The sequence below is a fragment of the Erythrobacter sp. F6033 genome (genome assembly GCF_023016005.1).
Taxonomy (GTDB): domain Bacteria; phylum Pseudomonadota; class Alphaproteobacteria; order Sphingomonadales; family Sphingomonadaceae; genus Erythrobacter.
In genome coordinates, this window is sequence record NZ_JALKAZ010000001.1 from 2055923 (window position 1) to 2113065 (window position 57143).

Below are 57143 nucleotides of genomic sequence, written 5' to 3' on the forward strand. Positions count from 1 at the left end.
TCGCCCCGTATTGCACCGATCCGGCACTGCGCATGTCCCACGGCGCGGCTGGAGAAGAGCGCAGCCGAGAGTTTAGCTGGGAAGCTATCAATCAGGTTGTGGCGGACACCTATATTCGCCTTGTGGAAGACCGCCGCGCGCTGCAGGCAAAAGAGGCGGTCGAAACCGCCTCCTCATAGCGGACTATTTGAGCACGCCCGAGCGAGCCATACGCGACGCGTAGAAAAACAACGCGATGGTGATCACCCAAATTGCAACAGCGAACCAAAGCTGACCATGGGTTTGCATCGATTCCGGGATGTCGGCAGCGGCGCGTTCGTAATATGTCGTGCCGAGCAATCCGATGATCGAGATACCAAACAACCAAACCGCGAACTTTCGGCGCAGCAGCAAGGCGATTGAGCCCAAAAAGCATCCCCAAACACCGAGCGCCCAAAAGGCAACGGCCCATGCCGGGAAACTGGAAAAGTAAGCGATCTGCTCAGGGGTCATCCCCATCGCATCGAGATTGCCAGTTTCGGTGGCGAGGTAGCTTGCAACTCCGCCAGCGTTCCAGATTGTTGCGATGATTCCCACCACCCACAAATGCCAAGGCGTTTTCGCCTGTCCAAGCTCGTTCATTCTATCCCTCCCAAGACGGTGCGACCCGATCCATACGAGTGAAGATAGTGAAACGATAAAGGCGCGGCAAACCCGTTAAGGATTGCCGCGCCTTCAGCATCAGTGTGTTGTTTGGCTACATGCGCTCAATGCGCTTGGCGACCTCGTCGATAATGTCGACAATTTCATCAATGGCCGCTTTGTCGAGCTTGCCGTTGCTTGCGCGGTTTTTCAGCACATTGGCGAGGTTGCCCATCGCACGGAAGAGGTCGGGGGATTTCTCTTTCACACGTTCGGCGCGGTCGCCGTGCTCGGAAATGCGGCCCATCAGCTGATCGACCTCGTCGCTGCGCTCTTCCAACTCAGCAACACCGGTTTTGGTCGCCTTGAACGGTTTCTTGCTACTGACGTCCTCATCCTTGCCTTTGCCCTTGGGCTTGGCCTGTTTGATCTGGCCCTCTTCTTCAAGCATTTGCAGCGTCGGATAAACGGCACCCGGGCTTGGCGCATAAGCGCCACCTGTCATGTCTTCGATGGCCCGGATCAGTTCATAGCCATGGCGCGGTTCTTCATTGATCAGCGCAAGCAATGCGAGGCGCAATTCACCGGACCCGAACATGCGGCCACGGCGCTTGCTGCGGCGCGGGCCGTCTTGCCAATTGCGACCCCGGCTCTGGCGGCGTTCACCGCTGTCCCAATCGCTTGCGGCAGATGCCGCCATCATCGCAATCATCGGGCCGAGATTGTTCCAGCCGCCTTTTCCATATTTCTGCCAGGTCATTATCTATTGCTCCAGATACGTTTTGATAGGTTGAAGATATATCTTAGAGCTGTCGTTACAAGAGGTGCATGGCTTTTTCCGACGAGCGTCCTATTTCGGACGATGAATGGCTGACTTGTTTGGAAATGACCCCGCACCTGCGCAGCGCGATGAACCGCGTGAAGATGCGCCGCTGGCTGATCGCCTGCGTCCGCGCGCGCTTTCTGAAATCATCGGGCAGGATCATCTGACCGGCCCGGAAGGCGCGATTGGCCGAATGGTTGCAGCGGGCAAACTGTCGAGCATAATCCTTTGGGGACCGCCGGGCACTGGTAAAACCAGCATCGCCCGATTGCTAGCCGATGAAGTCGGTATGCGCTTCACCTCGATCAGCGCGGTGTTCTCCGGCGTGGCCGATCTGAAGAAAGCTTTTGCCGAAGCGGAAAAGATGGCGGGAGCGGGCCAACGCACGCTTTTATTCGTAGACGAAATCCACCGATTCAACCGCGCGCAGCAAGACGGGTTTCTGCCATTTGTTGAGCGCGGCACCGTCACATTGATCGGCGCGACAACCGAAAATCCCAGCTTTGCTTTGAACGCCGCTCTGCTTAGCCGCGCGCAAGTCCTAATTCTGGAGCGCCTCGATCATGCCGCGCTCGAAGCTTTGCTTGCACGCGCCGAACAATTGGAAGGCCCCCTTCCCTTAGCCAACGATGCAAGAGCCGCTTTGATCGCCAGCGCGGATGGCGATGGCCGGTTCCTGCTGGGTCAGGCAGAAACGCTGTACAACGCGGCCATCCCGGAACCGCTTGATCCCGCCGCGCTCGGCGCTTTTCTTCAACGGCGGGTCGCTGTCTATGACAAGGATCGCGACGGACATTACAATCTGATCAGCGCGCTGCATAAATCGCTGCGAGGCTCCGATCCGCAGGCGGCGCTTTACTACATGGCGCGGATGCTGACGGCAGGCGAAGAGCCTCTTTATGTCCTGCGCCGCTTGGTCCGCTTTGCCAGCGAGGATATCGGTCTCGCCGACCCGAACGCCCTCACCCAATGCCTAGCGGCAAAACAAGCTTACGAATTTCTTGGCAGCCCCGAAGGCGAAGTCGCGATTGTTCAGGCGTGCCTCTATCTTGCGACCGCTCCCAAATCGAACGCCGCTTACAATGCGCAAAAGGCTTCTTTCCGCGCGGCCAGGGAAACCGGTAGCCTGATGCCGCCCGCCAATATCCTCAACGCGCCGACCAAGCTTATGAAAGACATTGGATACGGCGAAGGGTATTCATACGACCACAATTCCGAAGACGGCTTTTCAGGCGACAATTACTGGCCAGATGGCATGGAGCCTCAGGAATACTATACGCCTGTAGAACGCGGTTTTGAGCGTAAGGTGAAGGAGAGAATGGAATGGTGGGCGAAAAAACGCGCCGAATTGCAGGGGTGATGATCGCAGCCGCCGTTGCAAGCCTTGCCTCGGTGGCTCCCCTAGGTGCGCAAGAGGTGCCGCAAACGCGCCCAGACGCAAGCACAGAATGTCCCGATAGACCCATCCTGGACGATGCACAGCCTGACCGCGAGACCGCGCTTATTTTGCCTGATGAATGGGCAGAATTTGCCGATATGTCGATGTACTGGCTGGCCGTAAAAACCCAGCTCAACGCAGTTCATTGCGTCGAAACCGCATGGGCACTTCATACGGACAAATTTGAGAGATTGAACGAACGCTTCTTAGGGTACGAATGGCACGGATACGAGGCCGGCGGCTATATGCTGATCGATACAGCGGGCACCGGTAGTAGCACCGATACCGGGGCCAAGCCGGTGTTCTCGCCATTGGGAGGATACTTTGCCGCAGTGCAATTCTCGGATGCGGGATGGGGCGGATTGGAAGGCTTCGCAGTCTGGCGCACCTACGCTGGCGGCATGACGCCCATACATGTCGATACCAACCTGCCAACAATGGCTGATTGGCGCATCGACAAGTGGGAGAATGACGGCTGCTTGCATCTCTCCGGCATTCCTTATGATCGGATTGAGGATTGGAGAAATTTGGCGCAGTACCAGCGCGACCGATACGTATCGCGCGCTCGCGATGGCTGGAAAATCCGTGCTGGTAAGGATTGCTCTCCATCGTGATGCGCGATTGGGATCACTTTGTCGCCATCGATTGGTCCGGTGCCAAGGGCGAACGGCACAAAGGCATCGCGATTGCCATTGCCGATGTCAAAGGCGGTCCGCCAGTACTGGTCGATCCGCCGACACGCGGTTTTTCCCGCCCCGAAGTGATGGAAATCCTGCGGAGTGATCTACCCGCCAACTCTCTGGTCGGCATAGACTTGGGGATCAGCCTGCCGTTCAATGATGCAGGGGCCTTCTTCCCCGGCTGGGATAGAAGCCCCAAGAGTGCGAAACGGCTCTGGGCGATGATAGACGCGATTTGCGACAATGATCCGCATTTGGGCGCGAATAGCTTTGTCACCCATCCCGACGCCTCGCGATATTTCCGGCATGGGAAAGACCATCTGGGTGACCGATTCCTGCTGCATGGTGCGGTCACACGAGAAGGTCGTTTTCGCGAAGCAGAGACCGCGCAGCGGGCGCAAAAATGCCGCCCCGTAAGCAATTTCAACCTCGTCGGCGCTGCGCAAGTCGGCAAGAGCTCGCTGACCGGGATGAGAATGCTGCATCAGTTGCGCGGTCAATTGCCAGTATGGCCGATGGACCCGATCCCCGACAAACGAATCACCAAAGGCGGATCGATGCTCGTGGAAATTTACACCGGACTCGCTTCCAAAGAGACCGCAGCGTTGGGCGCACGAACCAAATTGCTAACTTACGCAGACCTCAACGCGGCATTGTCAGCGCTGGATTGTCCCGCAATCGACCGAACCGGAGAAATCGACGATCACTCCTCGGACGCATTGCTAACGGCAGCATGGCTGCGGAAAGTCGCACCAGAAAAGCGCAGATGGGAACCCAAGTGCCTAACAGCCGAAATCGCTTACACTGAAGGCTGGACCTTCGGCGCGCTCTAAGACAACCTGCTCACCATGAGCGATTTTTCTATCAGTTTTGGCTTTGAAGGCTCGGGTTCACCGACGCACCAACCCGCATCCTCCACAGAGCCGCAAATCGAATTTCTGTGTGATCCGGCGCTGGCGGGGACAATTCCACAGCCGGAACGCGCGATACGCTTTGCCCCGGACTGGTTTCGCAAGTTAAAGCCCGAAATGGACATGCTGGATGCGGAGGGTTTGCCCGGTCTCACCGCGAAGGCATGCCTGCCTATGACCGATGCGTTCTCGCTCGGCTTCGTCATTCCGCTGCCTTACGATGTTCAATTGCGCGTGCCCGATGATGAAATGAATATCGCGATGGGCTGGAGCGATCATTGTGCGTTTGCTCCGCTTGAAACGCACATGCCGCAACAATTGGGCGCGCCCGAGCCGCCATTTTCGCAAGTCATGCCTCTGAAATTCGTCAATCCGTGGCGGATCAAAGTTCCGGATGGCTATTCTCTGTTGTTTCAGCCGCTTGCCAATCGGCCGGAGCTGCCATTTTACTGCTTTTCCGGACTCGTAGATTGCGACCGTTTCGACACGACGATCAATTTCCCGTTTATTTGGACAGGTGGACCGGGTGATTTCAGACTGTCGGCTGGATCTCCGATGGTTCAAGTTATCCCGATCAAACGCGGCACCTTGATCAAAGGCCACACCGCGCGGGGTTCAACCGAAGATGAACTTGCCGAGCAACAATCGGCCAGCACACGCAAACACACCGAGGAATCGACCTACCGAAAAGACTGGCGGGTCAAGAAATAGCTACCGATAAAGGTTCGAGGTATCGCGCCGGTCTTTCCGATATCCAGTCGTGCGCAAATCTTCGAGCATCGCCTCGCGTTTGCGATCAGCCTGTGTCTGGACTTTGGGGGCTGCAGGCACAGGGGCTTCGGGTGAGCCATGTGATAACATGTTGATGGTCTTCATGTTTTCATCACGGATCAGGCCAGGAATCAACACCAGATCGGCAAGCAACCATGGGATAAGAACCAGCCACCCGATCACCGAAAGCGCCAATACCAGCTGCGCAATACCTGTCTTGGTTGAACCAGCGTAAAACCGGTGAACTCCGAAAAAGCCAAGGAAGAACCAAAGCAGATAGGCAATGCCCACCGACTTACGGTTTGCTTCAAACACCATTTGTTTATGCGCGCTGTCGTTCATAATTCGTCCCTGTAACGCTTCTGTTCTTGGGCGGATGATGATCTGGGCGCAAGCTTCAATTGCCGATCATCGACGAAACGCCAAACCTTGTCGGCACACGCATTGCGCCAGACTGATAATTGCCTCTTGAGGGGATCGAAGCTTTCGACTAGAGGACGGCTCCGCTTCGAAAGAGGCGATCAGAAATGGGCCGGCTTAGCTCAGTTGGTAGAGCAGTTGATTTGTAATCATCAGGCCACGCGTTCGAATCGTGTAGCCGGCACCATTTCTATTTTCCCACTCCATAGTTGCTCCCGCCACTAGCTGGTTTGTCTAATCTTCTGCCATACGCTAGTTAAGTTGCAAATGACGACTTAACTGGAGCGCGAGATGGGCACCGAACTGAATACCCCGCTGACACTTCCGTGCGGGGCCGTAATGCCCAATCGTATCGCCAAGGGCGCGATGACAGAGGGGTTGGCCACACCTGACGGTCGCCCAACTCCCGAACTTGAGCGGCTTTACGGCATTTGGGCCGATGGCGGCGCGGGTATGTTGCTGACCGGCAATATCATCATCGACAAGGATCACCTCGAGCGGCCGGGAAATGTCGTGATCGACCGCGAGCCACACGCCGACATGGCCGAGCGGCTTGCGAGTTGGGCCAAAGCAGGCACGCGCGCCGGCAACCATTTGTGGGCGCAGATCAGCCATGGCGGGCGACAAACGCAGAAGCTGGTGAACCCGAATCCCAAATCATCATCCGATGTGGCTTTGGCTTTGCCTGGCGGGCAGTTTGGGAAGCCCACACCGCTTACGAAAGAAGAAATTGCCGATCTGGTGAACCGCTGGGCAATCGCAGCGAAGGCTTGCAAAGACGCGGGATTTACCGGCGTGCAAGTCCACGGTGCACATGGCTATCTGATCTCACAATTCCTCAGCCCGCGAGTTAACCTTCGAACCGATGAATATGGCGGAAGTCTGGAAAATCGTGCGCGTTTCCTGCTTGAGGCCGTTTCCGCAGTTCGCATTGCTGTCGGAGCAGATTTCCCGATCTCTGTTAAATTGAACAGCGCCGACTTCCAGAAGGGTGGTTTCGCGTTTGAAGACAGCATAGCTGTGGTGAAATGGCTTGAGGCCGCCTCTGTCGACCTGATCGAAATTTCAGGCGGCACCTATGAACAACCCAAATTGATGGGCGTTGAGGGAATGGAGGAAGAAGAGGTTCAGAATGTCGCCCCTTCGACTGCCGCTCGCGAGGCCTACTTTGTTGACTTTGCCAAGGCTATGCAGGCCGAAGTGAACGTCCCGCTGATGGTGACCGGCGGTTTCCGCAGCCGCGCAGCGATGGAGCAAGCGTTGGACATGGGGGCCGCCGATGTGATCGGATTGGGCCGCCCGATGTGCCTGAAAACGGATGCTCCACAACAGTTGATGGACGGGCTAGACGCCCTTCCGCGCTATGAGGACAATCTTGATTTGATCCCAAGCTGGCTTGGCTTTCTGAAACGCCTGCAAATGATGAAGGCGCTCAACGGCTTTGCGGGCATTTACTGGTTTTACGAACAGCTTTGGATGCTTGGCCATGAAGGGCGCGTGGATGAAAGCTATCCAGTGTTCAAAGCCTTCCGCGCTGTCGAAGCCCGCAACAAAGCGATTATGAAAGCGCGTCGCTAGCCCTGACTAACCACGCCCGCGATAGCTGGCTACGCCTTGATCAGGCACCCAAAGATCGGCGGGCGGAGCGCCTGTTTGCCAGAACACGTCAATCGGAATGCCGCCACGCGGATACCAATATCCGCCGATGCGAAGCCAGTGCGGCTTCATTTCCTCAGCGAGCCTCTGACCAATCCCAACCGTCACGTCTTCATGGAAACCATTGTGATTGCGGAAGCTGCCAAGAAACAGCTTGAGGCTTTTCGACTCAACTATCGTCTCGTTCGGTGCGTAGTCGATGACCAGATGCGCAAAATCGGGCTGGTCGGTGACCGGACAAAGCGAGGTAAATTCGGGCGCCGAAAAGCGGACCAGATACATTGATCCTTTGCGCGGATTGGGCACGTAATCGAGTTGCGCCTCTTCCGGTGATCGGGGAAGCGGCGTGTCTTTGCCGAGAAATGCTGGCTTGGGGTCGTTTTCGGGTGTGCTTTCCATGCCGCGCTGTTGCCGCGAAAGTGCAGGATACGCAAGCGGGGAACTGGACTGTCGCGCAGCAATATCTATGTCGGGCTCCGGCCAGACCCCGTAGGCCGACCGTTAATGTAGCCGATTGTACAAGACCCGCACCATGCGCGCTCCGACACGTTCACCTTTGTTTTCCAGAGCACCACTTTTGTGGTCAGCTGCGCTAGCCCTTGCTACGTCAACGGCATTGGCGACGACGCTTTCCGCTCAGGAAAGCCCACCCGAGTTCTCTCTGCCCGATCCCACTCCGACGGCGACGCCAACGGGAGCGCCGCAGGGTCCAGTGGATGTGCGCAGCGGTGTGCCAATTGGGCCCCGGCGTATCCAGCCGCCAGTGGCAACTCCTACGGAGGCAGCACCCCCGACTCCTTCGCCGACCGAAACAGCTCCATCGCCGGACGCAGCAACATCAACTCCAGAAGTTGCAACAGAGAATACAGCTCCGGCCGAGCGGACCGCATCTGATCCTACTATCCGAACGCAGGCTCAAACACGAACGCCGCCGACGGTGGTGAGTTCGCCTTCCCCCCAAATACAAACCGATCAAACCGCCAGCCCAGACCCTGCCGAAGACGCGCAGCCAGGCTTCGATGACAATAGCCTTTCTCCAAGTGAGCGGATTGATCCCGCTGGTCCGGCTGCTGCTGCCGCGAGCAGCACAAATCAGAGCACAATCGGTACAGGCGGCTGGTTCGGGTCGCCGCAAATGTTTGGCGCGCTAGCGGCTCTTATAGCGCTCTTGGGAGGGATCGGCTGGTGGTTCTGGCCCCGTAACCGTGGTGATGTCGGCTCTCCAGAATTGCTCGCAGCGCCTAAACTTGCCGCTTACGTCCGCAAACCAAGTGCCCCGATCGAGCCAGCTCCGACGCCTACGGCACCGATACCACCTGCTGCTGGAATAGCGCCGAAAATGGCGCTTGAGCTGAACATCGCGAGTGCTTCACGCAGTATGATGATGTTCACAGTCGAATACCGGCTCAATATCGCAAACCGCGCTGATCAGGCGCTGCGCGATCTATCAATCAGTGCGCGTTTGGTATGCGCGAAACGCTCGGCGAGCATGCCCGCCTCCATTGACGACAAACCCGCGCAGGAAATCGAACGCATCGGCCCCAACCAAAGTCGCACGGTAAGCGGCACATTGCAGATGCCGCTGAGTGAGATCAGCCCGTTACGGCAAGGCGCAAAGCCATTGTTCATCCCGCTGATCGAAATGAGCGTAAAAGCAGCTGACCAAGACACCAAGGCTCACAAATTTGTGCTCGGCCTACCAAGTGCGGCCAGTTCAACGCGTCTTCATCCCATCCCGCTCGATACGCCTCCGGGCGGAGTGCGGGGTTTGCGCGCAAACGAGATCAAGGACGCGGCTGTAAAACAGACCGCCTAAGCGAAACCTCCCTTGGCGCGGAGTTCAGGCCGCGCTACTCCGCTTGGCATGAGCGAACACATCAACAGCCTCGTCTCGACCGAATGGCTCGCCGCAAACCTCGACGCACCTGATCTGATTATCCTTGATGCGTCGCGGCATCTGCCCGCAGCCAACCGCGATCCGATTGCAGAATTTGAAGCCGACCATATCCCCGGCTCCCGATTTCTTGATCTCGCCAATCTGACAGACACCGCTTCACCCGTCCCACAGGCGCTGCCAAATGCCGCTCAATTGGCTCAGCAGCTCGCGCGCCTTGGCGTGCAAATGGACCACAGGATTGTCCTCTACGATGACAGTGCGGTCAAAACTGCGGCACGCGCATGGTTCATGTTGATCGCCCATGGGATCGAAAACGTGGCGATACTTGATGGAGGCCTAGCGAAATGGCGCGGCGAAGGGCGTGCTTTAGAAACCGGTCAAGCAGAGTTTGCAGCCGCTGCTGTCGGTACGCTCGCAGAAGCCCAGGGTCTCCGCTTCAAAGCGGACATTTTGGCCAATCTTGAAAGCAAGGAAGAACAGGTTCTTGATGCACGCGCCGCAGACCGTGTGTTTGGCAATGGTATTGATCCCGTTCATGGCGGCGAAAATGGGCGCATACCCGGCTCATGCAATCTGCCCTTCGGCCAAGCCTTCAATGGAGACGGAACCTACAAATCAGCTGATGATCTTCGCACGGCATTTGAGGGGGCAGGCATCGATCTATCAAAGCCAATCGTTACATCGTGCGGAAGCGGAGTGACGGCGAGCGTTCTCCTCTTCGCACTGCACCTCATCGGTAAATACGACATAGCCTTGTACGATGGCAGCTGGGCCGAATGGTCAGCCGATCCGGCAACACCGAAACAACAGGGTCCGCAATGAGCGGTAAGGACCCGAAAGATATGCGCCCTGCAACGCGCGTCACCAATGCCGGGAGACGCGAGGAATGGACCGGGCCTGTGGTCAACACACCCGTCTGGCGGGCCTCAACCCATCTCTATAAGAAAGAATCCGACCGAAAAGCGGCAAACAAAACCAATGCCGACGGCGGGTTCTTTTATGGCCGCCGGGGCGCGCCGACGCAGTGGTCTCTCGCCGAGGCTCTGACGCAGATTGAGCCCGGCGCACACGGCACAGTGCTCTATCCAAGCGGGGTTGCGGCAATTGCTGGCTCCCTGCTCGCGGTTCTGAAACCGGGTGACCGCTTATTGATGAGCGACAACGCCTATGATCCCTCACGAAGTATGGCGACCGGGTTGCTGAAACGCCTTGGCATTGCTCACACCTTCTTCGATCCGCTTGACCTCGATACCTATCGACACTTGTTCGATGAGCCGGTTAAAGCCGTGTGGCTGGAAAGCCCCGGTAGTCTGACCATGGAAGTCAGCGACGTGCCTGCTCTGGCCGCGATTGCACGAGAAAACGGCGCGGTCAGTTTGATCGATAATACGTGGGCAAGTTCGCTCGGTTTCGCCGCGCTGGATCATGGCTGCGATATCGCGATGATGAGCCTTTCCAAACATGTGGGCGGGCATTCGGACTTGATGATGGGCAGTGTCAGCGCCGGAGAGCGGTGGTATCGCGCCTTGCGCCGCACGTCCCAGGAACTCGGTCAGGTCGTTTCGCCCGATGATGCGGCGCTTGCCGCGCGCGGGCTCCGCACGATGGCAATCCGGCTCGAAAAATCGACCACCAGCGCCATCCGCGTCGCCGAATGGCTCTGCGATCAGCCGCAAGTAGCGCAGGTGATGTGCCCGATGCTGACGAACGATCCAGGGAATCCACTATGGAAGCGCGACTTTACTGGCGGTTGCGGCCTCTTCAGCTTTGTTCTGGCTTCAAGCGATCCTGACGCTAGCGGGAAACTGGCCGATGCGCTGGAGCTGTTCGGTATTGGATACAGCTGGGGTGGGTTTGAAAGCCTCGCACTTCCGATTTTTCCGCTTGATCACCGCGCCGCCATGGCGTCACCGACAAAGCCCGCGAGCGATACTGGCGTTAAACCTGCCATTCGCCTATCCATCGGCCTCGAAGACACAGATGACCTGATTGCCGACCTCGCACAGGCGCTTGAAAAATTGGATGATTGATGACCGCTTCTGCCTCGTTGCCCGCTGATGTGACCGAGACGACCGACCCTTCTGCCGAAGGCGAAACTGGCGCGGAGGGAACTCCTGCGGAGGAAACAGCGGCAACGCCCGAACCGGAGCCGACACCGGAAGAGCCGGTCGAGGCAATCGAGGCCTCCCAGAACATCGTAGAAGGTGTAGGCGAGAAGAGCGAAACGGCAGGCGCTGTGCTGCAGTCGTTTCAGGATTTTGCTTTCGAAATTGGCAATATGCGGATTTCGCTGCTCGATGTGCTGCTCGTTATCGGGGTTATCCTGTTCGTTATCACCCTCGCCTGGGTGGCGACGCGCCTCAGCCGCGGCTTGATCAGGAAAATTACGCGGTTTGACAGCACGCAGAAACTGCTCGCTGAAAAGCTGAGCACGGTTGCGATCTGGGCGCTCGCGTTCCTGATCGGGATCGACATGCTCGGTATCGATCTGACCGCGCTGGCCTTTTTCGGCGGTGCGTTTGGTCTGGCCATTGGTTTTGGTTTGCAGAAAACCTTCGGCAACCTGATTTCAGGCATCCTGCTGTTGCTCGACAAGTCGATCAAGCCAGGCGATGTTATCTCTGTAACCGATCAGGCGGGTAACGAAGCGATCGGGCAAATCCGTAAGATCGGCATCCGCGCCATTTCCGTTATTACTCGCGATCAGACCGAGCATTTGATCCCGAACGAAAATCTGATGATCAATCAGGTGGTCAACTGGTCCTATTCCTCGCGTGATGTCCGGGTAAAAACCCCAGTCGGTGTGTCTTATGGCAGTGACCTCCATCTTGTCACGAAGCTGCTTTATCAAGCCGTAGACGACACGCCGCGCGTTCTTGAGCGGCCAAAGCCCCGCGTAAATCTTATGGGCTTTGGGGATTCGTCCGTCGATTTCGATTTGCGTTTCTGGATACAGGACCCCGAGGAAGGCCTCGCGAATATCCGCTCCGACGTATATATGCGGATTTGGGAGCTGTTTAAGGAAAACAATATCGAAATCCCGTTCCCGCAGCGCGATTTGAACCTTCGCTCAAGCGATCAGATCGATCGTTTGATTGAAGCCATGTCCGCTCAAACCAGCGCGAAGAAATAGACCGCAAAAGCTTTCCTTAGCACGCGCAAACCCATTCTCACTGGCGAATGGGCGATGGGTCGATCATCTCGGCCCCATGGAAAACACCGGAACAATATTTCTCGTTGGCGCAGGGCCGGGTGATCCCGACCTTTTGACGCTACGAGCCGCTCGATTGATCGAGCAAGCCGAGACGATCGTCCATGATGGTCTCGTCAGCCGCGAGATACTCGCGATGGCTCGCCCAACCGCTCGCCTAATCTCTGTCGCAAAGCAGCGCTCGAAGCACACGCTGCCACAGGAAGAGATTAACGCCCTGTTGGTTCGAGAAGCTCTCGCCGGACGCGATGTTGTGCGCCTCAAGGGCGGCGACCCGCTGATCTTCGGTCGCGGCGGTGAAGAGGCAGAAGATGCCAAAGCCGCCGGTGTTAACGTGGAGATTGTGCCAGGCATTTCCGCAGCCAACGGCGCGGCAGCGGCGACCCAGATTGCTCTCACCCATCGCGACGCTTCCAGCATCGTCAGCTTTGTCGCGGGCCAATGCAAAGGTCTCTCGGATCAGAACTGGTCTGGCCTCGCCGGTGCTGGCCGGACGCTGGTGATCTATATGGGCGTCAAAACCGCACCGCAGATTGCCGAGAAGCTGATGGCAGACGGCCTTGCGCCGGACATGCCACTAGCCGTGATCGAAAACGCTGCGCGTAGCGATATGCGGGTGGTTCGCGGGATGCTGGCCGGTCTGCCCGATCTCGTCACAAACGAAAAAATCAAAAGCCCCGCTCTGATCGTGATCGGTGAAGTCACCGCTCGCGACAATGTTGCGCTTACTCAAACAGCTTTGGAGGCAGCCCGGTGAAAATCCTGACTGGAAACGATCTTAAATCCGGCGCCGTCATCTGGTGGGATGGCGAAAACTGGTCAATCTATGTCGATTGCGCTGCCGATGTCGGTGAGCAGGGACAAGAGATCCTCGCGCGTGAAGAAGCTCTTCGCCGCGTCAACGTGCCCTACATCATCGAAGCGGAACGCACCGAAGCCGGCGTGCGCCCTGCCCATATCAAAGACCGTGTGCGCGCGGTTGGCCCCACCGTTCGGCCTGATCTCACGCTCAACCCCCAAAACCCCGAAGCTCTCGACTGGGTAATCTGACATGTACAAATATGACAATTACGATCAGCAAATGGTCGATGCCCGCGTTGAAGAATTCCGCGATCAGGCACGTCGTCGCCTCGAAGGCAAACTGACCGAAGACCAGTTTAAGCCGCTGCGGTTGATGAATGGCCTGTACCTGCAACTCCACGCATACATGCTGCGCGTCGCCATTCCCTATGGCACGCTGAACAGCGAGCAGATGACGGCGCTCGCCAATATCGCGGACAAATATGATCGCGGCTATGGCCACTTCACCACGCGTCAGAACCTGCAATATAACTGGATCAAACTGGAGGATGCGGCGGACATCCTCGCCGATCTGGCCAAAGTCGAAATGCACGCGATCCAGACCAGCGGAAACTGCATTCGCAACATTTCGTCCGATCACTTTGCTGGCGCATCACATGACGAGCTTGTCGATCCGCGCCCTTACGCAGAGCTGATGCGGCAATGGTCGAGCTTCCATCCGGAATTCACTTATCTGCCGCGCAAGTTCAAAATCTGCGTGATTGCATCGGAAAAAGACCGTGCTGCGATGCGCCTGCACGATATCGGCATCCAAATTGTCGAGAAAGACGGCGAAGTGGGCGCACGCTTCTTTGTCGGTGGCGGTATGGGTCGCACCCCGATGATTGCCCCGATGATCCGCGACTTTGTGCCGCTGGATCAACTGATCACCTATGCCGAGGCGTGCCTGCGCGTATACAACCGCTACGGACGGCGCGATAACAAGTACAAGGCGCGCATCAAGATCCTAGTCCATGAGCTAGGCAAGGACGAATATACGCGTCAGGTCGAGGAAGAATTCGCGCACATGCTTGAACAGGGCGTTGAGCCTCCGCGCGAGGAACTCGAGCGTATCAAGCCGTTCTTTGCCGATCCCGCCTTTGAGGATGGTCCCAAAACAGTGGATCGCTCTGATCCCGATTTTGCTTTGTGGGTGGATCGCAACACGCACCGACACAAACACGACAGCTATGCCAGTGCAGTTATATCGCTCAAACCTGTTGCAGGCATTCCCGGAGATGCAACCGGCGATCAGATGCGCGTGATGGCGAAGCTGGCCAAGCAGTACAGTTTTGACGAGCTGCGCATCATGCACACGCAAAACGTCGTCCTGCCGCATGTGAAGATCGCCGATCTTCATGCGCTTTGGACGCAGCTCGACGCAGCTGATCTTGGCGCTCCGAATATGGACACGATCGAAGACATGATCGCGTGCCCCGGCCTCGATTACTGCGCGCTGGCCAATGCCCGCTCTATTCCTCTTGCGCAGCGCATTTCGGAAAAATTCGATGCGTCTGGCAAGACCGAGAAATTGGGCGAATTGAAGCTCAAAATCTCGGGCTGCATTAACGCCTGCGGACACCACCATGCCGGTCATATCGGCATCTTGGGCGTCGATAAGAAGGGCAAGGAAAACTACCAGCTTTCCCTTGGCGGAAGCGAGGCGGAGGATGTTTCACTCGCGAAGATCACTGGCCCCGGCTTTGACGAAGACGGCGTGATCGAAGCGGTTGAGAAAGTGACCGATGTCTATCTCGATCAGCGCGAGGGAGAGGAACGGTTCCTGGACACCTACCGACGCATCGGAATGGCCCCGTTCAAGGAGGCGCTTTATGACTGATCGTGACGATCTTGGGACATCCCCAGACGAAGTGCAGTTCCGTTTCCGCGATGATGAGGTCGCCGATCACGGCACTGTCACGGTCGATGCCTGCTGCGACCAGACCAACGCAACTGCTGTGCGTATTGAACCAGGCGACGATGCGCGTGCGCTCTTGCCGTTTCTTGATAGGCTTGCGCTCGTCGAAGTGAACTTCCCTAGCTTTGCTGACGGGCGAGGCTATTCCTCTGCGCGCATCCTGCGCGAGGCCGGATATACAGGCGAGTTGCGCGCGGTCGGAGATGTGTTGATCGATCAACTCAGCCATATGCGCCGCTGCGGCTTTGATGCTTTTGCACCCGATACACCGCTGGATGAAGACGATGCGCAGCGTGCCTTCGCAACGTGGGATAATGTGTACCAGACCACGATCGATGGCCGCAAAACCATTCAGGAATTGCGTCATGAATGAAGTCCGCAAAATTGACCGCATCGATACTGCCCCGCGTTTTACAGAGCACGATGCCGTGCGGCTCAACCGGATGTTTCGCGGCTCCTCGACACAGGAAATGCTCGATGCCGTGATCAAAAGCAGCCTTGCCGGCGATGTGACGACCGTATCCAGCTTTGGCGCGGAAAGTGTCGTCCTGCTCCATCTGATCGCGCAGGTCGATCCATCGGTACCCGTCCTGTTCCTCGACACCGGAAAGCACTTTGCTGCCACGATCAAATACCGCGATGAAGTGGTGGAGCGGCTTGGCCTGACCAATCTCGTGGTGCTGACACCGGACGAGGCCAACCTTTCGGCCAAAGACGAGACCGGTTTGCGCTGGTCCTATGATCCGGATGGCTGCTGCGAAATCAGAAAGGTCATTCCGCTCGCAAGGGCACTCGCCGATTACGATGCGAGCTTTACGGGCCGCAAGGCGTTCCAATCTTCGACACGCGCAAATTTGCCGCGTTTCGAAGTGGACACTTCAGACGCGCAGGGCAGGCTCAAGATCAATCCGCTGATCGATTGGACTGCGGAAGACATTAACGCCTATTTGGAAGAGCACGATCTACCGCGTCACCCGCTTGTGGCCGAAGGTTTCCCGTCGATTGGATGCGAGCCATGCACACACAAGGTGGCAGATGGCGACGACCCACGCTCGGGCCGCTGGAAAGGCTGGGACAAGGTCGAATGCGGCATCCACCAGCCGGGCGAGGAACCGTTCCTTTGATCCGTTAGAGCTGAGTTCAGATCGCTCATGGTTTAGCTACTCCCCATGTTGATCTCACTGATGCTCGCCGCTGCTCAGCCTGCTTTACCTGAACCAACGGATGTGCCTTCGGACGCGCCCGATTGCTCTTACGATCTCGACGCAATGCTCAAGCTTGATCGAAATGACTTCGATCAAAAAATGAACAGCGGTTGGCGGAGAATCGGCGAATCTGGAGGCTGCGAGGCCGCTGCCGCCGAGCTTATCCGGGAATGGCGCCATGCAAAGCGCGACCATGCCTCCATCCTGTATTGGCATGAGGGACAGATGCGCGCCTCGGCTGGCCAAACCGATGAGGCCATCGCGTTGTTTAAATTGACCTATAAAGCCGCGGAAGATGATGCTGATTTCGGCTGGAACCACTACGTCGCTGGCACAATTGCCTTTCTGCAGAGAGATCGTGAGCGCCTCGACAATGCGATCAAGAACCTGAAATTGGTCCCAAAGCCCGAGAGTGCCAGCTTCAAAAAACCGGATGGATCAATCGTGCAGATGAGATGGCCACCGAACCTGAATGTACTCGAAGGCTTCGCAAAGTGTTGGGAAGAGTCATACGAAAACGTTTATGGTAACCGAGACTGTTCTACCTCGCCTAGTCTAGAAAACTAAAGCCAGCCTTCTTCTTTATACCAGTCAGCGGTCATCTTGAGCCCATCGGCTCCCGACCATACCGCTTGCCACACTGATAGCGGCGGCGCTTTCTTCATGTCGCACACCCAATCGGGGTGCAGCATATAGCCAACCCGGTCTGGCGTCAGCTTTGCCTTTGATCCGCGTAGCAACCCGTCAGCTTTCGCTGCAAACCGCATGACCGCTGGCGGCAAGGGCAGAGCTTTTGCGTGGTCATTGCCCATCGCCTCACCAATCATTTTGGCGAGCTCAGAATGCTCATAGCCAAAGCCATTGTCATCCCATGGCTCATAGGTCTGGCCCTTTGTGATCGGGTTTGCGGGAACAAGCGCGATGAGCAACCGCGCAAGATCCTCTACATGGATAATCGATGTACGCCCCTTCGCTGGAACCGGAACGATCCCGTACTTTGCAGTTCGGAACAGCTCGAACATATCGACATCGCGCGGGCCATAAACGGCAGGTGGCCGCACTATGGTCCAATCGAGACCGCTCGCCTTCACCAGCTCTTCAGCACGCGCTTTTGACCCGCCATAGGCAGACAGGTTTGGTTCGCGCGCAGACAGTGACGACACGAAAACAAAACGATTTACACCGGCCGCTTTCGCAGCTGCGATCATATTTGCCGTACCGGTAACATTGGCCGCTTCAAACCGGTCTGGATTGGGCGTGTTGGTGAGACCCGCAATGTGAACCACCGCGTCTGACCCGCCGACTAGTTCAGTCAAAGCGGCTGTGTCATCCAACGTACCGCGCACCCACTCAACGCGGCTCTGCGCCGGTTGCACACGCCTTGTCAGCGCACGGACAGAATACGCGCGGTGCAGCGCCACTTCGAGAGTTGCACTGCCGACGAAGCCGGTCGCTCCGGTGATTGCAATTGTGCTCATGCCTATCCGCTTACCATATGATCACGATGGACGACTGCAGCGCGCGGAGCATACCCCAGCTTCGCCTCTTGGTCGTCCTGTTTAAGGCCAATAATCGCGCGGCATTCATCGGAACTGTACTCGACCAGCCCTTGCCCCAATCGCTGCCCCTTCGGGCCATGCAGACTGACCAATGCGCCGCGCTGAAACTCTCCTTCGATCTCGATCAGACCTGCAGCAAGCAAGCTCGCACCGCCTTCGAGAGCCTCGACGCAGCCAGCATCTACTGTCAGCACACCTTCGGGTGCCAACCGGCCGCCAAGCCAGCTCTTGCGCGCACTATCCGCGCGAACAGGTATAAATACCGTCCCAAGCCCGTTTTTCATGGAACTTGCAATCGGGTGACTATCCGTACCGTTGATTATCGCGAGCGTTATTCCGGCTCGCTCAGCAATCCGTGCAGCTTGAAGTTTGGCGCGCATACCGCCCGAGCCCAAACCAGAGGACGATCCGGCTCCGGCCATGGCGATAACTTCAGGAGTTACGCCTTCGACGCGCTCAATCAGCTTTGCGCGGTCTTCTTCAGGAGGGCGGTCATACAGGCCGTCAACATCAGACAGCAGCATCACTGCATCAGCACCAGCAGCCTGCGCCACCCGCGCTGCCAAACGATCATTGTCGCCAAAACGGATTTCTTCGGTCGCAACGCTGTCATTCTCGTTGACCACGGGCACAGCGCCCGCTTCAAGCAAGCGTTCTAAGGTAGCGGCTGCGTTGAGATAGCGGCGGCGGTCTTCCAGATCGTCCAATGTCACAAGCATTTGCGCCGCAGTCAGGTCATGCTTGCCCAGCGCACCTGCCCAGAGCTGCGCCAAGGCAACTTGCCCGACGGAAGCTGCCGCCTGTGCATCTGCAAGGCTGGCTCTGCCGCCCTTCGGCAAGTCAAGACGCGCGGCACCAAGTGCGATCGCGCCCGAGCTTACGATGATGATTTCGGCTCCGTTTGCGCGCAGTGCCACAATATCTTGAACAAGAGCATCGAGCCACTCGCTGGCAGGCTCGCCCGATCGCACCAAAAGCGCGCTGCCGATCTTGATGACAATCCTGCGCGCCGTAGCGAGGTCTGAAATCGTGCCTATCGCCATAGAGTTAGATCGGGGACCATTCCCCGCCCGCCTCGTCTTCATCCTCGACTTCGACGGTGTTCGTCTCTGTCGATGTTCGGTCGGGGAGGTACCCGAGAACCGCATCCATCAGTTCGGAGATTCCCTCACCAGTAGCGCCTGAAATCGAGAAAACCTTGTCCGCGCCAGCGTCCATCAGCTCTTTGGCAAAGGCATCGCCGAGTTCAGCATCAGCGAGATCAAGCTTGTTCAGCGCAATCAATTGCGGCTTGTCTTCCAACCCAGAACCGTAAGCGGCCAGTTCGTCCTGAACGATCTTCATCGCTTCAGCGGGATCATCCCCTGCAATATCGACGAGGTGAATGAGCACACGGCAGCGCTCGATATGACCGAGGAACCGGTCACCAATCCCTGCACCATCCGCAGCGCCTTCGATCAGACCGGGAATATCAGCGAGCACAAATTCGCGCCCCTTATGCGAGACGACACCTAGTTTCGGGACCAGTGTCGTAAAGGCATAATGACCGACCTTCGCCTGAGCATTTGAAACGGCATTGATGAACGTCGATTTACCCGCATTGGGCAGGCCAAGCAGGCCCACATCGGCCAGCAATTTCAAGCGTAGCCAAACCCACATCTCCTCACTCGGAGTGCCCGGCTGATGCTGACGCGGGGCGCGATTGGTTGAGCTTTTGTAAGACGCATTGCCGCGCCCGCCCATGCCGCCTTCAAGGAAAACGATGCGCTGACCGATCTCAGTAAAGTCGGCGAGAACCTCTTCTTTGTCTTCGGAGAGAACCTGAGTGCCCACCGGGACCTTGATCACCAGATCAGGCGCAGCCGCACCAGTGCGATCCTTGCCCTGCCCGTGATTGCCGCGCTTGGCTTTGAAATGCTGTGCGTAGCGAAAGTCGATCAGCGTGTTCAGGCCCTGAACCGCCTCGAACACGATATCGCCGCCTTTGCCGCCATTGCCGCCGTCAGGACCGCCATATTCGACATACTTCTCGCGCCGGAAACTGACCGCTCCTGGCCCTCCGGCACCGGATTTGAGATAGATTTTGGCTTGATCGAGGAAATGCATGGGACGCACCTATGCATTTCCTCGATGAATTGCGAGAAGATTAGAACTTAGCGCGGATTCCGACGGTCGCTGTGCGGCCCGGCGAGACGAAGCTGAACACTTGCTCATATGTCTGATCAAGCAGATTTTCGACCCGTCCGAACAGGCTCACACCCTCGGTGAGGCGTACTTCGCCAGAGAAATTGACGAGCGTAAAATCTTCCAGTGTTTCGCGAACAGGGATGAAGCTTGGGTCGGTGAAAGCAAGATCTTCGGTCTCGGCATTGTGGCGTATAACCAGCGTGGCTGAAGCTCCGTCGTCCGGAGCGGTCCAATTGAGCGATGCACTTGCGATGTGATCAGGGCGACGGACTTCTTCAATTCCGTCTTCCTTTGCATCGAGGTAGCTATAGGCCGCATCGAACGAGAACCCATTGCCGAGCTCTGCCCTCGCGGACACTTCAACGCCGCGGCGAATGCTGTCCGTCTGCCGATTGGCAGGCGTGGCGATGAAAGTGGGCGCTGGAAAGGTCGTGAAAATCTCATTTTCGAGAGTGCTGTCAAAATAGGTTAGCGAAACGCTCGCCTTCCCGTCTGCAAAGCTCTGGTCGATGCCCACTTCCCAGCCGGTCGATTTTTCAGGCTGTAGATCCTCGTTGCCGATAAATTGCCCGTCGAAGAATCCAAACAGCTCGAAAAACCCGGGATTCTTGATGCCTGATCCTGCGCTGGTCCGCACGCGGGTAGTGTCCGTGATGTTGTAGCCAGCTCCGATGCGGAAAGTGGTTTCGTCCGCAAAACGATCATTGATATCGTGACGAACCGCCGCTGAGAAATCGACGTCTCTGCCGGCGAATCGGTATTCGCCGACCAAACCAACATTCTCGATTTCGCGCCGCCCAGCAAACGCCGTTCCGAAGGGGTCATTGTTGCGGAACTGTTCCCGCTCCCAGTCGGTCGCGAGTGTGATGAAATGATTTTGGTTTCCGGCACCGAACTGGGCCGCGCTGACATAGGATGCCTTCAGGCGATCTCCTTCGCTTCCGCCGCTTCGGCCAAAAGCTCCAAACGTGTCGCGATTGATATCGGCGAGTTGCGCCGAAATGTCATGCGTCCATGCTTCGTCAAAAGTCGTAAGGTTCAGCCCGGCAAGCGCATAGATCGCTTCGTTCTCAAACCGCGTCTCTGGTGTGTCGATAATGAGGCCGAAAGTCGGGCTGGTCGTGTCAAAATCCGAATTGTTGAAGTCGCCGTCGGTTCGGATAAACCGTGCCGCCACACGGGCTTCCAGTGCGCCTGCAAGGCGTACCGATCCTTTGCCTGATACAGTGTAGCTGTCGCGGCCAAGATTGCGCGTACCGCCGCGAGCGTTTGGCTCACCATCTGTGCTAACAACAGTCGCATTGATCGCAAGGTCAGCGTCATAATTGCCGATCCCAAACTGTGCTGAACCGTTGATCGTATTGTTAGTACCGGCTTCAATGCGCACACCAAAGCCATTCACTTGCGCGCCGCGTGCGCTTTCATAAGCGACGATGCCACCGATAGCGTCCGCGCCATAAAGCGCAGACTGCGGGCCGCGCAGCACCTCCACTTTGCTGCCGATTTCGGTCTGCAATGTGCCAATGTCGAACTCACCGGCAAAGGGATCGGAAACCTCGATCCCGTCCACCAGCACGAGCACATGGTTCGCCTCCGAACCGCGGAGCCGGATCTGGGTCTGGCCTGCGACGCTGCTGACCGCGACGCCCGGTACATCGCGCAGCACATCGGCAATATCGCGCGTTTGCCTATTGGCAATGTCCTCGCGCTCAATGATCGTGGCTGAACCGGTGTAGTCTTCTATGTAGCCTGGGCTGTCATCCCGATTTGCACTGACTAGAATGCCTTCGATCCGAATGTTCGTTTGCAACGTGATACTTCGATCATCTTCGGCTTCGTCGTAATCAGCCCGAACGTCTTGTGCCAAAGCGGGCGTAGCCAAACACAGCGCTGCAACCGCAGCACCGCACAAATATTTCGTATTCATTCTCGGATTCCTTCCGAATGAGCAACACAAATGACCGCACGAAAATGCCCGCACGGCCAGCTATTCGTCGCTCGAAACGAAAGTCTTTTTCGCGCCTCTCCAATCCCTGAGAGGGGCAACAAGCGACACGCTCCGGTCGGTCTCCTGGCTCACGGATCAGCGCGCTTGTTTCTCACCTTCCCAAGGTTTCCCTCAGTGGCTGCGTCTCTTGCGAGATCACGCGAAACAATCGCTCACCGCTTACAGTTGCAGGGACAGCTGCGGAATCTAACCGCATTCCCGTTACCGAAGTGATTGCGCGGCGTTACCCGCGAAGGCGCTTTATCGCAAGCCGCGCGGTGCAGGCGCCGGGGTCTGATCCTCGGTGCTGTCACCCTCCGTCTGGATAGGTTCAACAACGGGCTGAGAAACGAAGCCGTCCTGAACAGGCACGACCGGCACTTCTGCACCCGTTTGGCTGTCGACCACAGTCCCTCCCACAGCGGTAGGAGATGCCAGAGTGGTTACGGGATCCGCCCCGGCAGTCGGGACAACAACCCCGTTGGCACGAGCATTTTGGACGGCCACCCAACCAGGCTGCGAGGGGCCATATTTTGCACCATATTTGGCATCCCAGCTCGCCGACAGATTCTGATATTCAGCATACTGGTCGAAGAACGTCAGGAATGGTTGCTGGAGTAGAGGGAAGTTCTCCATCGCAAAGGCAATCGGATCGGTCGGCGGCGTCGTCAGTGCCCTATTTGAGATATCGAGCGCAGACGCACAAAAACCGCGACGTGCCGGCGGCAAAGCAAAGTAATTGTAGACGCTGGTCATCTTGCCTTCGCGGGCAATGATTCCTGCCCGGCGTGCCCCCATTTCGCTGCGATACTTGCGATCGATACGATCATTGACCCGTTTGAGGGCGCGCGCATGGTCTTTGATGTAAACACTGTAAGCATCGAGGATCGGTTGGAACCGTGCAGCGGTGCAATTGAGAGCAGCAACGTTCCATGCCGAACGGAAGTGCCACACTTTTTCATCATCGCTGATCCCCGAATTGACCGTCATTCGGCCACCGAGCGAACTCTTGGCTGGAATCTTCATCACATAGGACGCGCCGCCTGGCGGCAATGGTCGAAGCGGAATGATCTCAGCTGCTGGCGGCGGCGGCGGCGGAGGCGGTGGAGGCGGCGGTGGAGGCGGCGGAGTTGTACACGCGGCAAGCATGCCGATGGCAACCGCTACGCTGGTAATTTTCAGTCCGGCGGGCTTTCGATTGCCTGCATCCGCTTTTTTCATATTCGCTCTCTCTCAGTGACCAGCTGGCATCATGCCTGAAACCGCCTTGCTCGCAAATGAAGTGCAAAGCGATAGTCACCTGAGATAGCAAAGCAAATGCCCGAAACCTAATGAAAGGCTCCGGGCATCGCAGATTTCACCAGTTTGATCCGAATTCAATCATCCGGACCGTATCGGAAGCGCGATTATTCGCGGCTGCCGAGGAACTGAAGCAGGAACATGAACATGTTCACAAAGTCGAGATACAGGCTGGTTGCGCCCATAATCACGGCTTTGCCCGCAAAGTCAGTGCCGCGCACATACTGATACTCGTTCTTCAGACGCTGCGTATCGTAAGCAGTGAGGCCCGCAAAGATCAGCACGCCGATACCGCTAATGACGAAAGCCATGGTTTCGGAACCGAGGAAAATATTGATGACCATGGCGATGATCAGACCGATCACGCCCATGATCAGGAAGCTGCCCCAGCCCGAAATGTCCTTCTTCGTAGTGTAGCCCCACAGCGAGAGACCGGCGAAGGCGCCAGCCGTTGCAAAGAACGTAACGGCGATTGATTCAGCCGTGTAGACGAGGAAAATCGTCGAGAGCGATAGACCCATGACAGTCGCAAACGCCCAGAATACGATTTGGAGTGTCGCTTGGCTCATCTTGTGAAGGCCGAAGCTCATGGCTAGAATGAACGCTAGCGGAGCGAGCTTTACTGCCCAGAAAAGCAGGCCGCCATTGATGGCGAGCGAGTACGCAGGTGATTCAGCACCGCCCCATGAGAACATAAGTGCTACGATACCGGTCCATAGAACGCCGGAGGCCATGTAATTATAGATCGAGAGCATGTGCTTGCGCAGGCCCTGATCATAGGCAACGCCAGCAACATCGCCGCCAGCGCGCGGCACCGAGCCAAAGCCGGTGCGCTGTGTGTCATTCCAATCAGACATAATGGATCCCTTGTCTCCAAATGCGGCGCGACAATACGCGCCTGTCCCAATCAATATCGGTGTTTTATCGCCCAATTTCAAGCAAAACCGATCCTGAGATGTTGACGGGTGTTAACCGTTTCCAGCGGACAATTCCGCGCCGCGCTCTGCAGTTGCTTTCAGGGTTCTTACCAGCAGTTTGTGCAGAGCCTGATCGGCATCGAGTACATTCATACCTTCGCGTGTCATTCCGCCCGGGCTGGCGACGCGATCTGCCAGGTCGCCGGGAGAAAGCGCTTCGCCCGCAGCCAGCGATGATGCACCATCGACCATGGCTACCGCCAATGCCTCTGCTTGAGCCGCTTCGATTCCGAGCTCGATCGCCGCGCTCGCAAGCGCGTCAATAAATCGATAAACAAATCCCGGTCCTGACCCGGCAAGCGCTGTGACAAGGTCAAACTTATCCTCGTCATCCAGCCAAACGGCTGTCCCGAGCGCATCAAACAGCCCGAACGTGCTGTCACGTCTTTCGGAAACAAGGCCACTTTCAAGAAGAATGATCGGTGATTTATTGATGCGTGAGGCCAAGTTCGGCATCACACGAATATGCGCTTCAGCGTGCGGAAATGCGCTCTTTAACTGCGCAAGTGTAAGCCCGGCGAGCAACGAATATACCTCAACGCCACCACCAGTGAGAGCCTGCAATTCCGGCGCCACATCACCCAGTTGCTGGGGCTTAAACCCGAGCATGACAGCATCGTGGCCTCCGGCGGCAACCGCGTCTGCAATATCTCGATAAACCTTCACGCCATCAGGAGCGGATTTCGGACTCCGATTGAGAATTGCGAATCGCTCAGGTGCCTCGCCAGCAGCTAGCCAACCGGCAAGCATCGCGCCGCTCATATTGCCATAACCGATGATGAGGAGCTGCTTGATACCGGACATTGCGAACGACCCTTGTTTGAAGCGTTGAAGACCTCTTAGTGGCTATGCCTCGCCCGCTGCGTCAACCATTGCCGCTTCCAACGCTGCTTTCGGGGCCTTGTCGCCCCATAAAACGAACTGGAAAGCGGGATAAAACCGGTCGCATTCGTCAATCGCATTTTCGACGAGCGATTGCGCCTGGGTCAAGCTCAACATACCGTCATCGCCCAGCAACACGCCATGACGATAGAGCAGTACGTCGCCGTTCGACCAAATATCAAAATGGCCCAGCCACATTTGCTCATTGATCAGGCTGAGCAGCTCGTATGCGCATTCTTTCTTATCATCCTGAACGCGGATCTCTGGCAGGCAAAGGAATTGCAGTACACTGTCTTGAGCCCGCCAAATGGCTTTGAGTTTGTACTTCGCCCAACTGCCTTGAACTTCGCCCGCCATTTCATCGTCCGAGACTATCTCGAACGACCATCCGCGCGCTTCGAATAGAGCGGCGAGCATTTCGACAGGAGCCGCGTCATCTTGCGCAACGAAATCGTGTTCGCTCGTTCTCATTGGTTGGGTGCCATTTGTAACATCGGCTTGTGGAATGCCTGTCCAGCGCACTGCTTGGCAATGCGCGCATCAATAGCGGCTGGGGAGAACCGATTTCGCTTGTTTAAAGCTTGTGCACAGAAAGGCGGGGATGGTTCAAAAGAACTACTTTAACTCTTTAATTTCAGTACCTTCTGGGCTTGTAAAGCGGAAAGTGTCGACACCCTTCTGCTTTAGCGCACTGATCAGTTCATTTGCCGCTTTGCGAGATGAAACCGGCCCTGCAAGCAACCGATTGGCTTGCCCCCAAGGGGTCACATGCGGCTCAAAACCATCGAGCAAGTCAGGGGCCTTACGGCTAAACCGGCGCCAATCGAATTTCAGCGCAGAGACATCCCGCCCTGTTGCAAGCTGCACCCAGATGCGGCTTGGATGGGCGGGTTTGGCTGGTTCTTCCGCCTTCGGTTCTGGCTTGGTTTCGCGCGGAATCTCAATCGCAGCGAGATCAACGGCCTCACCGCCAGCCTTTGTCGCGGGCAACGCCGCATCACCAAGATCGGCGAAAGCATCGGCGACGCTCGCAGGTTGCGGGGTCGGAATCGCAACCTGTGTTGTTGCAGGACTTGGCGATTCTGCTGGAGCTTGCGCAACATCAGCTAGGTCAAACCCGGGCTCGGGTGCCGGGGCTGCTGCGGCGACCTGAGCTACGGCTTCGGTTCGCTCACCCAAAGGTGCGCCCGATGGCTCTAGCTTGCTATCCGCAGTCCTTGCTATCGCAGAATCGCTGCTCGTTACACCGCTAGTATAGGCGGCAATGCGCGGGTCTTCGCGGCCTATGTCGGCGACCTGCGGAAAGATGCCCAGATTGGCTGCAGCGGCTTGCTGGGCCTTGGTCAGGCGCGGCATGAATTCAAGATATGGGTTGATCCTGCTTGCAAGATCCCGCGGCATCACCGCGTCAACAATCGCCGCAGCGCGTTCCTGCTCCCCCATGATTGCGAGCCCGAATGCACGGGTGCGAAATGACGCGAAATCCCGGCGGTCGAGCATCGGACGCAAAACGTCTTCAAAGCCCGCCTTATTGCCGGAAATAGCATAGCTGATAGCGAGGCGGCGCTTTGCCTCAGTGTCATCGGGCCTGAGCGAAATTGCGCGCTGATGGGCCGGTTGCGCGCTTACCGTATCGCCGACCATATCGAACGCAAGCGCGCGGTCGCTTAACAAATCGCCCGCATCCGCTCCCGCACTTTGCGCAGCCGCATAAAGCGGTAGCGCATCGACCGGTCTACCGGATTTGAGAAACACGCCTGCCATGCCAAGTTTTACCCGGGCATCGTTCGGCGCGATACCGTTGGCTTTGGCATAAAAACCCATTGCCGCGTCCAAATCACCGACCTTTGTGGAAGCTTCGCCAGCCTCCAAAAGCGCGGCTACATTTTCGGGTCGTTTGGCGAGACGCAACAGAGCACGATTAAGCAATTGCGCGTCTTTGGACGGCAGGGCCTGAACCACCTCGCGTGATGTCGAATCCTGCGCATTCGTCGGCAATGCAATGCACACCGAAAGAGATGCGACAGCTAACGATAAGGCACGCGGAGTAATCATCGGAACGCTCGTCATTTCAATGTCAGCTAATCAATTCTGAGAATGCGAATAGCCCCATGGGTCTGAACGCAGGGCGAATAGCCTTGCGTTCACGCCGAGCCGAGAACTTCAAATGCTAAGGCGAACCGAAGAGCAGCCGTCAGCTTCTCTCATTACTGATTGTTTTGCCGACCAAGAAAACGCGGGATGCTGAGCGCTGGTGCATCATCACCATCGCTATCATCATCTTCGCCGTCCTCATTCTCGTCCGAACCAGTCCGCGAAAGGTTCGCCATACGCTCGAACAGCGTGCTTCCACCAGCAGCTCCGCCGCCACCAGCCTGACCTGCATCGGCACCGCCGTCGCTCGCTTCACCGTCAGCGCCGCCGCCCAAGAGACTGCGTCTGCGTCCGCCAAGACGTGCCTCAACCGGCTTGTCTTCTTCTGCCAAACGATCGGCATCAGAAAGGATTTCGTCGTTGCTGTCGCCCGCTGCCAGTTCACCTGTCAGGTCAAGCGTGCCCTCGTCGGCGCCCTCAGCAAAGCCTTCATCATCGGCTTGACCGTACAGGCTATCATCAGCCGGATCGGCCAGTTCTGCGTCGTCAGCTGTCGACAAATCATATGGCTCTTCTTCGACACCGCGAAGGCCAGCGAGTGGATCGACGATGCCATCAACATCGTCGTCTTCCTCTCCCATATCGTCACCAGCCTGCATGCCGCTCAAATCGAACGGCTCGGCTTCGTTGGAGAGTTCGGGTTCTTTTTCCAGCTCTGGTTCTGGTTCTGGCTCCGGTTCGGCTTCGAATTCCGGCACTTCCGGAGCCGTCAGCGTCAGAGGCTCTTGCTCCTCAACCTCCACCGGTGCTGGCTCTTCGGCCACCTCATTATCTTCGGGAAGCTCAAGCACAGGCCGCTTTGGCGCGCGCGAACTGGAAAGCGAAACCGCCGCAGAGCTATCAGCTTGCCCTGCAGCGCCAGGTTCAATTCCCGTAGCGACAACAGAAACTCGGATTTTACCATCAAGGTCAGGATTAAACGCGCTTCCCCAGATGATATTTGCATCTTCATCAACGAGCTCGCGAATATGGTTCGCAGCCTCATCAACTTCGAGAAGCTTCATGTCCTCGCCGCCGATGATCGAGATGATCACACCTTTGGCGCCCTGCATGCTGACACCGTCGAGCAGCGGGTTGGCGATGGCTTGCTCTGCAGCATCCAGAGCGCGCGTTTCGCCTTCACCCTCGCCCGTACCCATCATCGCTTTACCCATCTCGCTCATAACAGAGCGGACATCGGCAAAGTCGAGGTTGATAAGACCCGGCATAACCATGAGATCGGTGATCGAGCGAACACCTTGTTGCAGGACTTCATCAGCAAGCTCGAAAGCTTCTTTGAAAGTCGTTTCAGCTTTCGCGATTAGGAACAGGTTCTGGTTCGGAATTACGATCAGAGTGTCGACGTGGTCCTGAAGCTCGGCGATGCCAGCTTCCGCAGCACGCATGCGGCGCGTGCCTTCGAACAAGAATGGCTTGGTCACAACACCAACGGTCAACACGCCTTTGCGACGTGCGGCCTCTGCAATGACTGGAGCAGCGCCCGTACCGGTGCCGCCGCCCATGCCAGCCGCGATGAAGACCATGTTGACGCCCTCAAGCGCTTCTTCGACTTCGGCTACGGTTTCTTCAGCAGCGGCTTTGCCGACTTCTGGCCGGGCACCCGCGCCAAGGCCGCCTGTAATATCAGGACCAAGCTGGATGCGTTTTTCGGCAGGGCTGCTGCTCAATGCCTGCGCATCGGTGTTCGCAACAATGAACTCGACGCCTTCGATTTCTGAAGCGATCATGTTCGCAATCGCGTTGCCGCCCGCGCCGCCGATCCCGACCACAGTGATGCGGGGGCGAAGATCGTCAATGACTGCTGGTCCGATATTGATGCTCATTTTGCTTTTCCTCTAAGCCGACGGGGCGCCCCTGTTTTATCTGCCGCCTGGTCTTGCTTTTTACTCAATTCGCTTGTGCCACATACGATAGGCGCCCGTTATACCGCAGAATTCCTTATCCACAGTGGCTTATTAACCCTCATAGAGCACGCAGCGTCGTGTTAAAATCTCAATCGCTTTCAGAAATACTCTTTCATAGCTCGAAACAGACGCGTGAAACTGAACGTGCTGGCCAAGCCTGTTGCGCTGCCCCGATACTCTCGATGACGCGCGCCGATCGCGCGAATGTCAATTGGATCGTCAGCAGCATAAAGACAAAGCCCCGCCAATGTTGCAAAGCCTGGTGTAGAATGTGCTTCCGGCAGTCCCGTAAGCGAAGGCGCTCTGCCAACCCGCACCGGCATGCCAAGCGCACTCTGGGTGAATTCTGCAAGGCCCGCCAGCTCTGCGCCGCCGCCTGTCAGCACAACTTGGCCTGCACGGGATCCCACAAAACCCATTTCTTTGAGAGACTTGCCGACCTCCCGTGTCAGCTGTGAAAGCTGTTGAGTCACGACTGAGACCAATTCAGCGCGAGGGATACGGTTTTTCTCATCAGCACCGCGTGCGACAGGGCCGGAGCCATCTTCATCCCAACCGTCATTCGGGCCATTGACCGGGATCATTTCGCGATGATCAGACGGGCTGGCGATGGCGGAACCAGATACGCATTTCAAACGCTCTGCCTGAAACCGCCTGATGCCAAATGCACTAGCGATTGCATCGGTGATGTCGCCCGACCCCATCGCGATGGCGCGAAGGCCCAACAGCATGCCGCCTGCGAAAACGGAAACATTTGTAACATCGGATCCGATTTCGACCAAAGCGACGCCCAGCTCGCGTTCTTCGAGCGAAAGACAGGCATAGCCGGATGCGAGCGGAGCCGCGACGACTCCTTCAACCTCAAGATGTGCACTTTGCACCGCCTCCATCAGGTTGCGCACAGGCGCACCATCGGCCAGCATCACGTGAACATCCACGCCCAGTCGCTCAGCGTGCAGGTTGCGAGGATTAGCCACACCATGCGCGCCATCCAACGTGTAATGCGCCGGCTGAGCGTGAAGCACAGTGCGGCCATCCGGCTGGATCATATCGCGCGCTGCGACCAGCAAATGCTCGACATCGTCTTCTTCGATACGGCGGCCGCCGATCTCGATTTCAACCTTTGAAACACGGCTTTTGAGACCAGCACCCGCGCAGGCGATCCAAACGCTCTGCACGCTTTGGCCTGCATTCTTTTCCGCCCGCTCGACCGCATCACGGATAGCATATGTGGCGGCCTTCATATCGGTGACATAGCCGCGCTTGATACCTTGGCTGGCGCGGTGGCCGGATCCGAGGACGATCAGATCGCCGGTTTCAGTCTCACCCATGATCATCGCGGAAATACGGAACGAACCGATGTTCACCGCGCCGAAAACCTTGGCGAGGCGCGCGCGAGAGATGTTGGGTTTGGTCTTGGCCGCGATGCTCATTGAGAATTTCCAGCAAGAGAGACTTCTTCTGAGCGTCCGGGCACGCGCATGTAAATTCGCGGTGGATCGCGCATGTCGAAATTCGCAACCTTCCCGCCTAGCAAACGGTTTTGTCCGTCCATGCGAGCGAATTTGACGAGCGCCGAGGCTGCTTCGTCTTCGCCTTCGGGAAGAGCGAGCACCTGATCGCTTTTAAAGGTCACGTTCCAGCGACGGTTTCCGATCCACTCTGCACCAGCAACTTGCGGCTGCAATGCAGGCGCTGCGGCGAGGAGGCGGTCCAAGTTACTGACCTGTTTGGCCGAACCTAGTCCGGAAATACGAAGCTGGCCTTCAACCTTGTCCGCCGCAACCGGGGCAAGCTCGTGCCCCTCGGCGTCGATCAACACCAGCCGATCGGCCTTTTCCAGAACTGCATGCGGTTCACGCTCCACGATATCAATCGCCAGTGTATCCGGCAGCTGCACCGAAACGCGCGCATCCGCGACCCATGGCAGTTCGAGCAGATCGTCCCGCAGCTGTTCAATATCGACTTGCGGCATCGGCTGATCGCGGCGTGCCAGCGCGCGGGCATAGACTTCACGTTCATCCATGCGGTTGGTGCCGGTAACGCGGACTTGCCTCACTTCAAAACCGGCATCGGCGGCGACCTGAGCGACTTGCGCCTGAGCCATTGCCGGAACGCCAGCAAGGTTCGCAATGACCCACGCCAGAGCCACCGCTCCGCCGATGATGATCGCCAGCCAGATGCGGCTCCATTGTTCTTCGGTGAAAGGCAGAATGCCCATTGCACCATCGACAAAACCGGTTGTCTTCGCTTTGGCCCGGCGAGCGCCAGCGGCGCGGCTTTGCGATTTCGCTGCGCGGCGAACACCTTTGCCACTCGAACGCTTGATTTTAGCCATGGGCGCCTTCTGTCTGTTTTGCCTTGTGCACACGGAGAGCTTCGCGAACGATCATGTCGCATAGCTCGGGATAGTCGATACCAGCATGACGGGCCTGCTCGGGTACAAGGCTGAGCGGAGTCATGCCCGGCTGTGTGTTGGTTTCTAGCACGAAAAGGCCTTCTTCGCCCTGTTCGTCATCCCAGCGATAGTCGGTTCTGCTCGTCCCGTGACAACCGAGCAGTTTGTGCGCGCGGATAGCATAGTCTTCGCACAGAGCGGCGATTTCAGCGGGAATTGCCGCCGGGCAAACATGTTGAGTGCGGCCCTCGGTGTATTTGTGTTCGTAATCGTAGAAGCCGGTTTCAATAATGAGCTCAGTCACGCCAAGCGCGCGAGGACCATCGGGGCCATCAATCACTGCGGTCGTCAGTTCGCGGCCCTTGATAAAGGGCTCGGCAAGAAGCTCGTCAAATTCCTGCCACGGCCCTTTAGCGGTGGCCGCAATCGGATTTCCGACATTGCTGTCTTCAGTCACAATCGCAACGCCGACTGATGAGCCTTCATTGACAGGTTTGAGCACGTAGGGACGCGGCAACGGATCGCGCTCGTACAGCTCATTGGAAGGCACGATGCGTCCACCCGGCATCGGGATGCCATGCGGGACCAACGCTTGTTTGGTCAGTTGCTTGTCGATCGCGATTACGGAGGTCGCCACACCTGAATGGGTATAGGGTATGCCCATCAGATCGAGCATACCCTGAACTGTGCCGTCTTCACCCGGGACCCCGTGGAGAGCGTTAAACACAACGTCGGGAGCGGCTTCCGCGATTTTCTGCGCCACATCGCGGCCCATATCGATTTCGGTAACGCGGTGCCCTTTGCTTTCGAGAGCATCGGCAACGCCCGCGCCGCTCATCAAAGACACTTCGCGCTCATTGGCCCAGCCACCCATCAAGACGGCAATGTGGAGAGGCGATTTATCGATCATATTGCTGCCTCATACAGTGCCGGCTGGTCCGCTTTGACCCAACCTTCGCAGCCGTCTCCCCAAGGGAAGACACCCTTTGAATCCGGCCAAACCAGCATCGCAACATCTTCGAGATCAGAGTTCATCTGGGTCCGATGGAACCAGATAGCCGAATTAAAGAAAGCGTCAGTGATGTTGCTCGGATCGACCATTCTTACGATCCCATCATAGTCACCGAAGAAGCTGTCGAGGCGCGTTCCTTCGTCGAGCTTCTGACCCGCCGCGCACAGCGCAAGAAGCTGGTTGATGGCAGGACCGCAAAAATCACCGGGAAGGCCGAAGATAACAACTTCAGGCACGCCGGGGCGGCCTGTCTTCGCCAAAGTCTTCGTAAATCCGATCGAGTATACGAAGTTGGGGTGTTCGTCGTCAGGATCGAAAACTCCGTTTAGATGGCAACCATGCTTTTCAACGTTTGATATGAGATCGCGTTCAAACTTCGACAAATTATCTTTCTTGAACCAATTTCTCATGGCCGACCCACCCGTTGGATTTCCCATTCGAGCGTGACACCGGATTGTTTGTAGACCCGCTCGCGCACTTCTTCGCCTAGGGCTTCGATATCTGCGCTGGTGGCATTGCCGGTGTTGATCAGGAAATTGGTGTGTTTTTCGCTCACTTGCGCCCCGCCAATCTGAAAGCCTCTGCAACCGGCTGCATCGACGAGTTGCCACGCCTTGCCGCCTTCGGGGTTTTTGAATGTAGAGCCGCCGGTCTTCGTCCGCAGTGGCTGAGACTCTTCGCGAGCCTGCGCGATCCGGTCCATTTCTGCGCCAATATCATCCGGCTTCCCTGGAACGCCCTTAAAGCGCGCAGAGACAACAACGGCGCCTTCCGGCAATGCGGAATGACGGTATGTGTACTGAAGATCGACAACAGGCAGTGTCGCAAGCTCGCCATCGGGCATAATAACATCGCAATCGATCAGGATGTCGGCAACTTCCCGGCCATACGCGCCGCCGTTCATACGGACAAAACCGCCGACTGTGCCCGGAATACCGCGTAAGAATTCCAATCCGGCAATGCCCGCATCGCGGGCTTTCGAAGCTGCGAGAATACCGGGGGCGCCGCCTCCGCAGGTCACTTCAAGTTCGCCAGTGACTTCTACGCCAGCGAACGGCTTGCCCAACCGAACAACAACGCCTGGTACGCCGCCATCGCGTATAATCAGGTTTGAACCCAGCCCGAGCGCCATGACCGGCATCGTCCCGCCGAGCCGCTCCATAAACAGTTTGAGATCGTCCAGATCAGCCGGCTCAAACAGCCAATCGGCCTTACCGCCTGTCTTAAACCAAACGAGTTTGGCCAATGGCGCGTTACAGGTCAGATTGCCTCGAACGTCATCGAGCGAGACAGGCGCAGCAACCGCGCCTTCGACCGTACATGTCGGCGCCGCGCCAGTGTCTCTGTCAAACCAGTCGTCAGGTTGCTCCATTGCGATCATGAGCCCCGCTTTGATTCAATCGCGGACGCAAGGCCAGCCGCCCAACGGGTGATATCCCCCGCGCCAAGACAAACGATAATATCGCCCTGCTCGATTTCGTGTGCCAGCGTGCTCGCAAGCTCATTCTCATCGGCGATTGTGGCGGCAGATCGGTGCCCGCGTGATTTCAGGCCGGCGACCAAGCCGGCAGCATCGGCGCCCTCAATCGGTTCCTCGCCTGCCTCATAAACTGGCGTTACATAGACGATATCCGCATCGTTGAAGCAGGTTTGGAAGTCATCCATCAGATCGTTGAGACGCGTGTATCGGTGTGGCTGAGCCACCGCGATGACGCGCCCATCAGGAACCGCTTCACGCGCCGCACCAAGGACCGCGCGAATTTCGACAGGGTGGTGAGCATAGTCATCAATCACACTCACGCCGCTGCCTGCGACGTCAATGGACCCGACTTTGGTAAAGCGGCGGCGCACACCGCCAAAGCTACCAAAACCGTTTTTGATAACCTCGTCAGCGCAGCCCATTTCGATCGCGACAGCGATGGCGGCAAGCGCGTTTTGGACGTTGTGTCGGCCCGGCATCGGCAGATGCACGCCTTCAATCCGGCGATCTTCCTCGCCGCGCTGACGCACGATCACGTCAAACGTATTTCCGCCTTCATTGGGGCGAACGTTCACCCCGCAAATGTCGGCTTGGAGAGAGAAACCATAGGTCACAACCTTACGGTCACGCACATTGCCGATGACAGCCTGAACCTCTGGATGGTCAACGCACAGGATCGCTGCGCCATAAAAGGGCACGTTGTGAATGAACTCTACAAAAGCCTTCTTCACACCGTCAAAGTCACCGTAGTGATCGAGATGTTCGGGATCGATATTTGTGACAACAGCAATCGTACCATCGAGCCGCAGGAAGCTGCCGTCGCTTTCATCGGCTTCAACAACCATCCAATCGCTATCGCCGAGACGCGCATTGGAGCCGTATTGTTCAATAATCCCGCCATTAATGACGGTCGGATCAACATTGCCCGCATCCAGAAGAGCCGCGATCATGCTGGTTGTCGTGGTTTTCCCATGCGTGCCAGCGACAGCTACGGTCGACTTCAAACGCATCAATTCGGCAAGCATTTCAGCCCGGCGAACGACAGGAATGCGGTTTTCGAGCGCGTAAGCGACTTCGGGATTTGTCCGGCGCACGGCGGTTGAGGTCACAACTACTGCTGCGCCTTCCACGTTTTCCGCAGCGTGCCCGATTTCAATTCTCACGCCGCGTGAACGCAGCCGCTCAACCACAGGGCCTTCTTTGATATCGCTGCCCTGAACCGAATAGCCGATATTGGCCATCACCTCAGCGATGCCCGACATCCCGATGCCGCCAATGCCGACGAAGTGGATCGTGCCTATGTCGGTGCCGACACCTTTCATGCTGCGACATCCTTTGCCGGGTCACGGGTAGCCGTTTGTGTTTTCGTTGCGACCGTGACCGCGCGGGGATTGGCCTCACCCACGCGAACAACATCCATCAGATCTATACCCGCCATGCTTTCGACCAGATCGGCCAGATCTTTCGCCGCATCAGGGTAACCGCAGTTCCATGCGCCATGCGCGGCGTTGGCAAGGCTCGACGGATTCTGCGCCATCGCCTGTATCTGTTTCGCGAGCTCCTTGGGAGTAAAGCTGCTCTGGCGGATCATCCGCGCACCACCCGCTTTCACCACATCGCGCGTATTCACCGCCTGATGATCGTCGGTTGCGATCGGCAACGGCACAAGAATTGCCGGCCGACCCACTGCCGTCAGCTCTGCAATCGTTGATGCGCCTGCGCGCCCGATAAACAGATGCGTATCGGCGAGCCGTTCGTGCATATCTTCGAAATAGGTCCCGAGCTCAGCGGCGATGTCATGAGCGGCATAGCGTTCACGCACGCGGTCGACATCCTCGCTGCGGCATTGCTGTGTCACCTGAAGGCGCGCCCGCAATCCATCGGGAAGCATCGAAAGCCCGTCTGGCACCACATCAGATAGAACACTCGCGCCTTGGCTGCCGCCGGTTACAAGGACACGCAGCAACCCGTCCTCGTTGAATGGTGGGAATTCCTGATCGCGCAGAGCCAGAACTTCCTCACGAACAGGATTACCCACCAGATGCGTTTTACCAGCGTATTTTGCGGGCTTAAGCCGCTCTACTTTTGAATAGGATGTCGCAATGGCTTCCACGCGGCTGGCCAAGAGGCGATTGACCCGTCCCAGCACCGCGTTTTGCTCATGAACGATACTCGGGATCTTGGCCGATGTTGCGGCCAATAATGCAGGCAATGCCGGATAGCCGCCAAAGCCGACGACAGCGCTTGGCTCAAAGCTCTCGAACAGCCGCAGCGCCATATTGCGCCCTTCAAGAACCGCGCGCACGCCGCTGATCCAATTCAGCGGGTTCTTCCCGAACCGGCCCGCAGGCAGGACATGCGCGGTCAGGCTGTCCGGCTTCCCCGGAATGTTGGCCCCGCGATCATCGGTGATCAGCGCAACATGATGTCCGCGCGCCTCCAATTCGGTCGCAAGCGCAAACGCCGGGATCAAGTGCCCGCCCGTGCCTCCTGCGGCGAGGACGAAATGCCGACTGGCGCCAGTGGCCACTGTCTGCGTTGTCTCGCTGTTCATGCGCGTTCCTCCCTGTGACCACTCTTGGGCCGGTCGAATAAGTCTTTCAGCCCGCTGCTTTCACGTTCAAGGAACGGGTTGCGACGAGTAATCGCAAGCAACAGCCCTACCGTAAAACACACGGCCAGCGTGGATGAGCCGCCATAGCTGATCAAAGGCAGTGTCATTCCCTTTGATGGGAACAGCTGCAGGTTCACCAGAATATTGATGAACGCCTGACCACCGATCTGGGTAACCAACCCCGCCCCTGCGAGGAGGGCGAACAGGTTCTCCTCGTCCACCAAACGCATCAACGCCTTTCCGATAATGGCCAGATAAAGGAGAACAATGAGCCCGCACATTAACAGTCCGAATTCTTCGCCAATAACCGAGAAAATGTAATCAGTGTGAGGTTCAGGCAAGTTCATCTTGCGAACACCGAGCCAGAGGCCGCTACCGGTCCATCCGCCCGAAAGCAAAGTGCGCTGGGCAAGATCGACCTGATCAAAGGCAGTGCCTCCGCCAAGGAAGGAATCGATGCGGTAGCGCGCGTTGTCATACAGGAAATAGGTTGCAGTCAGACCCACGAGCCCAGCCCCGATAAGCGCGCTTATCCGTTGAATGGAAACACCGGCAAGTAGCACAAGCACAAACCAGATACCGCCAAACAGGATTGTCGCACCTAGGTTCGGCTGCAGCATCAAGAGACCAGCTATGAGAGCCATGATCGCCGTCACAAAAGTCAGCACTGGCAAGTTCTGATCCCGCAATTTCCAGCTAAGAATCCATGCGAGCATCACTGCAAAACCGGGCTTTAGAAACTCCGATGGTTGAAGCGACATGCCGAACTCTAGCCAGCGGCGCGCGCCATTCTTTTCCACACCGATGATCGGCACGAGGAAAAGCAGTAACAGAAACCCAACAAAGACAAGAATTCCAAGTCGGCGAGCCGTATCGCGGTCCATAAATGACACGAAGATCATCCCACCAATGCCCATCACCTGCCACATAATGTGCTGGCGCAAATAGTGGAACTCACCCACTTCGACCCCGCGGCGCGCCAACTGTTCCGAGGCTGCCGGCGCGGCAGCAGCGACTGCCACTGTGCCCAAGGCCATGACCAACAAGATCAGGAACAACAGCCACTTGTCGATTTCACGCCACCAGATGCGGACATGCTCGCTCAGCTTCCGGTTCGTTGGGACAGGCGCGTGGAATGCCCTGTCGCCGCGTGGAACGGCGATTGTTCCGTCACCACTCATGATGCTTCTCTTGAGGGGCTGCAATCGCCCAGCTCGTCAATCACTCCGACAAGCTTTCGGAAATGCTCGCCGCGCGCCTCGTAATCGCGGAATTGATCGAAACTGGCGCAGGCGGGGGAAAACAGGACAACATCGCCAGGCCTCGCCGCATCGCGCGCCATCCGCACTGCTTCATTAAGCATCTCGGCGCGCTCAACATTGGGTACACGCCCTTCGAGCAGCTCGGCAAAGCGGGGACCGGCCTCTCCGATTGTGTAGGCCGCGGCGATATTGGCAAGATGCTGTTCGCACGGGCCAAGGCCATCCTCTTTCGGCAAGCCACCAACGATCCAGTGAATACGCGGGCGGCCATCTGCTGCGGGCGGATAGGCTGCAAGCGCGGGCGCTGTGCTGTCGGGATTGGTCGCCTTGCTGTCGTTTATATAAAGTACGCCTTCACGCTCTGTCAGCAATTCCGTCCGATGCGGCAAGCCCTTGAAGCTGCGAAGACCCTGCTCGATTTCATCCGGTGCCAGATCAAGTTCGATGCAAGTCTGGATAGCAGCCGACGCGTTTTCCGCATTGTGCGGTCCAGCAAGCGATGGCCAATGCAGCTGCCGGGCAGGTTCGATTGTTGGAATGGGGTTCGTGCCGAATTTGATTTCCAGCCCGTCTGGCAGAATGCTGCCGACAAAGCTCAGGTGCTGGCCCGTTTGCATCTGCAACAGGCGAACTTTTGACGCTGCATAATCGCCGTAACTGCCATACCGATCCAAATGATCGGGCGTGATATTGAGCAGCACCGCAATGTTGCAATCGAGGCTGAATGTCAGGTCGATCTGGTAACTCGACAGTTCCAGCACATAGATGCCGCCTTCTGGCAAAGGTTCCTGCGCGAGGATCGGTAGGCCAATATTGCCGCCCATCGTCGTCGGCACGCCAGCCTCTTCCAAGATGTGATGCACCAGCGCCGTGGTGGTCGATTTACCGTTCGTTCCCGTAATTCCTACGACTTTGTGCGGCGGCAAATCGGCACGTGCCTGCGCGAACAGCTCGATATCACCAATCACAGGTACGCCAAATTTTTCGGCATATGGCTTGATCGGGTGCGTGTTGAGGGGGACACCGGGTGACACAATGACACCAGAAAAGCCTCTAAGGTCAGTATCCAGCGGGTCAGCAATGGTGCAGCGATTTGCGAATGGCTCACGCGCCACGTCCTGCCTATCCCAAGCAGTGACTTCGGCTCCGCTCGCGAGCAATGCCTCCACTGTCGCCGCACCGGAGCGCGCGAGACCTAGGACGGCATAGCGTTTTCCGGCAAAGGCAGGGGAAGTGATCACGCGTAGCCCGTTACCTCAGCTTCAGTGTGGCAAGGCCAATCAGCGCGAGAATGATGGAGATGATCCAGAACCGGATCACGACCTTGCTCTCGCTCCAGCCGAGTTGTTCGAAATGGTGGTGAATTGGCGCCATGCGGAACACGCGCTTGCCCGTCCGCTTGAACCAGAACACTTGGATAATCACCGATACCGCTTCGAGGACAAACAAGCCGCCAACGATGGCAAGTACCACTTCGTGATGGCTCGCGACAGCAATCGCACCAAGCGCTCCGCCCAGAGCCAGCGATCCGGTGTCGCCCATGAAAACCGCAGCAGGCGGCGCGTTAAACCAAAGGAACGCGAGGCCCGCCCCCATAATCGCCGCCGAGAAAATGGCCAACTCGCCAGCACCCTCTACATAAGGGATACCGAGATATTCACTAAAATCTGTGCGCCCAACAAGGTAGGCAATGATCGCAAACGTGCCCGCAGCAATGATGACCGGCATAATCGCAAGACCATCCAGCCCGTCGGTCAGGTTCACCGCATTGCCAGCGCCAACGATCACAAAGGCAGCAAAAACATAATACGCTGGACCAAGCGGAATGCTGACATCGGAGAAAAACGGAATATACAGATTGGTGTTTATCTGGCTGACGATCAGATACGAGGCGACGCCTGCGACCGCAAATTCGGCGAGCAAACGGATTTTCCCCGAAAGGCCTGCATGGCTGTTCTTTGTGACTTTGTCGTAGTCGTCGAGAAAGCCGATCAGGCCGAACCCAATGGTGACCGCAAGACACGCCCAGACGAGCGGGCTTCTCAAATCCATCCAAAGTAAGAGCGAAAGAACAAGCGCAACAAGGATCATCAACCCGCCCATTGTCGGCGTACCGACTTTGGCAAGGTGGGTTTGCGGTCCGTCTTCCCGGATCGGCTGCCCCTTACCCTGGCGCACACGCAACATATTGATGAAGCGCGGACCGATAATCAGGCCAAGGATAAGCGCCGTCATCAGCGTCGCACCGAAACGGAACGTCTGATAGCGCACCAAATTCAGCGCGCCTTCAAATCCCAGCCATTCCGCAAGTAGATAGAGCATTCAGACCCCTCGCCCGGCAATCAAGCCGAAGCGTTCGTAAAGTGTGTCACCAGCCTGCCGAGACCGACGGAATTGGAACCCTTTACGAGGACAGCGTCGCCGTGTGTGAGACCGAATTCTTCGAGTGCCAAAATCGCTTCGGCAGGCCCTTCGCAATGGGCGAAGCTAGGAACAAAGCCAAGCGGCCCGGCGGGGGCTTTCCCCAACTGCCCTGCAAGAGCGCGCATCTCGTCGCCGACAAGGATCACATGGTCGATTTTTGCTTCGCTAATCGGCTCGACCAGTTGGCGGTGGAATTTCGGGCCAAAATCACCCAATTCCATCATGCTGCCAAGCACAGCAACGCGGCGATGCGCTGGTGTTTGACCAATGGCGCGCAATGTCGCCCGCATCGAAGCAGGGTTTGCGTTGTAACTTTCATCAATGAGCAGGGCTTTGCCGCCTGGAACGGTGATATTGAACCGCGCGCCGCGCCCCTTCAGACCACCCATTTCCGCCAGAGCCAGTCCAGCGCTGGCGAGATCGCCGCCAGCTGCGCGAACCGCCGCCATGACGCCGAGCGAATTGGCAATCCAGTGTTCGCCCGGCTCGGCGACTGAATAGCATAGCCGCTGATCGCCGAGGTCGGCAGTGACAAGCGAGCCGCCATTGGCGCTGGGAATTGCGTCGAGCAAACGGACATCCGCATCGGCGCTGCGCCCGAATGTGACGACCTTCACGCCAAGCTTGCGGGCGTGCTCGACCATGCGCGGGGTGTATTCGCTATCCGCCGGAATGACAGCGGTCCCACCTTCGGCAAGGCCCTTGAAAATTTGTGCTTTTTCGTCAGCAATCGCCTCCATCGAACCGAGGTTTTCGATGTGAGCAGGCGCGATTGTGGTGATGACAGCGACATTCGGGCGGACATGATCGGCAAGCGGCGCAATCTCGCCCGCGTGGTTCATACCCATTTCGAACACGCCGTATTCTGCCCGAGCAGGAAGTCGCGCGAGGCTAAGCGGAACGCCGACATGATTGTTGTAGCTTCGCACGCTGCGATGTGCCGCGCCGCGACTTGCGCGGTCGAGACTGTTGAAGATGGCCTCTTTAACGCCGGTCTTGCCGACGGAACCAGTGACGGCGATCCGTACACCTTGGCAGCGATCACGGGCTTCATGGGCCAGATCGTGAAGCGCCTGAGTTGTGTCCTTCACCAGCACGTGCGGAAAATCGACCGGGCGATCGACGATGGCTGCAACCGCGCCTTTGGCAAAAGCGACTGCGATAAATTTGTGACCATCCATTGCTTCGCCCTTTAGAGCGACAAACAAATCGCCGGGGCGCACATCGCGGGAATCCATCTCGACACCGGATGCCTGAAACGCGTGGCTTGCATTGCCGCCCGTGGCGTCCGCAATCTCGGCAGAGTTCCAGAGCGCGAGCGGTAATGTGTCGCGCGCATTGACTGGCCAAGCGCGAAGCATTGCATGCGCGGCGTTCATGCCACCATCTCCGCCGCGCATTCGCGCGCGACCTGTACGTCGTTAAACGGCAATACTCGCATAGTGTCCCCTGACCCGATTATCTGGCCTTCTTCGTGGCCTTTGCCTGCGATTAGAATGATGTCTTGCGGCCCGCCCTCGGCGATGGCTGCTGCGATGGCTTCACGCCTGCCGCCCACTTCGCGGGCATTGGTATCGGCGCCGGACAAAACTTCTGCGCGGATGCTGGCTGCATCTTCGCCGCGAGGGTTGTCGTCGGTCACGATAACGGCATCGGCATGTTTCGAAGCGGCTGCGCCCATCGGCGCGCGCTTGCCCGTATCCCGGTCTCCACCTGCGCCGAAGACCACAATCAACTTGCCGCTTTTTGTGTGATCCACATGAGGGCGAAGCGCGATAATCGCGGCCTCAAGCGCGCCAGGAGTGTGGGCGTAATCGACATAAACGGGCGCGCCGTATGCGGTGATAACCGCGCGTTCAAGCCGCCCGCGAACCGGCTGCAACCGGCCAATCGCGTCGAATACTTGAGCTGTATCCGCTCCCGTGGCCATCGCCAGTGCGGCAGAAACCAGCGCGTTTGCGGTTTGATAGGCACCGATCAGCGGCAGTTTCACAGTTCGCGTTTCGCCATCATGCTCAATCGTTAGCGTTTGACCAAGCTGGCTCGCCTCGCGGGCGGCAAGACGGAGGAACTCGCCTTGCTCACCCACTGTGAGCACCTGCAAGCCGCGCTTGTCAGCATGCTCGATGGCGCGGCGGGTCCACTCGCTATTTTCCCCGCCGCTCCAGATGATTGCCGGTGCACCGTCTTCGACGACTTCATCAAACAGGCGCATCTTGGCCGCGAAATATTCGTCCATCGTGCCGTGATAGTCGAGGTGATCGCGACTGAAATTCGTGAAAGCCCCTGCGCTCACCCGCAATCCTTCGTTGCGGAACTGCGAAAGGCCGTGGCTGGAGGCTTCATAGGCGACATGGGTCACCCCTTCGCGCGCCAAACCACTCATATTCGAAAGGAACGTGACTATATCCGGCGTTGTCAGGCCGGTGGAAATACTGCCATCGGGGGTAGTCACGCCCAATGTGCCGATGCTGGCGGCGCGCTCGCCACACATGCGCCAGATCTGCCGGGTCATCTCCGCCGTTGACGTCTTTCCATTGGTTCCGGTGACCGCAACAACTGTCGAAGGAACGGGCGTAAAGAACTCGGCAGCAAGGTTGGCAAAGGTCTGCCGCGGCTCGTCGTTGGCGATATGCAGCGCGCCTTCTACTTTTGCCTCGGGCCGCGCTACGATGGCTACCGCGCCTGCTTCGATGGCAGCCGGGATAAAGTCTTCGGCATTGAACTTGGCACCCTGAAACGCGCCAAATACGGTGCCCGGCGCGATCTTGCGGTGATCAATGGCAAAGCCGGTGACGCTGGCGTCACCGGCTTCAACACCGGCAATTCCGGCACGAGTGATCAGATCGGCGAGCTTCATTTGCGCCCCTCGACCAGATAGCGAAGGTCCGAAATATCGACATCACGGTTGGCATCGGGCCGGACACCGAGCATCGGGCCGATCCGTGGAACCAAACGACCAACGACAGGAGCAGCGTTAAACGCTGCGGTCCGCTGGAATGAACTCGCGCGGGTTCCGCGTGGCTCATCAATCATTGTGACGATCACGTAGCGCGGGCGATCCATCGGAAAAGCCGCAGCGAAGGTCGAGATAATCTTGCGCTCGCTATAGCCGCCGCGCGCATTCGGCTTTTCTGCCGAACCCGTTTTGCCGCCAACACGAAAGCCGGGAGCGTTCGCGCTGCGTCCGGTGCCGTAGATCGAGATCATACGCAGCATCTGACGCATGCGGGCCGAAGTCGAAGCTTTAAAAACGCGCTTTCCGCGCGGCACATCTTCAGGTGCAAGTTTTCGCAGGGTCGACGGGCGCCAAATGCCGCCATTCACCATCGCCGCATAGGCATTCGCCAGATGAAGCGGCGTCACGGCCAAAGAGTGACCGTAACCGATCACCATATTGGTGTGGCGATTGCTCGGATTTTGTGGCCAAAGCGGCTTACCCTTCGCAGGCAATTCGATGAACGGACGCTGGTCCATCCTCAGATCAACCAGCATCTGCTGAAGGCGATCCGCGCCCATCTCGTCGGCGATCCGTGCAGTCACCGTATTGGAAGAGTATACAAGCGCCTGAGGCACATTGAGCGTGCTGCCCTTGGGCTTCAAATCCTGAATGGTCCGCGTGCCAACTTCGACAGGACGCGCGTTCCAATCCTTTGAAAGGTTGCGAACGACGCCGGCATCAATGGCAGCTGCAACGGTCAGCGGTTTAAAGGTCGACCCCAGCTCGTACACACCGTTGGTCGCGCGGTTGAACACGTTCGGGGCGCCATCCGCACCCACGATATTGGGATTGAATTCCGGCAGGGATGCCATCGCCATCACTTCACCGGTGTCGACATCCAGAACGACGCCTGCCGCACCAATAGCGTCGGTCGCCAGCATTCCGCGGCGCAGCTCATCTTCGAGCGCGCCTTGCACCCGAACGTCGATAGAAAGCGAGACCGGCTCGGCGCGCAATTCCGGATCGGAAAGGCGCTCTTCCAGCACTTGCTCCATGCCCAGTTTGCCGCCCTGCTGTTCGACCACATAGCCAAGGATATGCGCGGCCAGCGACCCTTGCGGGTAATGGCGGTCGGTCTCCTGAGGGAACTGCAGAGCAACTTCGCCAAGTTCGAAAACGCTGTTGGCATCCTCTGGCAGGACGCGGCGACGCAGATAGCCAGCACGGCCCGATGCAAGGCGCTGAGCCGTCTTTGCCTCGTCCATGTCAGGGAAAATCGCTTTCAGCTCTGCCGCGACTTCTTTCGGCGCAGCGACAAGAGGCTCGCCGCCGTCGCCCATCGCGTCAGGATCGTACCACAAGGCGTAGGCGGGAAAGGCACGCGCCAGCGGCGCACCATTGCGATCGGTGATTTCACCGCGAGGTGGCAGCAATTGATCGGCAACGCTCGATTGGCTCGGTGCGTGACCGGCAAAACCGAGCCACACAATTCGCGTGATCGCAGCCAGAGCGACCAGCGCAAAAACTGCCGCGATCAAGAGCACACGCATGCGTGCGGTCAAAACCGATTGGAAACGCAGCTGCACCAATTGCACACGTCCAGCAGGGATAGCGGGCCCCGTCGCGGCGCGCGCGCCGCTTGATTTCAATTCAGTGTCAAGGAACGCCTCTGAGCCAAAGTCCAGCCCCAGTTGAGGGCTAAACGCATTCATTCGCCGCCCCCGGCCATTTCCTGTGCCAGTCCAGCCGCAGCCTCACCCGTCACCGTTTGCGCATTGGCCGCGCGGATAGGGGACGCCTCGATCAGAAAATCACCAAAGGCATCTGCGAAGACAGCTCCGCCCTCCGCCTCTACAGCCGCAGAAGCGAGCGTAATTGCCTCACCCGTAAGCGGCGAGACCATTTCGCGTTCTTGAACCGGCCCGCCCGGCGAATTGCCAGTATCGGCACGGGCAACACGGATCGGGCTTGGTGCATTCGGGCCGCGCGGCTGTCCGAGGCTCGCCAATTGACGTTCATTATCGAAATACTGATCAGCGCGCGGTGCTTCAAAGCCGAACTCGACAGAATTCCAATTGGCCAATTGACGCTGGCTCGCACGGGTTTGAAACTCGGTTTCGAGCAACAAAGTCTCACGCTTGAGAGATACGATTTTTCGTTCAGCCAGTTGCACTTCGCTGTTCACGGCATGGACGCGGAGACTGAGCACGACAAACATGCCAACACAGATCGCAAGCAATGCAGCCCAACCAAGCGAGCGCAGTTGTGAATTTGTTACGATCATAATGCAGCCTCCCTTGCTGGTGCCGCCGTACGGATTGCGTGGCGCAATGTTGATGAACGGGCGCGCGGGTTGCGCCCGATTTCGGCGTCGGATGGCCGGATAGCCTTGGACACTTTGGTGAAAACCGGATCGGGGCCGGGAATTTCGCCGGGCAAGTGGCGCGATACAGCGCGCCCGGCACCTGACGCCTCTTTAAAGAAGCGTTTGACGATACGATCTTCGAGACTGTGAAAGCTCACCACAGCAAGAACACCGCCCTCTTTCAGCATCGCTTCGGCGGCGACTAAACCAGCGCGAAGCTCACCCAGTTCATCATTCACATGAATGCGAACAGCCTGAAACGTACGCGTCGCAGGGTCTTTTTTATCATGCGGCTTATGGCCCAGAGCGCGGCGAACCACGCGGGCAAGCTCTCCGGTCGTCTCAAGCGGGCGCGCTGCAACAATCGCACGAGCAACACGCCGCGATTGGCGCTCTTCACCATATTCATACAGCACATCGGCAATCGCTGCTTCGTCTGCGGTGTTGAGGAAATCCGCCGCGCTTTCGCCCGACTGGCTCATCCGCATATCGAGCGGCCCGTCATTCGAAAACGCAAAGCCGCGCTCGCCTTGATCAAGCTGCATCGAGGATACGCCGATATCCATGACAACGGCGTCCACTTGGCCCACACCAATCCGTTCAAGCTCGGCCCGCATTTCGGAAAAGCGCTCCTGATGCAAAGAAAGCCGGCCGCCATGCTCGGCGACCATTGCCTCACCATCGCGGATCGCATTGGGGTCGCGGTCAAACGCGTAGACGCGCGCGCCGCCAGATAGCAACGCAGCGGAATAGCCACCCGCACCAAAGGTCGCGTCGACAACAGACAGGTCCGCACGCGGATTAATCGCGCCGACCACTTCATCTAGGAGCACAGGGATATGAGGTACGGTCATTTGCTCGCACCTTTCGAACTGGCTTTGGCCGCAGCCTCCGCCATCAATTTTTTGCAGGTAACCTGCGCACCGCGGAACGAACGATCCATCCGCGCCAATTCTTCTGGGTTCCAGATAAAGAAGAACTCGCCCGCGCCGTGGAAATAGAGACCATCACCAACATTGCCGAGATCGCGCAGATGCTCAGGCATGACAAAACGGCCACTGTCGTCGAACGGCAGTTGCTCAAACCCAAACAGCTGCTGGGCACGGACATCACGCTCCCAATCCAGATCCTTCATTTGGATCGCGCGCTCTTCTTCTTTATCGAGCTTAGCATGCAGTTCAGAGATGCGGGACAGGCCAAAGCCGATCAGGCAATCAAACTTGTCATGCACAGCGAGGCAGAGTGTCTTCTTGCCCTCGCCGCTTTCTTTTACAGCTTTGCGAAATGCTGGTGGCAGGACAAAACGGCCTTTATCACCCGAAGGCGAAAAAGCTTGGCCATTATATCCTTCAAACGCAGACACTTGCGCCTATCCCCTAACATCCCTGACCAGCCAAAAATCCCCTGACTGGGCTTCACTGCAAACATGACTTCCTCACCGCCGCCACCGCGCGAGCGGGGGCAGCGCGCCAACCGAAACAGGCGACGCGAGGCAAACAGTTATGTTTGATGGAAGACGGTATTATCGTTAACGCAGCACTGAGGAAAGGGCTTTTTGCGGGAAATCTAGGGATTACGTGCAAAGTTATTGATTTATATCTATTTTTTAGAGTTGTAACATTTCAATTACACCCCTTGGGAACCCGAAATTTCCCGTAGAACCCTCAAAGAAGCCGCTGAATTGTGACGAAATCCCGGAATTTCCCATGCGAGTCTTAACCAAGATTGAGCATTTCATGCTCTTTCCCGTGATTTTCCCAAAAACGATTCAGCGGAAAACGTATTGCAACAGCTGATGGATCGGCTGGCGCTCTCCGGTATAGTCGCGCTCTATGATAAGCTCGTGCTCAAACGCTGCAGCATCGGCAAGCAAGAAGATCGATCCTTCGCCTATTGCGCAGCGCGCAAAGACGCCCTCACCCGAAATGTCGCATTGTTTGCTGCCATTTCCGATTTCGATCTGACCCGCAAGGGAAACGCGATAACGGCCGCTGCCGAAGGGCACATCTACGCTTTTGGAGAAGGGCTGGTCTTCATCGAATACCACCTGCATGCCCCATCGTTCTACAACCGGGGGGATCAGGGCCGCATCCACTGGCCTACCGGGATCACCAAGGGGGAGATCATATTCTCCGGTCAGCATCGGATCCAATACGAGCAACAATTGCCCGCCTGCCCGAACCCACTCATCCAACGCCACATTGTCCGACGGCGAAAGGCCGCGCGGCTGGATCACGGCTAGGCGGTCAAGCTCGGCGAGTGGATCGTAACCGCTTTCATTGACCGAAAGAGTATCAAGCGGAACCAATGTGTTGCATTTTTCGAGGGCAAGCCTTTGCCAGGGAAGCTTCGGCTCTTTCACATCGACAGCAAAGAAGTCAGCAGGCCAATAGATCGGCAAGCTGGTCATTAGCCCTAGCGCGGGCAGTGGCTCTTCCACGCCGCAAGCATTGCCTGCTTCAATTCCGCCGGAAGGATTTTCGTTGCACGCTCCGAGTGCGAATGCAGCGATCAGGAATGCGAGCGTGTTATTGCGCGGGCGTATCATCGGGCGGCCCTGCGGGATTTTCCGCACCCTGCTCGGGTAGAATAGGCTCGTCACCGCTCGGAGTCGGGCTCGGCTCAGCCGGAATATCCGGAACAACACCTGCATCGGCAAGAGGATCACGCTGTGGCAATGCATCGGTAGGTTCAGTCGTCGGAGCCGCATCGGGCACCGCGTTCGCCTCCGTCAGTTGCGCCTGATTTCCGATCACGCTGGCAAGGCCAACAAGCAGGATCATCGCGCCAATTCCGAACAAGCCAACTTGCAGACGCTGCATCGCTTCTTCGCGATTGCCACCCAAAGGCGCGCTTTCTGGCGGGCTTTCACTTTTGGAATTGTTACCGACGAAGCGGCTCAAGAATTGTTTCTCTGCCATAGGAGCTGAATATCAGGCGTCGTCCCGTTGCGCCAGCCAATCAAAGACCGGCAGACCTTTCGCGGCCAACCATTCAGCGTTGTAAAGCGTAGATAGATAGCGGAAACCGGTGTCGCACAGGATCGTCGCGACCTGAGGGTTCTCGCGGCCTTCGGCGATCAATTGCTTGCCGAGCTCAATTGCTCCGGCAACATTGATCCCGCTCGACAGGCCGAGGCAAAGTCCCTCTTCGCGAAGCAGCCGCTCAACCCAGATCAGCCCTTCTTCGTCAGAGATACGGAATTGCGTATCGATCGGCGCACCTTCGAGGTTGGCGGTGATCCGGCCCTGCCCGATACCCTCTGCCACCGAAGAGCCCTCGCCCTTCAATTCACCATTCGCGTAATAGTTATAGAGCGCAGCGCCATGTGGATCTGTCAGCGCGATGCGGACATTGTCCGACTTTTCTTTAAGACCCATGCCAACACCTGCGATCGTTCCGCCTGTCCCAGCTGCGCAAGTGAAGCCATCGATCTTGCCGCCGGTCTGAGCCCACAATTCCTCGGCCGTGCTCTCGATATGCGCTTTGCGATTGGCGGTGTTGTCAAACTGGCCTGCCCAAACAGCGCCTTCGGTTTCTTCGGCCATCCGGCGAGAGACATGCTGGAAGTGGCAGGGATCGGCATATTTGGTCGGAGGAACGAGAACAAGCTGAGCGCCAAGCGCACGCAGAGTGTCCATTTTCTCTTTCGACTGGTTGTCAGGCATGACGATGATCGTCTTGTAACCCAGCGCATTGGCCACCAGCGCGATGCCGATGCCGGTATTCCCAGCAGTGCCTTCGATCACGGTGCCGCCGGGTTTTAGTTCACCGCGCGCTTCCGCATCACGGATCATATAAAGCGCGGCGCGATCTTTTACCGATGATCCGGGGTTGGCAAATTCGCATTTACCCCAAATGTCGCAGCCAGCCGCCTCACTGGGTCCAGCAAGGCGCACCAGCGGCGTATTTCCGATCAGGGCGAGCGTATCGCCGAGTGGTTGAGTGATGTTCATAGCTGCGGATTTAGGACGCCCAGCTCGTGGTCGCAATGTAGATTGCTTTGCGTGTGCAACACATGGGCTATCGGATGCTTGGCATCCGCAAGGGCGACCGCCCGTCCGCAGGTGCCCGCAGCATCGCGAAGGAATAGCACCGAGGAGTGCTCGCGGATGCGAGCACTCAAACCCAAAGCGCCAACATCAATCTTCAGGGGCAATAGTTACCTTAAGCCCGTCGAGCTCCGGCGTGAGCGGAACTTGGCAGGAAAGACGCGATGTTTCTTTGCGATGATCCGAAGATTCGAGCAGGTCGTCTTCGTCTTCGCTCATCTCCGACAGATTACCAGTCGATCCGTTATCAACATAGATGTGGCACGTCGCGCATGAACAGCAGCCGCCGCACAGCGCCAGCAATTCGTCAAAGCCATTGTCGCGGATGGCTTCCATCACAGTGAGGCCATTTTCGACATCGATTTCGCTTGTTTCACCTTCACGATTGGTGACGACGAGCTTTGGCATGGACAGGCTTCCTCTTTGGCAATGACATTGAGCGCAAGAACGCGCGCTATCGAATGAACAGACGGGCTGCTAGGACGTTCCGAATTTCAACGCAAGCCAAGGAACATCCAAGTGGGCATCTCTGCAGAGCAAATTCGCGCCGGGCTCGATGAGCTGGCATCGAACGATCCCAAACTTGCCAGCGAGCTGCAGCGGGTCGGTTATCCTGAGCCGCGCCTGCGGACTCGCGGTTACAAAACGCTGCTGCGGACTATTGTCGGCCAGCAAGTCTCGGTCGCGGCAGCCACATCAATGTGGAACAAGCTGGAAGGCGAGCTGGGCCAAGAGTTCACACCCTCCTGCTTGCTGGAGCGGGACTTTGACACTCTGCGAGCCTGCGGCCTTTCGCGGCAAAAGCAGGGGTACGCGCGGTCATTGTGCGAACTGGTCGCGGCGGGCGAGATTGATTTCAATGATCTGCCTGCGGGCGATGAAGACGCCATCGAAGAGCTCACCCGCATCAAAGGAATCGGACGCTGGTCGGCCGAGATATACTTGATGTTTGCAGAGGGACGCGCCGACATGTGGCCCGCAGGCGATCTTGCAGTTCAGGAAGGCGTCAAACGCCTGCTTGAGCTGGACGAGCGGCCAAAGGAAAAGGAATTGCGGGAGATCGGAGAACGCTGGTCTCCGCATAGGGCGGCGATGGCGCTGTTCTCGTGGAGATATTACGACGCTCCGGCGCTTTGACCTGACTACATCTGACCGGCGGCAGAGATCATATCCATGAAATTGCGCGCTGCCTCACGCTCTTCCTCGTCCTCGAACGCAACATCCAATGCAGGTGCGGCGTCGAGCATGAACAATAGGCTCCACAGCGCAAACCGCTTCCCGCGATCTTTCTCCAACCCGAAATCGACCAGCATCCGGTCGGTCGCGGCAGGGATCGCATCGACCTGAACCTCGCCCAGATCGGTTGTGCCAAAATAGCGTTGCAGCAGATGTTCCATATCCATGCCGCTTGGCTAGACGTCTGTGGCAAGGATGCAAGCTTTGCGAATTCGTTTTTCTCCGCGTTCAATTTCATTGGGCACGGCGGATAGGCTTGCTAGAGGCGCGCCATGCTAACCATCGATGATATTACTGTCCGGCTTGGCGGCCGCTCGATCCTGGAACATGCCAGCGCCGCAATTCCGGATGGCGCGCGGGTCGGTCTGATCGGCCGCAATGGCGCGGGCAAATCAACATTGATGAAGGCCTTGATCGGCGAGATTGAGCCGGATGAAGGCGCGATCACGAAGTCATCCAAACTGCGCCTAGGCTATATCGCGCAGGAAGCGCCGAGCGGAAATGCGACACCCGAAGAGGTTGTTCTGGCCGCCGATACGGAACGCGCGGCGCTGCTGGAGGAATCCGAAACCTGCACCGACATGGACAGGCTCGGCGATGTACATGAGCGGCTGCTGGCGATTGATGCCTACAGCGCTCCGTCCCGCGCGGCTCGCATCCTGATCGGCCTCGGCTTTGACGAAGAGATGCAGCGCCAGCCGCTCGACAGTTTCTCCGGCGGGTGGAAGATGCGGGTGGCATTGGGCGCGCTCCTGTTTTCACAACCTGACATCCTGCTGCTCGACGAGCCATCGAACCACCTCGATCTCGAAGCGACCTTGTGGTTGGAGAATTTCCTCAAAAGCTATCCCGCCACACTGCTCGTCATCAGCCACGAACGCGATCTGCTCAACAAGGTTGCCGACCATATTTTGCACCTGCAAGGCGGGCGGTTGACCTTGTATCCCGGCGGCTACGACAGCTTTGAAAAACAACGCGCCGAACGCGCCGCTCAGCTTGAATCCGCAAAAGCTGCGCAGGACGCCCAGCGCGCCCGGCTTCAAGACTACGTCGCCCGCAACAGCGCCCGCGCCTCAACCGCCAAGCAAGCCCAATCCCGCGCCAAGATGCTGGCGAAGATGCAGCCCATCGCCGCGCTGATGGAAGATCCCTCGCTCAGCTTTGATTTTCCAAGCCCCAGCCAGCTGAAACCGCCGATGATCACAATGGATATGGCGGCGGTTGGTTACACAAAGGACGTGCCGATCCTGAAACGGGTTAGCCTGCGGATTGAGCCGGATGACCGGATCGCGCTGCTCGGGCGCAACGGCAACGGCAAAACAACTTTGGCGCGCTTGCTCGCCGCCCAGCTTCCCCTGATGGAAGGCGAAGTGAACGCTCCGGGCAAGATGAAGGTCGGTTACTTCACCCAGTATCAGGTGGAAGAACTCTCAGGCGACGAAACCCCGCTGGAACATATGACCCACGCGATGGAGGGCATGCCGCCGGGCAAGGTTCGCGAGCAGTTGGGCCGCTTTGGTTTCTCCGGCAACCGCGCGACGCAAAAGGTCGCCAAGCTATCGGGCGGCGAACGCGCCCGCCTCGCGCTTGCCCTGATCACCCGCGACGCGCCGCATCTGCTTATCCTCGATGAGCCGACCAACCACTTGGATGTCGATGCCCGCGAAGCCCTCGTTCAAGCGCTTAACGACTATAACGGCGCCGTCATCCTGATCAGCCACGACCGGCATATGGTCGAACTCAGCGCAGACAGGCTGGTGCTGGTGGACGAAGGCACGGCCAAGGAATTCTCCGGCAGCATGGAGGATTACATCGACTTCGTTCTGGGCCTGAACCAGCCGAAGAAAGAGCGGGGCGAAAAGCCTGAAAAAGGGAAGCGCGGCAAATCCTCCAAGGAAAAAGCCGCCATCCGCAGCATTCGCGCCGACGTGACCCGCACCGAAAAAGCGATGGCCAAACTACAGGCCGATTGTACCGCGATTGATCAGGCGATGTACGAACCGGTCAACGCCGCCAAGCACCTCGCCGATAAAAGCATGAGCGAACTGCTCTCCATGCGCTCCGAATTGTCCGACGAATTGGACACGGTCGAAGCGGAATGGATGGACTTCAGCGAAAAATTGGAAGCCGCAGAAACGGCCTGAAACGTGTAGGACACACATGACACATTCTCCAACATGTCATGCGGTGCCTACAGGGTTAGAGAACTGTTTGTATTGCGAAAGAATGATGTAGGATACGGATGACAAGTGTCCAACTCTTTGAGGGTTTTGTGGGCCTGTTTTGCCTAGAAAATCGAGCGTCGACGATATGAAAGAGCCGCAGAGTTGATAGCAACAAGCGCTTCTGTAGGAAATTCCAACTATGAAGCTCGATCAAGGCGCTTTAAAGCCTCCAGCTTTATGGCACCCTGAATATCTTCTGCTCACTCTCGCTTGATCCTTCGCTTACAACGCCAAGTCTGAATTCGGCACTTTCGTTTGGAAAGCAACGACCTGAGGCGTAATTGAGGGCCGATTTGCTGGCTAAGAATTCGCTAATCTCCGGCACAGCAGCAGTGCGGTCTTTGCCGTCGATTGCGTAACTTTCAAGCCGCCAAGCCGCCTTCAATCGAGGGATACCATCCGCGCCATCAAACTTGGTAAATGAATGAGCGAACACAACCTCGCGCTTAACGTCTCCGCAAGTCCAAACATAGCTCATACGAGAAGTGTTTGGGGTGCCGCTAAGATAATCGCCATGGCCATCAAAACTTGGCGGCGGTGGCGGGGCGTGGTGATCCGATGCCGATACCGCACATCCGCTTGCCAGAACGGTCAGGATCAAAAATAGACTAAGTTTTTGGATCTTTCTGTCTCTTGTATATCGTCTTACGGGAACGGAACCGCCCACTCGGTCAATTCGAAAATCCGAATTTTCGCACTACTAGTAGCTTACTTGCTCGAGAAAAGCCTAAAATCGGGATTCTGAAATCAGGCGGCAGTCGTATCACATTATCGTTGAGTTTCCCGAGTTCCTCTGTCCGCCGAAACCGATTGCAGCGTCCAGAGAAAGCGCTTATTTGTAAGGTTCGCGTTGCTGGCGTTCAAACGCAGAAACCAGACACGCAAAAACTGGCGGTCAAACTGACAACCGGTAAGTCTAGGACACAATTTGATATGCACACGCCATCGGTTTTCAATCGGTCCAACCGCAATGGATAATTCCTCCCCGATTGTCGGCTGGCGCGAGCTTGTTGACTTGCCGAAACTTGGGCTAAGCAGGATACCAGCCAAAGTTGATAGCGGCGCGCGCACATCCTCGCTGCATGGGCGGGTGATCGAAGAGATCGAGCGGGACGGCAAACAATTCGTCCGCTTTGCGGTCGATTGGGATGGTGCAGAGCACATCTGCGAGGCGATCCATGTCGATATTCGCGGCATCACAAGCTCGAATGGCAAGACGCAGCAACGCTATGTCATCAAGACGCCGCTTAAAATCGGTAGCATCGAATTCCGGGCCGAGATCAGCCTCGCTGATCGGTCGGATATGAAATTCCCCATGCTTATCGGGCGGTCCTCGCTGCGGCGGCGTTTTCTGGTCGATAGCGGGTATTCCTGGCTGCAGACCGCAAGCATGCAAACCACCAAAGGGCACAAGCCATGAACGAACCCACGAAGCCGATGAAAATCGCAATGCTTGCCCGCAACCCGAAACTGTATTCGCATAAACGTCTGGTTGATGCGGCCGAACAGCGCGGGCACACCCTCGATATTCTCAACACCACACGCTGCACCGTGAACATCGCGAGCCACCGCCCGACGATCACATATGAAGGCGAAACGCTGACCGGATATGACGCCGTGATCCCCCGTATCGGAGCGTCGATTACGCAATATGGCTTGGCGGTTTTGCGCCAGTTTGAAATGCAGGGCGTCTGGCCGCTGAACGAAAGCGTCGCCATCGGGCGCAGCCGCGACAAGCTGCGCAGCATGCAGATCTTCTCGAAACATGGCCTCGGCCTTCCGCTAACTGCTTATGCCAATGATCCGAAGCAGGCGGAGGAAATCATCAAAGCGGTGAACGGCCCGCCGGTGGTCATCAAACTGCTTGAGGGCACGCAGGGCATCGGCGTTGTTCTTGCCGAAACCATGTCGAGCGCGAAATCCGTGGTCGAGGCATTTCGCGGCGCGAATGTGAACATTCTGGTGCAGGAATTTATCAAGGAAGCGGGCGGAACAGACATCCGCGCGCTGGTCGTCGGCGGCAAAGTTGTCGCGGCGATGAAGCGCACCGGCGCAGCCGATGATTTCCGCTCAAACCTGCATCGCGGCGGCAGCGCTCAAGTGATCAAGATCACGCCGGAAGAACGCTCCACGGCTGTTAGGGCGGCCAAGCATATGGGCCTGAATGTCTGCGGCGTGGATATGCTGCGCAGCAATCATGGGCCGGTGATTATGGAAGTGAACTCGTCGCCCGGACTGGAAGGGATCGAAACGGCAACCGGCAAAGATGTGGCCGGGCAGATCATCGATTTCATCGCCGGCAATGCCAAAGCCGGCGCGACCAAGACCAAGGGCAAAGGGTAACGCTCTGACGGTGTGGGCGGGATGGTTGTTTGCAATCCCGCCACCGATACCTAGCTGTCACCCACACCAAAGGGAGACACCATGACTGCTATCGACCAATTTCCGCTGATCCCGCGCGATGCCTTGTTCGGCAATCCGACCCGCGCCCAAGGCAAGATCAGCCCCGATGGCACATGGCTCAGCTGGCTCGCGCCGGTGGATGGCACGCTCAATATCTGGTTGGCCCCGCGCGATAACCCCGATGATGCGAAGGCGATCACTTCGTCCACCGATCGCCCGATCCGCGACCATTTCTGGGCACCTGATGGCAAAAGCGTCGGCTATATTCAGGACAAAGGCGGGGATGAGAATTTCCTGCTCTACCGCATCGATATTGCCAGCGGCGAGGAGATTTGCCTGACCCCGTTTGAAGAAACGCGGGTGCAGATTGTCGGGTCGTCGGAAACCATTCTGGATGAAGTGCTCGTCGGCCTGAACAATCGCGATCCGCAGTTTCATGATGTTCACCGGCTTAACCTCAACACTGGCGCGCTTGAGCTGGTTTACGAGAACAACGGCTTTGCCGGCTTTATGGCCGATGACAGTTTGAGCCTGCGCATGGCGTTTCAGCAGAATGAGGCAGGCGGCACCGACTTCTTCCGGTTTGCGGGTGGCGAAGTCGAGGCCGAGCCGTTCGAAAGCACCGAAATGGAGGACGCGATGACCACATCGCCCTCCGGCTACACGGTAGATGGCTCAATCCTCTATTGGATGGACAGCCGCGGCCGCAACACCGCCGCGCTTTATGCTCAGGATACCGCGACCGGGGAACGCACCCTGATCGCGGAAGACGACAAAGCCGATATCAGCGGTGCGATGCAAAATCCGAAAACCGGCGAGATACAGGCCTATGCCGTCAACTATCTCAAGACAGAATGGACCGCGATTGATCCGGAGATAAAGGCTTCGCTCGATTGGCTCGGTACGCAGTTTGATGGCAAATACGGCCTTATGAGCCGGACCGAGGATGATCGCACATGGATTGTCTGGAATGATCCGGTGAGCGAGCCGATTGCCGCCCATATTTATGACCGCGATGCGGGCACTCTGACGCCGTTCTATGTCGCGCGGCCAGAGTTGGAAGGCACGCCTCTGCAGCCACTCCACCCGATCGAAATTACCAGCCGCGACGGGCTGACTCTGCCTTCCTACCTCACCCTGCCCGCCGGCAGCGATGCAGATGGCTCTGGCCGTCCTTCCGCGCCGGTGCCGATGGTGCTGCTCGTCCATGGCGGTCCGTGGGCGCGCGATGGATACGGGTTCAATTCCACGCACCAGATGCTCGCCAATCGCGGCTATGCGGTGTTGTCTGTGAATTTCCGCGGCTCAACCGGCTTCGGCAAAGATTTCCTAAACGCGGCGAACCTCGAATGGGGTTTGAAAATGCACGACGATCTGATCGATGCCGTGGA

General features: G+C 57.4%; 57 protein-coding genes, 1 tRNA gene and 1 riboswitch (2 of these 59 running past the window's edge). Of the genes, 22 read left to right on the plus strand and 36 right to left on the minus strand.

Going from position 1 to position 57143, the window contains the following annotated elements; genetic code table 11:
* Positions 1-179: the final stretch of a glycosyltransferase family 1 protein gene (locus MWU39_RS09895; protein ID WP_247159824.1), read on the plus strand. It extends 1024 nt beyond the left edge of the window; the window shows 179 of its 1203 coding nt (coding positions 1025-1203); the start codon falls outside the window, past its left edge; its stop codon occupies positions 177-179.
* A gap of 4 nt (positions 180-183) precedes the next feature.
* On the opposite strand, the gene MWU39_RS09900 is transcribed toward MWU39_RS09895, so the two are convergent.
* Entirely contained in the window at positions 184-621 is a 438-nt protein-coding gene (locus MWU39_RS09900) for a hypothetical protein (RefSeq protein ID WP_247159825.1), read from the minus strand.
* Positions 622-736: 115 nt separating this feature from the next.
* Positions 737-1381, minus strand: coding sequence for a PadR family transcriptional regulator (locus tag MWU39_RS09905; protein ID WP_247159826.1), 645 nt, complete (start codon positions 1379-1381; stop codon positions 737-739).
* Between the two features lie 106 nt (positions 1382-1487).
* Here MWU39_RS09905 and MWU39_RS09910 point away from each other — a divergent pair, with 106 nt between their 5' ends.
* From MWU39_RS09910 to MWU39_RS09925, 4 genes are read left to right on the plus strand one after another with little or no spacing between them, the layout of a single operon-like run.
* Positions 1488-2804, plus strand: a complete 1317-nt coding sequence (locus MWU39_RS09910; RefSeq protein ID WP_247159827.1) for a replication-associated recombination protein A — start codon at positions 1488-1490, stop codon at positions 2802-2804.
* Positions 2768-3496 carry a hypothetical protein gene (locus MWU39_RS09915; protein ID WP_247159828.1) on the plus strand — a complete coding sequence of 243 codons (729 nt, stop codon included), beginning with the start codon at positions 2768-2770 and terminating at the stop codon, positions 3494-3496. The genes MWU39_RS09910 and MWU39_RS09915 overlap by 37 nt, the downstream gene beginning before the upstream one ends.
* A complete protein-coding gene (locus tag MWU39_RS09920; RefSeq protein WP_247160359.1) occupies positions 3496-4395 on the plus strand; it encodes a hypothetical protein in 900 nt (299 codons plus the stop codon). Before MWU39_RS09915 ends, MWU39_RS09920 begins: the two co-directional genes overlap by 1 nt.
* Positions 4396-4410: 15 nt before the next feature.
* Complete coding sequence (locus MWU39_RS09925) at positions 4411-5184, plus strand: hypothetical protein (RefSeq protein WP_247159829.1); 774 nt, start codon at positions 4411-4413, stop codon at positions 5182-5184.
* Here the strand turns inward: MWU39_RS09925 and MWU39_RS09930 are convergent, their stop codons facing one another.
* Positions 5185-5586, minus strand: a complete 402-nt coding sequence (locus MWU39_RS09930) for a TM2 domain-containing protein (RefSeq protein ID WP_247159830.1) — start codon at positions 5584-5586, stop codon at positions 5185-5187.
* A gap of 189 nt (positions 5587-5775) precedes the next feature.
* On the opposite strand from MWU39_RS09930, the gene MWU39_RS09935 reads away from it, so the two are divergent.
* Together MWU39_RS09935 and MWU39_RS09940 are read left to right on the plus strand one after the other, a co-directional pair.
* Positions 5776-5851: transfer RNA gene (locus tag MWU39_RS09935), tRNA-Thr, on the plus strand.
* 104 nt (positions 5852-5955) lie between these two features.
* Entirely contained in the window at positions 5956-7242 is a 1287-nt protein-coding gene (locus MWU39_RS09940) for an NADH:flavin oxidoreductase/NADH oxidase family protein (RefSeq protein ID WP_281501100.1), read from the plus strand.
* A gap of 6 nt (positions 7243-7248) precedes the next feature.
* Here MWU39_RS09940 and queF read toward each other — a convergent pair whose 3' ends face one another.
* A complete protein-coding gene (gene queF / locus MWU39_RS09945; RefSeq protein ID WP_247159832.1) occupies positions 7249-7719 on the minus strand; it encodes a preQ(1) synthase in 471 nt (156 codons plus the stop codon).
* Between the two features lie 541 nt (positions 7720-8260).
* Here queF and MWU39_RS09950 point away from each other — a divergent pair.
* From MWU39_RS09950 to MWU39_RS09995, 10 genes are all read left to right on the plus strand, one after another.
* Positions 8261-9136, plus strand: a complete 876-nt coding sequence (locus tag MWU39_RS09950) for a hypothetical protein (RefSeq protein WP_247159833.1) — start codon at positions 8261-8263, stop codon at positions 9134-9136.
* 48 nt (positions 9137-9184) lie between these two features.
* Positions 9185-10039 (plus strand): sulfurtransferase, encoded by an 855-nt coding sequence (locus MWU39_RS09955; RefSeq protein WP_247159834.1) that lies wholly within the window; start codon positions 9185-9187, stop codon positions 10037-10039.
* The gene (metC, locus tag MWU39_RS09960) at positions 10036-11247 is read left to right on the plus strand and encodes a cystathionine beta-lyase (RefSeq protein ID WP_247159835.1); all 1212 of its coding nucleotides are present in this window, start codon (positions 10036-10038) and stop codon (positions 11245-11247) included. The genes MWU39_RS09955 and metC overlap by 4 nt, the downstream gene beginning before the upstream one ends.
* On the plus strand, positions 11247-12350 hold the full coding sequence (locus tag MWU39_RS09965) for a mechanosensitive ion channel domain-containing protein (RefSeq protein ID WP_247159836.1): 1104 nt from the start codon (positions 11247-11249) through the stop codon (positions 12348-12350). The genes metC and MWU39_RS09965 overlap by 1 nt, the downstream gene beginning before the upstream one ends.
* Positions 12351-12426: 76 nt before the next feature.
* Positions 12427-13185, plus strand: a complete 759-nt coding sequence (cobA, locus tag MWU39_RS09970) for a uroporphyrinogen-III C-methyltransferase (protein WP_247159837.1) — start codon at positions 12427-12429, stop codon at positions 13183-13185.
* Positions 13182-13478, plus strand: coding sequence for a DUF2849 domain-containing protein (locus MWU39_RS09975; RefSeq protein WP_247159838.1), 297 nt, complete (start codon positions 13182-13184; stop codon positions 13476-13478). Before cobA ends, MWU39_RS09975 begins: the two co-directional genes overlap by 4 nt.
* 1 nt (position 13479) lies before the next feature.
* Positions 13480-15108, plus strand: coding sequence for a nitrite/sulfite reductase (locus tag MWU39_RS09980; RefSeq protein ID WP_247159839.1), 1629 nt, complete (start codon positions 13480-13482; stop codon positions 15106-15108).
* Positions 15101-15559 carry a DUF934 domain-containing protein gene (locus MWU39_RS09985; RefSeq protein WP_247159840.1) on the plus strand — a complete coding sequence of 153 codons (459 nt, stop codon included), beginning with the start codon at positions 15101-15103 and terminating at the stop codon, positions 15557-15559. Before MWU39_RS09980 ends, MWU39_RS09985 begins: the two co-directional genes overlap by 8 nt.
* A complete protein-coding gene (locus tag MWU39_RS09990) occupies positions 15552-16310 on the plus strand; it encodes a phosphoadenylyl-sulfate reductase (RefSeq protein ID WP_247159841.1) in 759 nt (252 codons plus the stop codon). The genes MWU39_RS09985 and MWU39_RS09990 overlap by 8 nt, the downstream gene beginning before the upstream one ends.
* Positions 16311-16355: 45 nt before the next feature.
* Positions 16356-16958 carry a hypothetical protein gene (locus MWU39_RS09995; protein WP_247159842.1) on the plus strand — a complete coding sequence of 201 codons (603 nt, stop codon included), beginning with the start codon at positions 16356-16358 and terminating at the stop codon, positions 16956-16958.
* Here MWU39_RS09995 and MWU39_RS10000 read toward each other — a convergent pair.
* From MWU39_RS10000 to MWU39_RS10145, 30 genes are all read right to left on the minus strand, one after another.
* Positions 16955-17869: an NAD(P)H-binding protein gene (locus tag MWU39_RS10000; RefSeq protein WP_247159843.1), complete on the minus strand. Its 915-nt coding sequence runs from the start codon at positions 17867-17869 to the stop codon at positions 16955-16957. The two genes, MWU39_RS09995 and MWU39_RS10000, sit on opposite strands and share 4 nt — an antisense overlap.
* Before the next feature lie 2 nt (positions 17870-17871).
* Positions 17872-18993: a glutamate 5-kinase gene (proB, locus tag MWU39_RS10005; RefSeq protein ID WP_247159844.1), complete on the minus strand. Its 1122-nt coding sequence runs from the start codon at positions 18991-18993 to the stop codon at positions 17872-17874.
* A gap of 4 nt (positions 18994-18997) precedes the next feature.
* On the minus strand, positions 18998-20056 hold the full coding sequence (gene obgE, locus MWU39_RS10010) for a GTPase ObgE (protein ID WP_247159845.1): 1059 nt from the start codon (positions 20054-20056) through the stop codon (positions 18998-19000).
* Positions 20057-20096: 40 nt separating this feature from the next.
* A complete protein-coding gene (locus MWU39_RS10015; protein ID WP_247159846.1) occupies positions 20097-22064 on the minus strand; it encodes a TonB-dependent receptor in 1968 nt (655 codons plus the stop codon).
* A gap of 116 nt (positions 22065-22180) precedes the next feature.
* Positions 22181-22391, minus strand: a riboswitch (cobalamin riboswitch).
* Complete coding sequence (locus MWU39_RS10020; protein ID WP_247159847.1) at positions 22386-23345, minus strand: hypothetical protein; 960 nt, start codon at positions 23343-23345, stop codon at positions 22386-22388. Its footprint overlaps the riboswitch before it by 6 nt.
* A gap of 185 nt (positions 23346-23530) precedes the next feature.
* Positions 23531-24280, minus strand: a complete 750-nt coding sequence (locus MWU39_RS10025; RefSeq protein WP_247159848.1) for a Bax inhibitor-1/YccA family protein — start codon at positions 24278-24280, stop codon at positions 23531-23533.
* A 111-nt stretch (positions 24281-24391) separates the two neighbouring features.
* Complete coding sequence (locus MWU39_RS10030; RefSeq protein WP_247159849.1) at positions 24392-25204, minus strand: pyrroline-5-carboxylate reductase dimerization domain-containing protein; 813 nt, start codon at positions 25202-25204, stop codon at positions 24392-24394.
* A gap of 42 nt (positions 25205-25246) precedes the next feature.
* Positions 25247-25753 (minus strand): YbjN domain-containing protein, encoded by a 507-nt coding sequence (locus tag MWU39_RS10035; RefSeq protein WP_247159850.1) that lies wholly within the window; start codon positions 25751-25753, stop codon positions 25247-25249.
* 144 nt (positions 25754-25897) lie between these two features.
* Positions 25898-27280 (minus strand): tetratricopeptide repeat protein, encoded by a 1383-nt coding sequence (locus tag MWU39_RS10040; protein ID WP_247159851.1) that lies wholly within the window; start codon positions 27278-27280, stop codon positions 25898-25900.
* A 209-nt stretch (positions 27281-27489) separates the two neighbouring features.
* Positions 27490-29259, minus strand: coding sequence for a cell division protein FtsZ (gene ftsZ / locus MWU39_RS10045; RefSeq protein WP_247159852.1), 1770 nt, complete (start codon positions 29257-29259; stop codon positions 27490-27492).
* A 179-nt stretch (positions 29260-29438) separates the two neighbouring features.
* On the minus strand, positions 29439-30743 hold the full coding sequence (gene ftsA, locus MWU39_RS10050; protein WP_247160360.1) for a cell division protein FtsA: 1305 nt from the start codon (positions 30741-30743) through the stop codon (positions 29439-29441).
* Positions 30744-30769: 26 nt separating this feature from the next.
* A complete protein-coding gene (locus MWU39_RS10055) occupies positions 30770-31678 on the minus strand; it encodes an FtsQ-type POTRA domain-containing protein (protein ID WP_247159853.1) in 909 nt (302 codons plus the stop codon).
* Positions 31671-32648: a D-alanine--D-alanine ligase gene (locus tag MWU39_RS10060; RefSeq protein ID WP_247159854.1), complete on the minus strand. Its 978-nt coding sequence runs from the start codon at positions 32646-32648 to the stop codon at positions 31671-31673. Before MWU39_RS10060 ends, MWU39_RS10055 begins: the two co-directional genes overlap by 8 nt.
* Positions 32645-33160 carry a DUF4262 domain-containing protein gene (locus MWU39_RS10065; protein ID WP_247159855.1) on the minus strand — a complete coding sequence of 172 codons (516 nt, stop codon included), beginning with the start codon at positions 33158-33160 and terminating at the stop codon, positions 32645-32647. Before MWU39_RS10065 ends, MWU39_RS10060 begins: the two co-directional genes overlap by 4 nt.
* Entirely contained in the window at positions 33157-34131 is a 975-nt protein-coding gene (murB, locus tag MWU39_RS10070) for a UDP-N-acetylmuramate dehydrogenase (RefSeq protein WP_247159856.1), read from the minus strand. The genes MWU39_RS10065 and murB overlap by 4 nt, the downstream gene beginning before the upstream one ends.
* Positions 34128-35552 carry a UDP-N-acetylmuramate--L-alanine ligase gene (gene murC, locus MWU39_RS10075; protein WP_247159857.1) on the minus strand — a complete coding sequence of 475 codons (1425 nt, stop codon included), beginning with the start codon at positions 35550-35552 and terminating at the stop codon, positions 34128-34130. The genes murB and murC overlap by 4 nt, the downstream gene beginning before the upstream one ends.
* Positions 35549-36784 carry an undecaprenyldiphospho-muramoylpentapeptide beta-N-acetylglucosaminyltransferase gene (murG, locus tag MWU39_RS10080; RefSeq protein WP_247159858.1) on the minus strand — a complete coding sequence of 412 codons (1236 nt, stop codon included), beginning with the start codon at positions 36782-36784 and terminating at the stop codon, positions 35549-35551. The genes murC and murG overlap by 4 nt, the downstream gene beginning before the upstream one ends.
* Positions 36781-38025: a putative peptidoglycan glycosyltransferase FtsW gene (locus tag MWU39_RS10085; RefSeq protein ID WP_247159859.1), complete on the minus strand. Its 1245-nt coding sequence runs from the start codon at positions 38023-38025 to the stop codon at positions 36781-36783. Before MWU39_RS10085 ends, murG begins: the two co-directional genes overlap by 4 nt.
* The gene (gene murD, locus MWU39_RS10090; protein ID WP_247159860.1) at positions 38022-39347 is read right to left on the minus strand and encodes a UDP-N-acetylmuramoyl-L-alanine--D-glutamate ligase; all 1326 of its coding nucleotides are present in this window, start codon (positions 39345-39347) and stop codon (positions 38022-38024) included. Before murD ends, MWU39_RS10085 begins: the two co-directional genes overlap by 4 nt.
* Before the next feature lie 10 nt (positions 39348-39357).
* Complete coding sequence (gene mraY / locus MWU39_RS10095) at positions 39358-40428, minus strand: phospho-N-acetylmuramoyl-pentapeptide-transferase (protein ID WP_247159861.1); 1071 nt, start codon at positions 40426-40428, stop codon at positions 39358-39360.
* Positions 40429-40448: 20 nt separating this feature from the next.
* On the minus strand, positions 40449-41909 hold the full coding sequence (gene murF, locus MWU39_RS10100) for a UDP-N-acetylmuramoyl-tripeptide--D-alanyl-D-alanine ligase (protein WP_247159862.1): 1461 nt from the start codon (positions 41907-41909) through the stop codon (positions 40449-40451).
* Positions 41906-43390 (minus strand): UDP-N-acetylmuramoyl-L-alanyl-D-glutamate--2,6-diaminopimelate ligase, encoded by a 1485-nt coding sequence (locus tag MWU39_RS10105; protein WP_247159863.1) that lies wholly within the window; start codon positions 43388-43390, stop codon positions 41906-41908. Before MWU39_RS10105 ends, murF begins: the two co-directional genes overlap by 4 nt.
* On the minus strand, positions 43387-45183 hold the full coding sequence (locus tag MWU39_RS10110) for a penicillin-binding protein 2 (RefSeq protein WP_247159864.1): 1797 nt from the start codon (positions 45181-45183) through the stop codon (positions 43387-43389). Before MWU39_RS10110 ends, MWU39_RS10105 begins: the two co-directional genes overlap by 4 nt.
* Entirely contained in the window at positions 45180-45755 is a 576-nt protein-coding gene (locus MWU39_RS10115) for a hypothetical protein (protein WP_247159865.1), read from the minus strand. Before MWU39_RS10115 ends, MWU39_RS10110 begins: the two co-directional genes overlap by 4 nt.
* The gene (gene rsmH / locus MWU39_RS10120) at positions 45752-46690 is read right to left on the minus strand and encodes a 16S rRNA (cytosine(1402)-N(4))-methyltransferase RsmH (RefSeq protein WP_247159866.1); all 939 of its coding nucleotides are present in this window, start codon (positions 46688-46690) and stop codon (positions 45752-45754) included. The genes MWU39_RS10115 and rsmH overlap by 4 nt, the downstream gene beginning before the upstream one ends.
* Positions 46687-47199, minus strand: a complete 513-nt coding sequence (locus MWU39_RS10125) for a division/cell wall cluster transcriptional repressor MraZ (RefSeq protein ID WP_247159867.1) — start codon at positions 47197-47199, stop codon at positions 46687-46689. Before MWU39_RS10125 ends, rsmH begins: the two co-directional genes overlap by 4 nt.
* A 405-nt stretch (positions 47200-47604) precedes the next feature.
* Complete coding sequence (locus MWU39_RS10130; RefSeq protein ID WP_247159868.1) at positions 47605-48384, minus strand: hypothetical protein; 780 nt, start codon at positions 48382-48384, stop codon at positions 47605-47607.
* Entirely contained in the window at positions 48365-48757 is a 393-nt protein-coding gene (locus MWU39_RS10135) for a hypothetical protein (protein WP_247159869.1), read from the minus strand. Before MWU39_RS10135 ends, MWU39_RS10130 begins: the two co-directional genes overlap by 20 nt.
* A gap of 12 nt (positions 48758-48769) precedes the next feature.
* A complete protein-coding gene (locus MWU39_RS10140) occupies positions 48770-49792 on the minus strand; it encodes a cysteine synthase A (protein ID WP_247159870.1) in 1023 nt (340 codons plus the stop codon).
* Between the two features lie 186 nt (positions 49793-49978).
* Complete coding sequence (locus tag MWU39_RS10145; RefSeq protein ID WP_247159871.1) at positions 49979-50296, minus strand: 2Fe-2S iron-sulfur cluster-binding protein; 318 nt, start codon at positions 50294-50296, stop codon at positions 49979-49981.
* A 111-nt stretch (positions 50297-50407) separates the two neighbouring features.
* Between MWU39_RS10145 and MWU39_RS10150 the strand changes: the two genes are divergently transcribed.
* The gene (locus MWU39_RS10150; protein WP_247159872.1) at positions 50408-51025 is read left to right on the plus strand and encodes a DNA-3-methyladenine glycosylase 2 family protein; all 618 of its coding nucleotides are present in this window, start codon (positions 50408-50410) and stop codon (positions 51023-51025) included.
* Between the two features lie 5 nt (positions 51026-51030).
* Here the strand turns inward: MWU39_RS10150 and MWU39_RS10155 are convergent, their stop codons facing one another.
* Positions 51031-51291, minus strand: a complete 261-nt coding sequence (locus MWU39_RS10155) for a hypothetical protein (protein WP_247159873.1) — start codon at positions 51289-51291, stop codon at positions 51031-51033.
* 105 nt (positions 51292-51396) lie between these two features.
* Between MWU39_RS10155 and MWU39_RS10160 the strand changes: the two genes are divergently transcribed.
* Positions 51397-53268: an ABC-F family ATP-binding cassette domain-containing protein gene (locus MWU39_RS10160; RefSeq protein WP_247159874.1), complete on the plus strand. Its 1872-nt coding sequence runs from the start codon at positions 51397-51399 to the stop codon at positions 53266-53268.
* Positions 53269-53524: 256 nt separating this feature from the next.
* Here the strand turns inward: MWU39_RS10160 and MWU39_RS10165 are convergent, their stop codons facing one another.
* On the minus strand, positions 53525-53785 hold the full coding sequence (locus MWU39_RS10165) for a hypothetical protein (protein ID WP_247159875.1): 261 nt from the start codon (positions 53783-53785) through the stop codon (positions 53525-53527).
* A gap of 534 nt (positions 53786-54319) precedes the next feature.
* On the opposite strand from MWU39_RS10165, the gene MWU39_RS10170 reads away from it, so the two are divergent.
* From MWU39_RS10170 to MWU39_RS10180, 3 genes are all read left to right on the plus strand, one after another.
* A complete protein-coding gene (locus tag MWU39_RS10170) occupies positions 54320-54769 on the plus strand; it encodes a RimK/LysX family protein (protein WP_247159876.1) in 450 nt (149 codons plus the stop codon).
* Between the two features lie 17 nt (positions 54770-54786).
* The gene (gene rimK / locus MWU39_RS10175; RefSeq protein WP_247160361.1) at positions 54787-55692 is read left to right on the plus strand and encodes a 30S ribosomal protein S6--L-glutamate ligase; all 906 of its coding nucleotides are present in this window, start codon (positions 54787-54789) and stop codon (positions 55690-55692) included.
* Positions 55693-55773: 81 nt separating this feature from the next.
* On the plus strand, positions 55774-57143 hold the 5' portion of the coding sequence (locus MWU39_RS10180) for a S9 family peptidase (protein WP_247159877.1). 586 nt of this gene lie beyond the right edge of the window; 1370 of the gene's 1956 nt are visible here — the first part of the coding sequence; it begins with the start codon at positions 55774-55776; its stop codon lies beyond the right edge, outside the window.

Bases quoted from the DNA above. Each gene is read 5' to 3' on its own strand.
- MWU39_RS09900 (WP_247159825.1), bottom strand. From the start codon at position 621: ATGAACGAGCTTGGACAGGCGAAAACGCCTTGGCATTTGTGGGTGGTG.
- MWU39_RS09905 (WP_247159826.1), bottom strand. From the start codon at position 1,381: ATGACCTGGCAGAAATATGGAAAAGGCGGCTGGAACAATCTCGGCCCG.
- MWU39_RS09910 (WP_247159827.1), top strand. From the start codon at position 1,488: ATGGCTGACTTGTTTGGAAATGACCCCGCACCTGCGCAGCGCGATGAA.
- MWU39_RS09915 (WP_247159828.1), top strand. From the start codon at position 2,768: ATGGTGGGCGAAAAAACGCGCCGAATTGCAGGGGTGATGATCGCAGCC.
- MWU39_RS09920 (WP_247160359.1), top strand. From the start codon at position 3,496: ATGCGCGATTGGGATCACTTTGTCGCCATCGATTGGTCCGGTGCCAAG.
- MWU39_RS09925 (WP_247159829.1), top strand. From the start codon at position 4,411: ATGAGCGATTTTTCTATCAGTTTTGGCTTTGAAGGCTCGGGTTCACCG.
- MWU39_RS09930 (WP_247159830.1), bottom strand. From the start codon at position 5,586: ATGAACGACAGCGCGCATAAACAAATGGTGTTTGAAGCAAACCGTAAG.
- MWU39_RS09940 (WP_281501100.1), top strand. From the start codon at position 5,956: ATGGGCACCGAACTGAATACCCCGCTGACACTTCCGTGCGGGGCCGTA.
- queF (WP_247159832.1), bottom strand. From the start codon at position 7,719: ATGGAAAGCACACCCGAAAACGACCCCAAGCCAGCATTTCTCGGCAAA.
- MWU39_RS09955 (WP_247159834.1), top strand. From the start codon at position 9,185: ATGAGCGAACACATCAACAGCCTCGTCTCGACCGAATGGCTCGCCGCA.
- metC (WP_247159835.1), top strand. From the start codon at position 10,036: ATGAGCGGTAAGGACCCGAAAGATATGCGCCCTGCAACGCGCGTCACC.
- MWU39_RS09965 (WP_247159836.1), top strand. From the start codon at position 11,247: ATGACCGCTTCTGCCTCGTTGCCCGCTGATGTGACCGAGACGACCGAC.
- cobA (WP_247159837.1), top strand. From the start codon at position 12,427: ATGGAAAACACCGGAACAATATTTCTCGTTGGCGCAGGGCCGGGTGAT.
- MWU39_RS09980 (WP_247159839.1), top strand. From the start codon at position 13,480: ATGTACAAATATGACAATTACGATCAGCAAATGGTCGATGCCCGCGTT.
- MWU39_RS09985 (WP_247159840.1), top strand. From the start codon at position 15,101: ATGACTGATCGTGACGATCTTGGGACATCCCCAGACGAAGTGCAGTTC.
- MWU39_RS09990 (WP_247159841.1), top strand. From the start codon at position 15,552: ATGAATGAAGTCCGCAAAATTGACCGCATCGATACTGCCCCGCGTTTT.
- MWU39_RS09995 (WP_247159842.1), top strand. From the start codon at position 16,356: ATGTTGATCTCACTGATGCTCGCCGCTGCTCAGCCTGCTTTACCTGAA.
- MWU39_RS10000 (WP_247159843.1), bottom strand. From the start codon at position 17,869: ATGAGCACAATTGCAATCACCGGAGCGACCGGCTTCGTCGGCAGTGCA.
- proB (WP_247159844.1), bottom strand. From the start codon at position 18,993: ATGGCGATAGGCACGATTTCAGACCTCGCTACGGCGCGCAGGATTGTC.
- obgE (WP_247159845.1), bottom strand. From the start codon at position 20,056: ATGCATTTCCTCGATCAAGCCAAAATCTATCTCAAATCCGGTGCCGGA.
- MWU39_RS10015 (WP_247159846.1), bottom strand. From the start codon at position 22,064: ATGAATACGAAATATTTGTGCGGTGCTGCGGTTGCAGCGCTGTGTTTG.
- MWU39_RS10020 (WP_247159847.1), bottom strand. From the start codon at position 23,345: ATGAAAAAAGCGGATGCAGGCAATCGAAAGCCCGCCGGACTGAAAATT.
- MWU39_RS10025 (WP_247159848.1), bottom strand. From the start codon at position 24,280: ATGTCTGATTGGAATGACACACAGCGCACCGGCTTTGGCTCGGTGCCG.
- MWU39_RS10030 (WP_247159849.1), bottom strand. From the start codon at position 25,204: ATGTCCGGTATCAAGCAGCTCCTCATCATCGGTTATGGCAATATGAGC.
- MWU39_RS10035 (WP_247159850.1), bottom strand. From the start codon at position 25,753: ATGAGAACGAGCGAACACGATTTCGTTGCGCAAGATGACGCGGCTCCT.
- ftsZ (WP_247159852.1), bottom strand. From the start codon at position 29,259: ATGAGCATCAATATCGGACCAGCAGTCATTGACGATCTTCGCCCCCGC.
- MWU39_RS10055 (WP_247159853.1), bottom strand. From the start codon at position 31,678: ATGGCTAAAATCAAGCGTTCGAGTGGCAAAGGTGTTCGCCGCGCAGCG.
- MWU39_RS10060 (WP_247159854.1), bottom strand. From the start codon at position 32,648: ATGATCGATAAATCGCCTCTCCACATTGCCGTCTTGATGGGTGGCTGG.
- MWU39_RS10065 (WP_247159855.1), bottom strand. From the start codon at position 33,160: ATGAGAAATTGGTTCAAGAAAGATAATTTGTCGAAGTTTGAACGCGAT.
- murB (WP_247159856.1), bottom strand. From the start codon at position 34,131: ATGATCGCAATGGAGCAACCTGACGACTGGTTTGACAGAGACACTGGC.
- murC (WP_247159857.1), bottom strand. From the start codon at position 35,552: ATGAAAGGTGTCGGCACCGACATAGGCACGATCCACTTCGTCGGCATT.
- murG (WP_247159858.1), bottom strand. From the start codon at position 36,784: ATGAACAGCGAGACAACGCAGACAGTGGCCACTGGCGCCAGTCGGCAT.
- MWU39_RS10085 (WP_247159859.1), bottom strand. From the start codon at position 38,025: ATGAGTGGTGACGGAACAATCGCCGTTCCACGCGGCGACAGGGCATTC.
- mraY (WP_247159861.1), bottom strand. From the start codon at position 40,428: ATGCTCTATCTACTTGCGGAATGGCTGGGATTTGAAGGCGCGCTGAAT.
- murF (WP_247159862.1), bottom strand. From the start codon at position 41,909: ATGAACGCCGCGCATGCAATGCTTCGCGCTTGGCCAGTCAATGCGCGC.
- MWU39_RS10105 (WP_247159863.1), bottom strand. From the start codon at position 43,390: ATGAAGCTCGCCGATCTGATCACTCGTGCCGGAATTGCCGGTGTTGAA.
- MWU39_RS10110 (WP_247159864.1), bottom strand. From the start codon at position 45,183: ATGAATGCGTTTAGCCCTCAACTGGGGCTGGACTTTGGCTCAGAGGCG.
- MWU39_RS10115 (WP_247159865.1), bottom strand. From the start codon at position 45,755: ATGATCGTAACAAATTCACAACTGCGCTCGCTTGGTTGGGCTGCATTG.
- rsmH (WP_247159866.1), bottom strand. From the start codon at position 46,690: ATGACCGTACCTCATATCCCTGTGCTCCTAGATGAAGTGGTCGGCGCG.
- MWU39_RS10130 (WP_247159868.1), bottom strand. From the start codon at position 48,384: ATGATACGCCCGCGCAATAACACGCTCGCATTCCTGATCGCTGCATTC.
- MWU39_RS10135 (WP_247159869.1), bottom strand. From the start codon at position 48,757: ATGGCAGAGAAACAATTCTTGAGCCGCTTCGTCGGTAACAATTCCAAA.
- MWU39_RS10140 (WP_247159870.1), bottom strand. From the start codon at position 49,792: ATGAACATCACTCAACCACTCGGCGATACGCTCGCCCTGATCGGAAAT.
- MWU39_RS10145 (WP_247159871.1), bottom strand. From the start codon at position 50,296: ATGCCAAAGCTCGTCGTCACCAATCGTGAAGGTGAAACAAGCGAAATC.
- MWU39_RS10155 (WP_247159873.1), bottom strand. From the start codon at position 51,291: ATGGATATGGAACATCTGCTGCAACGCTATTTTGGCACAACCGATCTG.
- MWU39_RS10160 (WP_247159874.1), top strand. From the start codon at position 51,397: ATGCTAACCATCGATGATATTACTGTCCGGCTTGGCGGCCGCTCGATC.
- MWU39_RS10170 (WP_247159876.1), top strand. From the start codon at position 54,320: ATGGATAATTCCTCCCCGATTGTCGGCTGGCGCGAGCTTGTTGACTTG.
- rimK (WP_247160361.1), top strand. From the start codon at position 54,787: ATGAAAATCGCAATGCTTGCCCGCAACCCGAAACTGTATTCGCATAAA.